The organism is Ruegeria sp. YTSB088, assembly GCF_059609825.1.
In genome coordinates, this window is the sequence record NZ_JBXWMM010000016.1 from 1 (window position 1) to 54,966 (window position 54,966).

59 protein-coding genes (1 of these 59 only partly in view) are annotated in these 54,966 nt (G+C 57.7%); 33 read left to right on the top strand and 26 right to left on the bottom strand.

The window, feature by feature from the left end; genetic code table 11:
• Positions 1-277, bottom strand: a 277-nt coding sequence (locus tag AC2FFA_RS19965; protein WP_496852974.1) for a flagellar hook capping FlgD N-terminal domain-containing protein, incomplete at its 3' end; no start/stop codon positions are given.
• A 3-nt stretch (positions 278-280) separates the two neighbouring features.
• On the bottom strand, positions 281-1,504 hold the full coding sequence (locus AC2FFA_RS19970; protein WP_496852976.1) for a flagellar hook-length control protein FliK: 1,224 nt from the start codon (positions 1,502-1,504) through the stop codon (positions 281-283).
• Positions 1,505-1,614: 110 nt separating this feature from the next.
• On the opposite strand from AC2FFA_RS19970, the gene AC2FFA_RS19975 reads away from it, so the two are divergent.
• The 6 genes from AC2FFA_RS19975 (at position 1,615) to AC2FFA_RS20000 (ending at position 5,304) form a co-directional block, all read left to right on the top strand.
• Positions 1,615-1,890, top strand: coding sequence for a rod-binding protein (locus tag AC2FFA_RS19975; protein WP_496852977.1), 276 nt, complete (start codon positions 1,615-1,617; stop codon positions 1,888-1,890).
• Complete coding sequence (locus tag AC2FFA_RS19980; RefSeq protein ID WP_496852979.1) at positions 1,880-2,239, top strand: flagellar biosynthesis protein FlgN; 360 nt, start codon at positions 1,880-1,882, stop codon at positions 2,237-2,239. Before AC2FFA_RS19975 ends, AC2FFA_RS19980 begins: the two co-directional genes overlap by 11 nt.
• A gap of 209 nt (positions 2,240-2,448) precedes the next feature.
• Positions 2,449-3,660: a flagellin N-terminal helical domain-containing protein gene (locus AC2FFA_RS19985; RefSeq protein WP_496852981.1), complete on the top strand. Its 1,212-nt coding sequence runs from the start codon at positions 2,449-2,451 to the stop codon at positions 3,658-3,660.
• A gap of 77 nt (positions 3,661-3,737) precedes the next feature.
• Entirely contained in the window at positions 3,738-4,112 is a 375-nt protein-coding gene (flaF, locus tag AC2FFA_RS19990; protein WP_496852983.1) for a flagellar biosynthesis regulator FlaF, read from the top strand.
• On the top strand, positions 4,112-4,513 hold the full coding sequence (flbT, locus tag AC2FFA_RS19995) for a flagellar biosynthesis repressor FlbT (protein ID WP_496852985.1): 402 nt from the start codon (positions 4,112-4,114) through the stop codon (positions 4,511-4,513). Before flaF ends, flbT begins: the two co-directional genes overlap by 1 nt.
• Positions 4,510-5,304, top strand: coding sequence for a DUF1217 domain-containing protein (locus AC2FFA_RS20000; protein WP_496852986.1), 795 nt, complete (start codon positions 4,510-4,512; stop codon positions 5,302-5,304). The genes flbT and AC2FFA_RS20000 overlap by 4 nt, the downstream gene beginning before the upstream one ends.
• 100 nt (positions 5,305-5,404) lie before the next feature.
• Here AC2FFA_RS20000 and AC2FFA_RS20005 read toward each other — a convergent pair whose 3' ends face one another.
• From AC2FFA_RS20005 to AC2FFA_RS20015, 3 genes are all read right to left on the bottom strand, one after another.
• On the bottom strand, positions 5,405-6,979 hold the full coding sequence (locus AC2FFA_RS20005; protein WP_496852987.1) for a DUF427 domain-containing protein: 1,575 nt from the start codon (positions 6,977-6,979) through the stop codon (positions 5,405-5,407).
• A 106-nt stretch (positions 6,980-7,085) separates the two neighbouring features.
• Positions 7,086-7,787, bottom strand: a complete 702-nt coding sequence (locus tag AC2FFA_RS20010; protein ID WP_496852988.1) for a winged helix-turn-helix domain-containing protein — start codon at positions 7,785-7,787, stop codon at positions 7,086-7,088.
• Positions 7,759-8,046, bottom strand: a complete 288-nt coding sequence (locus AC2FFA_RS20015) for a hypothetical protein (protein ID WP_117871995.1) — start codon at positions 8,044-8,046, stop codon at positions 7,759-7,761. The genes AC2FFA_RS20010 and AC2FFA_RS20015 overlap by 29 nt, the downstream gene beginning before the upstream one ends.
• A gap of 176 nt (positions 8,047-8,222) precedes the next feature.
• Between AC2FFA_RS20015 and AC2FFA_RS20020 the strand changes: the two genes are divergently transcribed.
• The 4 genes from AC2FFA_RS20020 to AC2FFA_RS20035 all read left to right on the top strand — a co-directional run bounded on the left by AC2FFA_RS20020 (position 8,223) and on the right by AC2FFA_RS20035 (position 12,139).
• Positions 8,223-8,681: a hypothetical protein gene (locus tag AC2FFA_RS20020; RefSeq protein ID WP_496852989.1), complete on the top strand. Its 459-nt coding sequence runs from the start codon at positions 8,223-8,225 to the stop codon at positions 8,679-8,681.
• Between the two features lie 109 nt (positions 8,682-8,790).
• The gene (rnhB, locus tag AC2FFA_RS20025) at positions 8,791-9,408 is read left to right on the top strand and encodes a ribonuclease HII (RefSeq protein WP_496852990.1); all 618 of its coding nucleotides are present in this window, start codon (positions 8,791-8,793) and stop codon (positions 9,406-9,408) included.
• Positions 9,409-9,515: 107 nt separating this feature from the next.
• Positions 9,516-10,616 (top strand): site-specific DNA-methyltransferase, encoded by a 1,101-nt coding sequence (locus AC2FFA_RS20030; protein ID WP_117871999.1) that lies wholly within the window; start codon positions 9,516-9,518, stop codon positions 10,614-10,616.
• Positions 10,617-10,756: 140 nt separating this feature from the next.
• A complete protein-coding gene (locus AC2FFA_RS20035) occupies positions 10,757-12,139 on the top strand; it encodes an adenylate/guanylate cyclase domain-containing protein (protein ID WP_117872952.1) in 1,383 nt (460 codons plus the stop codon).
• Positions 12,140-12,218: 79 nt separating this feature from the next.
• On the opposite strand, the gene AC2FFA_RS20040 is transcribed toward AC2FFA_RS20035, so the two are convergent.
• Positions 12,219-13,355, bottom strand: a complete 1,137-nt coding sequence (locus AC2FFA_RS20040; protein WP_496852992.1) for an alkane 1-monooxygenase — start codon at positions 13,353-13,355, stop codon at positions 12,219-12,221.
• Between the two features lie 61 nt (positions 13,356-13,416).
• The gene (mutY, locus tag AC2FFA_RS20045) at positions 13,417-14,472 is read right to left on the bottom strand and encodes an A/G-specific adenine glycosylase (protein WP_496852993.1); all 1,056 of its coding nucleotides are present in this window, start codon (positions 14,470-14,472) and stop codon (positions 13,417-13,419) included.
• Between the two features lie 81 nt (positions 14,473-14,553).
• Between mutY and AC2FFA_RS20050 the strand changes: the two genes are divergently transcribed.
• The gene (locus AC2FFA_RS20050; RefSeq protein ID WP_117872004.1) at positions 14,554-15,060 is read left to right on the top strand and encodes a DUF721 domain-containing protein; all 507 of its coding nucleotides are present in this window, start codon (positions 14,554-14,556) and stop codon (positions 15,058-15,060) included.
• Between the two features lie 13 nt (positions 15,061-15,073).
• Positions 15,074-15,736 carry a DsbA family protein gene (locus AC2FFA_RS20055; protein ID WP_496675459.1) on the top strand — a complete coding sequence of 221 codons (663 nt, stop codon included), beginning with the start codon at positions 15,074-15,076 and terminating at the stop codon, positions 15,734-15,736.
• A gap of 39 nt (positions 15,737-15,775) precedes the next feature.
• On the opposite strand, the gene lpxK is transcribed toward AC2FFA_RS20055, so the two are convergent.
• The 5 genes from lpxK to AC2FFA_RS20080 form a co-directional block, all read right to left on the bottom strand.
• On the bottom strand, positions 15,776-16,777 hold the full coding sequence (gene lpxK, locus AC2FFA_RS20060) for a tetraacyldisaccharide 4'-kinase (RefSeq protein ID WP_496852995.1): 1,002 nt from the start codon (positions 16,775-16,777) through the stop codon (positions 15,776-15,778).
• A complete protein-coding gene (locus AC2FFA_RS20065; RefSeq protein WP_496852997.1) occupies positions 16,764-18,002 on the bottom strand; it encodes a 3-deoxy-D-manno-octulosonic acid transferase in 1,239 nt (412 codons plus the stop codon). Before AC2FFA_RS20065 ends, lpxK begins: the two co-directional genes overlap by 14 nt.
• Positions 17,999-18,799 carry an inositol monophosphatase family protein gene (locus AC2FFA_RS20070; RefSeq protein WP_496852998.1) on the bottom strand — a complete coding sequence of 267 codons (801 nt, stop codon included), beginning with the start codon at positions 18,797-18,799 and terminating at the stop codon, positions 17,999-18,001. Before AC2FFA_RS20070 ends, AC2FFA_RS20065 begins: the two co-directional genes overlap by 4 nt.
• The gene (locus AC2FFA_RS20075; RefSeq protein WP_496853000.1) at positions 18,786-20,132 is read right to left on the bottom strand and encodes a TldD/PmbA family protein; all 1,347 of its coding nucleotides are present in this window, start codon (positions 20,130-20,132) and stop codon (positions 18,786-18,788) included. Before AC2FFA_RS20075 ends, AC2FFA_RS20070 begins: the two co-directional genes overlap by 14 nt.
• 172 nt (positions 20,133-20,304) lie before the next feature.
• On the bottom strand, positions 20,305-21,819 hold the full coding sequence (locus AC2FFA_RS20080; RefSeq protein WP_496853001.1) for a DUF2125 domain-containing protein: 1,515 nt from the start codon (positions 21,817-21,819) through the stop codon (positions 20,305-20,307).
• Between the two features lie 140 nt (positions 21,820-21,959).
• Between AC2FFA_RS20080 and AC2FFA_RS20085 the strand changes: the two genes are divergently transcribed.
• The 3 genes from AC2FFA_RS20085 to AC2FFA_RS20095 are packed head-to-tail and all read left to right on the top strand — an operon-like array spanning position 21,960 to position 24,042.
• Positions 21,960-22,703: an SDR family oxidoreductase gene (locus tag AC2FFA_RS20085; RefSeq protein WP_117872017.1), complete on the top strand. Its 744-nt coding sequence runs from the start codon at positions 21,960-21,962 to the stop codon at positions 22,701-22,703.
• Entirely contained in the window at positions 22,700-23,308 is a 609-nt protein-coding gene (locus AC2FFA_RS20090; RefSeq protein ID WP_496853003.1) for an enoyl-CoA hydratase/isomerase family protein, read from the top strand. Before AC2FFA_RS20085 ends, AC2FFA_RS20090 begins: the two co-directional genes overlap by 4 nt.
• A complete protein-coding gene (locus tag AC2FFA_RS20095) occupies positions 23,305-24,042 on the top strand; it encodes a VOC family protein (protein WP_496853005.1) in 738 nt (245 codons plus the stop codon). The genes AC2FFA_RS20090 and AC2FFA_RS20095 overlap by 4 nt, the downstream gene beginning before the upstream one ends.
• On the opposite strand, the gene AC2FFA_RS20100 is transcribed toward AC2FFA_RS20095, so the two are convergent.
• Entirely contained in the window at positions 24,043-24,339 is a 297-nt protein-coding gene (locus AC2FFA_RS20100) for an HNH endonuclease (RefSeq protein WP_496853006.1), read from the bottom strand.
• A 48-nt stretch (positions 24,340-24,387) separates the two neighbouring features.
• On the opposite strand from AC2FFA_RS20100, the gene AC2FFA_RS20105 reads away from it, so the two are divergent.
• Positions 24,388-25,572, top strand: coding sequence for a TIGR03862 family flavoprotein (locus AC2FFA_RS20105; protein WP_496853007.1), 1,185 nt, complete (start codon positions 24,388-24,390; stop codon positions 25,570-25,572).
• 1 nt (position 25,573) lies between these two features.
• On the opposite strand, the gene holA is transcribed toward AC2FFA_RS20105, so the two are convergent.
• From holA to AC2FFA_RS20125, 4 genes are all read right to left on the bottom strand, one after another.
• Positions 25,574-26,602 (bottom strand): DNA polymerase III subunit delta, encoded by a 1,029-nt coding sequence (holA, locus tag AC2FFA_RS20110; RefSeq protein WP_496853009.1) that lies wholly within the window; start codon positions 26,600-26,602, stop codon positions 25,574-25,576.
• Positions 26,599-27,090: an LPS assembly lipoprotein LptE gene (gene lptE / locus AC2FFA_RS20115; protein WP_299643929.1), complete on the bottom strand. Its 492-nt coding sequence runs from the start codon at positions 27,088-27,090 to the stop codon at positions 26,599-26,601. Before lptE ends, holA begins: the two co-directional genes overlap by 4 nt.
• On the bottom strand, positions 27,077-29,740 hold the full coding sequence (gene leuS, locus AC2FFA_RS20120) for a leucine--tRNA ligase (protein WP_496853011.1): 2,664 nt from the start codon (positions 29,738-29,740) through the stop codon (positions 27,077-27,079). Before leuS ends, lptE begins: the two co-directional genes overlap by 14 nt.
• 72 nt (positions 29,741-29,812) lie before the next feature.
• Complete coding sequence (locus AC2FFA_RS20125; RefSeq protein WP_496853012.1) at positions 29,813-30,295, bottom strand: DUF3576 domain-containing protein; 483 nt, start codon at positions 30,293-30,295, stop codon at positions 29,813-29,815.
• A 285-nt stretch (positions 30,296-30,580) separates the two neighbouring features.
• Between AC2FFA_RS20125 and AC2FFA_RS20130 the strand changes: the two genes are divergently transcribed.
• Positions 30,581-31,636, top strand: a complete 1,056-nt coding sequence (locus tag AC2FFA_RS20130) for a porin (protein ID WP_117872956.1) — start codon at positions 30,581-30,583, stop codon at positions 31,634-31,636.
• Positions 31,637-31,737: 101 nt separating this feature from the next.
• Positions 31,738-32,397 carry a YggS family pyridoxal phosphate-dependent enzyme gene (locus tag AC2FFA_RS20135; RefSeq protein WP_496853014.1) on the top strand — a complete coding sequence of 220 codons (660 nt, stop codon included), beginning with the start codon at positions 31,738-31,740 and terminating at the stop codon, positions 32,395-32,397.
• On the opposite strand, the gene AC2FFA_RS20140 is transcribed toward AC2FFA_RS20135, so the two are convergent.
• Together AC2FFA_RS20140 and ribA are read right to left on the bottom strand one after the other, a co-directional pair.
• Positions 32,381-32,881: a L,D-transpeptidase family protein gene (locus tag AC2FFA_RS20140; RefSeq protein ID WP_496719787.1), complete on the bottom strand. Its 501-nt coding sequence runs from the start codon at positions 32,879-32,881 to the stop codon at positions 32,381-32,383. The two genes, AC2FFA_RS20135 and AC2FFA_RS20140, sit on opposite strands and share 17 nt — an antisense overlap.
• Entirely contained in the window at positions 32,878-33,969 is a 1,092-nt protein-coding gene (gene ribA / locus AC2FFA_RS20145) for a GTP cyclohydrolase II (protein WP_299900959.1), read from the bottom strand. Before ribA ends, AC2FFA_RS20140 begins: the two co-directional genes overlap by 4 nt.
• Positions 33,970-34,131: 162 nt before the next feature.
• Here ribA and AC2FFA_RS20150 point away from each other — a divergent pair, with 162 nt between their 5' ends.
• The gene (locus AC2FFA_RS20150) at positions 34,132-34,818 is read left to right on the top strand and encodes a response regulator transcription factor (RefSeq protein ID WP_117872957.1); all 687 of its coding nucleotides are present in this window, start codon (positions 34,132-34,134) and stop codon (positions 34,816-34,818) included.
• 216 nt (positions 34,819-35,034) lie between these two features.
• Here the strand turns inward: AC2FFA_RS20150 and AC2FFA_RS20155 are convergent, their stop codons facing one another.
• On the bottom strand, positions 35,035-35,853 hold the full coding sequence (locus tag AC2FFA_RS20155; RefSeq protein ID WP_496853015.1) for a DUF2189 domain-containing protein: 819 nt from the start codon (positions 35,851-35,853) through the stop codon (positions 35,035-35,037).
• Between the two features lie 242 nt (positions 35,854-36,095).
• On the opposite strand from AC2FFA_RS20155, the gene AC2FFA_RS20160 reads away from it, so the two are divergent.
• The 4 genes from AC2FFA_RS20160 to AC2FFA_RS20175 all read left to right on the top strand — a co-directional run bounded on the left by AC2FFA_RS20160 (position 36,096) and on the right by AC2FFA_RS20175 (position 38,725).
• On the top strand, positions 36,096-36,884 hold the full coding sequence (locus AC2FFA_RS20160; protein ID WP_299900953.1) for an exodeoxyribonuclease III: 789 nt from the start codon (positions 36,096-36,098) through the stop codon (positions 36,882-36,884).
• 75 nt (positions 36,885-36,959) lie between these two features.
• Positions 36,960-37,874 carry a thioredoxin gene (trxA, locus tag AC2FFA_RS20165; protein ID WP_496853017.1) on the top strand — a complete coding sequence of 305 codons (915 nt, stop codon included), beginning with the start codon at positions 36,960-36,962 and terminating at the stop codon, positions 37,872-37,874.
• Between the two features lie 27 nt (positions 37,875-37,901).
• Positions 37,902-38,543, top strand: a complete 642-nt coding sequence (locus AC2FFA_RS20170; RefSeq protein ID WP_117872044.1) for an LON peptidase substrate-binding domain-containing protein — start codon at positions 37,902-37,904, stop codon at positions 38,541-38,543.
• Entirely contained in the window at positions 38,540-38,725 is a 186-nt protein-coding gene (locus tag AC2FFA_RS20175; RefSeq protein ID WP_171119907.1) for a Trm112 family protein, read from the top strand. The genes AC2FFA_RS20170 and AC2FFA_RS20175 overlap by 4 nt, the downstream gene beginning before the upstream one ends.
• Here the strand turns inward: AC2FFA_RS20175 and AC2FFA_RS20180 are convergent.
• The gene (locus AC2FFA_RS20180) at positions 38,722-39,984 is read right to left on the bottom strand and encodes an FAD-dependent monooxygenase (protein WP_496853019.1); all 1,263 of its coding nucleotides are present in this window, start codon (positions 39,982-39,984) and stop codon (positions 38,722-38,724) included. The genes AC2FFA_RS20175 and AC2FFA_RS20180 overlap by 4 nt on opposite strands.
• A 52-nt stretch (positions 39,985-40,036) precedes the next feature.
• On the opposite strand from AC2FFA_RS20180, the gene AC2FFA_RS20185 reads away from it, so the two are divergent.
• The 4 genes from AC2FFA_RS20185 (at position 40,037) to AC2FFA_RS20200 (ending at position 46,230) form a co-directional block, all read left to right on the top strand.
• Positions 40,037-41,365 carry an amidase gene (locus AC2FFA_RS20185; RefSeq protein ID WP_496853021.1) on the top strand — a complete coding sequence of 443 codons (1,329 nt, stop codon included), beginning with the start codon at positions 40,037-40,039 and terminating at the stop codon, positions 41,363-41,365.
• A gap of 108 nt (positions 41,366-41,473) precedes the next feature.
• Positions 41,474-42,655 (top strand): aminotransferase class I/II-fold pyridoxal phosphate-dependent enzyme, encoded by a 1,182-nt coding sequence (locus AC2FFA_RS20190; protein ID WP_496853023.1) that lies wholly within the window; start codon positions 41,474-41,476, stop codon positions 42,653-42,655.
• A 14-nt stretch (positions 42,656-42,669) separates the two neighbouring features.
• Positions 42,670-45,594, top strand: a complete 2,925-nt coding sequence (locus AC2FFA_RS20195) for a DNA translocase FtsK (RefSeq protein WP_496853024.1) — start codon at positions 42,670-42,672, stop codon at positions 45,592-45,594.
• Positions 45,595-45,633: 39 nt separating this feature from the next.
• Positions 45,634-46,230 carry a LolA family protein gene (locus tag AC2FFA_RS20200; protein WP_496675514.1) on the top strand — a complete coding sequence of 199 codons (597 nt, stop codon included), beginning with the start codon at positions 45,634-45,636 and terminating at the stop codon, positions 46,228-46,230.
• 17 nt (positions 46,231-46,247) lie between these two features.
• On the opposite strand, the gene AC2FFA_RS20205 is transcribed toward AC2FFA_RS20200, so the two are convergent.
• Positions 46,248-46,826 (bottom strand): transglycosylase SLT domain-containing protein, encoded by a 579-nt coding sequence (locus tag AC2FFA_RS20205; protein ID WP_117872056.1) that lies wholly within the window; start codon positions 46,824-46,826, stop codon positions 46,248-46,250.
• A gap of 60 nt (positions 46,827-46,886) precedes the next feature.
• Positions 46,887-47,768, bottom strand: coding sequence for an AEC family transporter (locus tag AC2FFA_RS20210; RefSeq protein ID WP_117872059.1), 882 nt, complete (start codon positions 47,766-47,768; stop codon positions 46,887-46,889).
• A gap of 79 nt (positions 47,769-47,847) precedes the next feature.
• Here AC2FFA_RS20210 and hspQ point away from each other — a divergent pair, with 79 nt between their 5' ends.
• Complete coding sequence (hspQ, locus tag AC2FFA_RS20215; protein ID WP_117872061.1) at positions 47,848-48,174, top strand: heat shock protein HspQ; 327 nt, start codon at positions 47,848-47,850, stop codon at positions 48,172-48,174.
• A gap of 35 nt (positions 48,175-48,209) precedes the next feature.
• On the opposite strand, the gene ggt is transcribed toward hspQ, so the two are convergent.
• From ggt to AC2FFA_RS20230, 3 genes are all read right to left on the bottom strand, one after another.
• Complete coding sequence (ggt, locus tag AC2FFA_RS20220) at positions 48,210-49,787, bottom strand: gamma-glutamyltransferase (protein ID WP_496853025.1); 1,578 nt, start codon at positions 49,785-49,787, stop codon at positions 48,210-48,212.
• Positions 49,788-50,004: 217 nt separating this feature from the next.
• Positions 50,005-50,454, bottom strand: coding sequence for an ATP-binding protein (locus AC2FFA_RS20225; protein ID WP_496853027.1), 450 nt, complete (start codon positions 50,452-50,454; stop codon positions 50,005-50,007).
• A gap of 21 nt (positions 50,455-50,475) precedes the next feature.
• On the bottom strand, positions 50,476-50,814 hold the full coding sequence (locus AC2FFA_RS20230; RefSeq protein ID WP_496853028.1) for an STAS domain-containing protein: 339 nt from the start codon (positions 50,812-50,814) through the stop codon (positions 50,476-50,478).
• A 102-nt stretch (positions 50,815-50,916) separates the two neighbouring features.
• Between AC2FFA_RS20230 and AC2FFA_RS20235 the strand changes: the two genes are divergently transcribed.
• The 5 genes from AC2FFA_RS20235 to AC2FFA_RS20255 form a co-directional block, all read left to right on the top strand.
• Complete coding sequence (locus tag AC2FFA_RS20235; protein ID WP_496853029.1) at positions 50,917-52,089, top strand: thiolase family protein; 1,173 nt, start codon at positions 50,917-50,919, stop codon at positions 52,087-52,089.
• A gap of 72 nt (positions 52,090-52,161) precedes the next feature.
• The gene (locus AC2FFA_RS20240) at positions 52,162-52,617 is read left to right on the top strand and encodes a GAF domain-containing protein (RefSeq protein ID WP_496853031.1); all 456 of its coding nucleotides are present in this window, start codon (positions 52,162-52,164) and stop codon (positions 52,615-52,617) included.
• Between the two features lie 141 nt (positions 52,618-52,758).
• Positions 52,759-53,508, top strand: a complete 750-nt coding sequence (locus AC2FFA_RS20245) for a hypothetical protein (protein WP_496853032.1) — start codon at positions 52,759-52,761, stop codon at positions 53,506-53,508.
• 332 nt (positions 53,509-53,840) lie between these two features.
• Positions 53,841-54,410 (top strand): helix-turn-helix domain-containing protein, encoded by a 570-nt coding sequence (locus AC2FFA_RS20250; RefSeq protein ID WP_496853033.1) that lies wholly within the window; start codon positions 53,841-53,843, stop codon positions 54,408-54,410.
• A protein-coding gene (locus AC2FFA_RS20255; protein ID WP_496853035.1) for a LysE family translocator crosses the window boundary here: on the top strand, positions 54,410-54,966 show its 5' portion. The gene runs 67 nt beyond the window's last position; only the first 557 of its 624 coding nucleotides appear in the window; its start codon is at positions 54,410-54,412; its stop codon lies off the right edge, out of view. Before AC2FFA_RS20250 ends, AC2FFA_RS20255 begins: the two co-directional genes overlap by 1 nt.

Consider the following 54,966-nt stretch of genomic DNA (forward strand, 5'->3'; position numbering starts at 1 on the left):
ACGGGAATGGCGGCAGCGCAGCGCGGATTTGACAAGTGGTAACGGCGGTGCGTGACGCAGGCCCCGTTACGGCATCTTGTTGCTCGACCATCGAGAACTGCGCCAACTGAGACGCATACTCGGTCGAATCCATCGGCTCCAACGGATCCTGATTCTTTGCCTGCGCTGTTAGCATCAGCAAGAATGTCTCAAAGTCCGAAGTAATCGCAGACTTCTGTGATGCCCCGGCCTTTTGTTGATCCGCAACGGGCTGCGTGGTGTCGACAGGCGTAATCATTGGTCAAAACCTCATGTCGATGCCCCGGCCCGAGGCCAGATTCTGTGGATGGGAAGTTGTGCGATCGATCCGTTCGTGCGGCGCAGCTTCTGAACGTGATGGGGATTGGGTGTCTGGGTCGTCTGCACCCTTTTGATGTGCGCCAGAACCCCAAGAGGTTCCCAGATCAAAGCTCAGATCCCCATAGCCCAGTTTCTGAAACTCTTCTGTCAGAACGGATAAATGACGTCGCATTAATTCGAGGGTTTCCGGACGCTCGGTCGCAATAGTGATTTGCAGGCCGTCCTCCCGGCCATTCAGAACAATGGAAACACGCCCAAGCTCTTCCGGATTCAGCGCAATTTCCGTTGCTCCTGATCCGGTACGTGTCTGGACCGCTGCTGCCAGCTGACCAGCCATCGCCCGGGCGATTTCTGCTCGGGCGGCAGAAGACGGACTCGTGAGTTGAGGCACAGAATCGCGTGAGGTCAGCGGCAAAGGTTCCTCTCTGGCGGCATGCAGGGCCTCAGCCTCGACAACGGGTGCCACCGGTTCGAATTCAACAGCAGTTGCCATCAGCTGAAGCTGCGCCACCGAGGGCGCCCGGTTAGGCGTTGGTGGTTTAGGCGTGAGAATGTTCACTTCGGGCAACAGTTTCTTTTCAGGGTCCAGAGGAAGCGGGATGCCCCCCATTTGTTCGACCGTGCCTTTGGTCTTTACCAGCTGATCAAACACTTGGCCTTTTTCGGTCATGTTTGTCATTTGCGCAGGTTGGGGCGTCGGATCCTGCGCCTTCTGCGAGAGCGGCGGAACCGGGAAAGACGAGTCGCTTTGCAGGGACAATCCTTTTGATACCAATACCTGTGGTTGATCCGGTATTTTTGAGGGTGCTTGATTTGCCTCCGCAATCTGAACCGGCACCATCGTTATCTCGTCTAAGCCGGGGGTTTCGAGGAATACAGAAGGGATTTGCTGTTCACCGGTGTGTTCTGAAATCGGGGAGGGATGGGCCGCTGCTGATGCCTCGGCCGTTGTCCCCGGCACAGGCTCGGGCTCCGCTTCGACATTTGTCAGCTCGGAATTGATGGCAGAGTTTTCGCCTTCAGGAAGGCCAGTGGCACCGACCTCTTGTCCGAGGACGTCCTGAAAGCTCTCCGAGCCAGTGTTTTGGCCCGGAGCTTTACGAGATGTGGCGGCTTTCTCGGTTGAAGTCGGCGTTGCGTTCGCCAGCGTTAGGGGGTTGGGCATTTTGCTCCGGCTCCGTGTGTCTGGTCGGAACACTGCCTGCAGGAAGTTTCGTTTTTTTTAACCGCTTTCGCCTTTGATCGAGAAAGTTCGAGGCAAATTCGGAGAAGGTCATGAAGGTTTCCACCCTTCCTCACGTATCTCAATCACCATCATCCCAAACCCGACTGAAAGATGCGGCCATAGAGCTGGAAGCCGCGTTTCTAGGTGAAATGCTGAAATTTGCCGGGTTGGGCAAGACCCGCCAGTCCTTTGGTGGTGGTGCAGGTGAAGATCAGTTTTCTTCGATGCTTGTTCAACATCAGGCGCAGCAACTGGCCCGGCCCGGTGGCGTGGGCCTTTCCGAAATTCTGTTCAAGTCACTGATGGAGAAAACCGATGACGTCTAAGGCCGATACAGTGTTGATCAAGTCTTTGGAAGAAGTCCTGGATTTGGAACGTGTCGCACTTGTGCAGGGAGATCTGGACCGTTTGTCCAGCATGGCGCCTGAAAAAGAGAAGCTGATCGGCGCAATCAATGATCTTCAGGTGCTGGAAAGCGAGGCACTGATTCGCGTTCAACAGAAAGCCGAACGCAATCAGGCGCTGCTGAACAGCGCGGCTGAAGGCATCCAAGCAGTCGCCAGCCGAATGGCTGAACTGCGGCGTGTTCGGCAGGAATTCAGCACCTATGGTGCAGACGGGCAGCGGAGTGAATTTACGGTTCGTAACACTGCAAAGCTGGAAAAGCGGGCGTAGGCAGAAGTTTGATTCAAATCCGAAATTTCTGGGTTGCGCGTTTTAGCACTCCGTTAGGGGATCGGGTTCAAAAGTGGTGCTGCACCTGAAATCAGCAGGTGGCGCGAACGGCCACGCGGCGCGTCGCACAGGTCAGAAAGACACCAATGCCTGCAAATAGTGCGGGGTGAAAATGGGCAAAATGGCCCGAACGGAAAAGGATGAAAGCTATGTCCAGCATTCTGACAAACAATGGCGCGATGGTTGCGCTGCAAACTCTCAAGTCGGTCAATAAAAACCTGGCGATGACCCAGAACGCAATCTCGACTGGCAAGGATGTCGCAACGGCTAAGGACAACTCGGCAGTATGGGCGATTTCCAAAGTGATGGAGTCGGACGTCAAAGGTTTCAATGCCATCAAGGACAGCCTGGCGCTTGGCGAATCGACCGTCGCCGTTGCCCGAAATGCCGCGGAAACCGTCACTGATCTGCTGACACAGATGAAAGGCAAGATCGTCGCCGCGCAGGAAGACAACGTTGATCGAGGCAAAATCAATGATGACGTGACTGCTCTGAAAGATCAGATCGCGTCCGTTGTCAGCGCAGCGCAGTTCAATGGCCTGAACCTGGTTGACGGCTCTGCCGGTTCCGCATCGGTTCTGGCGTCGTTGGATCGTGACAATACCGGGGCCGTGACCGCATCGTCGATCACCGTTGCAGGGCAGAACCTGTCAACCGGCGGTTATGTCACCAAGCAGGTCTTTGACGGTTCGACCGGCGCATCGACAGGCAACGATCGCGTTGGCGCAACCATCGACAACGGCGCGACCGCTGCAACGGCGCTCGTCACCGACGAATCCAGCGGTGCCTTTGCTGCCGGCGACAAGGTCGTCGTCGCGATTAACGATCAGGTTGTATCCTATACCGTGTCTGCCGAAGACGCTGCTGCGACAACAACCGGTGATCTGGTTGCCGTTGGATTGAAATCGAAGATTGAAGAGCTTGGGATTACCGGTCTGACCGTAGACTATGACTCAGGCACCGCCGGAACCTTGTCTGTCACCAACGGTACGGGCTCTGACATTTCGTTCTCTGCTCAATTCGTGAATGCCGGTGCAGGTGGTCTGGGCGCGCTGGCCGGTATTGATGTCTCGACCGGCGCGGGTGCGACCGCTGCCCTGGCTGCCGTTGAGTCGCTGATCGATACTTCGATCGACGCATCAGCTGCTTTCGGTTCCTCCCAAAGCCGGATCGAGACTCAGAAAGAGTTCATCTCGAACCTGTCCGACTCGTTCAAGTCAGGTATTGGCTCGCTGGTCGATGCGGACATGGAAGAGACGTCCGCGCGACTTCAGGCACTTCAGGTTCAGCAACAGCTGGCAACACAATCGCTTTCGATCGCCAATCAGGCGCCGCAATCGATACTGTCGCTGTTCCGCTAAATCGCGAAACCGGTTGGGGCGCGGTTTTCGCGCCCCATCAATGACTGCCTGAAGACGGCTCTTTGGAAGGATTTCAAGTGACACCACAAACCCTAGCCCATCAAACCTACGCGCAAACCGCCGCGCCAACGCGGACGCCTCGCGATACGGAATACGAAGCGATTTCCAGGATCACACGGCGCCTGAAGGCGGCAACTGCACAAAAGGCAACGGACTTTTCGGCATTTGTTCAGGCCGTACACGAAAACCGGCGGCTATGGGGGGTGCTGGCAACTGGTGTCGCCGATTCCAATAATGCGCTGCCCAACGACCTGAGAGCCAGAATCTTCTACCTTGCTGAATTCACCGAGCAACACAGCAGCCGAGTTTTGGGAGACGGCGCAACCATTGAACCGTTAGTGGAAATCAACACAGCCGTACTGCGCGGATTGCGCCAGATGAGGGCAACTTGATGAGCGGTCTGGTCCTGAAGCTTGCCCCGAAAGAAAGGGTTCTGATCAACGGAGTTGTGATCGAGAACGGGGATCGTCGCGGCCGTTTTTCGATCATGACGCCGCAGGCCAATGTACTGCGACTGCGGGACGCGATTCATCCTGACGAAGTGAACACGCCAGTGCGCCGCGTCTGCTATGCTGCTCAGCTTGTATTGTCCGGCGACATGGAGCCGGGGCAAGCGTGTCAGCAACTGTTGCGGCGCGTGGAAGAGCTGAGCCAGGTTTTTACGGACGCTGATAGCCGACGGGTATTGGCCGAAGCCACTGATGCCCTGGTCGCGGAGCATTATTACAAATGCCTCAAATCCCATCGCTCGCTTCTGCCACGGGAAGAGCGGCTGATGGCTTATCAGCAATGACATTTCAACCAGTCATCCAAAGCGGCGGGATCGTGGGCTGGCGGTTCTTGCAACGTACCTATGAGGGCCAGTTCCAGAGTTTTTCGTCTTCAGCGGTGAATGAGAGAGAGACCAAGTACTTTCTGGACAACATCGGAAAAATTCAATCCGCCAAAGAGCTGGTGTCGGATCGCAGGTTGTTGCAAGTCGCGTTGGGTGCGTTTGGGCTGGAAGGAGATGTGGAAAACCGGTTCTTCATACAGAAAATCCTTGAGGATGGTACTCAGGCGGATGACGCGTTGTCCAATCGATTGGCAGACAAACGATACCGGGAGTTTTCGGATGCCTTTGGATTTGGTCCCGGCGCTGTCCGCAAAACGGCGCTGGCTTCAAACATGGACCAAATCGCTCAGGCCAATTTGACCGCCCGGTTTGAAATTGCTGTTGGCGCATCAGATGAGACGATGCGTATTTCGCTCTATGTACAACGGGAGCTTTCGGATCTCGCCAAAAGCGCCTCCAGCGCAGATACAAAGTGGTTCGATCTGATGGGGCTGCCACCCTTACGCAGCATGATGGAAACCGCACTTGGTTTGCCGTCGTCTTTTGCGCAGCTGGACATTGACAAGCAGCTGGTCGAGTTTAAGGACAGGTTGCTCAAACTGACTGGCTCGGAGGATCTGGCGCAGTTTTCGAATCCAGACTCCATTGAGAAACTGACCGACACTTATTTGGCCAGAAGCCAGATTGCCCAGCTTCAGAGTACGATCTTGCCAGCGCAGACGGCATTGATCTTGCTGGGAGCTGTTTGAACCGGACGTTCTCGGATCGACTTCGTTGATGGGGCTTAGTCGCGACGGCATCACGTCAATCGAAAAACCTGCTTTTCTTGAGCACTGCAAACGGAAGGCCTCAACCGTTCAGAATCTCATCGGCTGCTGTTCGTAAAGCATAAGATCTGACGGGTTGGGACACATTGTGCAGATTGACGTCGCCCAGCGGCACGGCGTTGGAACAGGCCGGTTCGATGTCTTCGGAAACGACAATGCGGTGCCCCTGCGTCTTGCCGAATTCTCCCAAACGCGCTGCGATGTTCGCGGCCTGACCGATAACTGTGAAGTCAAGGCGTTCACGAGACCCCACATTGCCGTAGGTGACACGCCCATAAGCGACGCCGATTGAACAGTCGCAATGCACGTCTGTGCCTTCTTTGCGCAGCTCACCCAAAGTTTCTACGATTTTGATCGCCGAGCGCTGGGCATTGGTGCGGGCTGCACTGGCATTCTCGTCCGTTGCCGGGAAAACGGCCAGCACAGCGTCGCCGATGAATTTCAGAACTTCTCCGTTATTGTCATGAACAATACCCGAGACTGTTTCAAAGAACTCGTTCAGGAGATTGATATACTCGCCCCGGCCCAGCTTCTCTTCCAGGCTTGTTGAATTGCGCAGATCACAGAACATGATTGCGGCGTCGATCTCATCCCCGTCACCCCGCCTGATTTCGCCGCCCAGCACACGCGCGCCGGTACGTTTGCCGACATAGGTTTCCAGCAGGACCTGCGCGTTTTCGCGCTGCATGAACACTTCGTAGAAACGGGCAATGACAGAGGAACATTCAAATACAAGGCCCAGATTTTCGGTAGTGAACCCGTCCGGGTGATCGCAGGTCAGCGTCAGAACATTGGTGCGCCCGTCGGAAAACGGCAAGGGCATGGCCACGTAATCCGTTGCGCCCTTGGCCCGCAAATCCTCCATGATCGGGAAGCTGTTATGCGGGTTCTCATCGTTCAACCTTTGCCGCACGCCACCCAGACCGTTCGAGACATGTCGCAAAGGGCTGTTGATGAACGCCGGGTGATCATAGATTTCGTATGTCGGGGCCCGGGTCAGAATCTCGTCTTCATCTTTTTCCCAGATATAGTGCTTTCCCGCGATAAGCGGGTGCAGAGACCAGGCCAGAATGCTCAGCCGTTGTATCGCGATGCCATGCTCCAGCATCTTCTCAGCCAACGCTTTGGTAAAGCTCTCGGGTGTTGTCGCGGTCGAAGCACCCCGCATCAGCCAATCGATCAGCGGCCCGCTGATACTACCGTCATCGGGTTCGCGAAGGTGGTTTTCGCCCAAATCGATTTTCGTATAGGCGCCGGGCACAAACCCTATGCAGCCTTGTATGGCCACGCTTTCAGGCAGGGCTTCTTCATAGGCCCAGACAGAATTGGCCAGATTTTCGGAACCCAGATTGATGTCGTGGTAAGTGGCAGTGCCTTTGAACGGGCAGAATGTTTGCAGGTCTGTTTCTTCGCTCAGATCAACACAGACATCCGCGCGGGGAACATAGATCGTGGGAGGCAGGCGCGTTTCATACATCACCTTGGCATTTGTACTTTCAGCCAAAAGCACATCGTTTCGGTAAATGGCAATTCTGCCATTCAGCGATTCAACCGATATTCCATACCCATTGATCTTTGGTGCGGCGTGGACGTTCACATGCGACCTCCCTTGCCTGGGGTTGTTCTAGAATGGGGCTTTGCATCGCACATTCCAAGAGGCGGCGAAGGGAAAAGTGCCAACGCATACGGTCACACAGCAAGGCTCAGACCATCTGTATGACGTCTTTTTCGATGGACAGCATATAGCCTTTTTTGGCGATGTTCTTGACCAGAAGCTCACTGACCATCTGGTTGCCAAGCGCATCCCGCAACCGTTTGATCCGCGTCGCGCCCGCAGCTTCGTCGCAATCGGCTGCATTGCGGCCGGAAATCATGGCTTCGATCTGGGCACCGGACAATACCTCGTCATCCAGCCGGGATTCAGCCAGAACCGACAGGGTTTCCATGGCGGCAGGTGTGAGTTTGAAATCCATGTTGTTGAGGTAGACAGTATTTTCTTCGCGGCTGATCAGCAGGGATGTCACTTGAATGCCGGTGCGTTCGATTTGCGCCATGCGCCGGTTCAGCAGAACCAGCATTACCAGAAAGACCAATGCCGAGACCATCATCGCACTGGCGAAAACCAGCAACACGAAGATCACCATCCGATAACTGGACAAGGTGTCCGCGAAGGCGGTGCCAGACTGGGCCAGAATTTCAAGCAACCGGATTTCAGTTTGCGAGGTCAGATCGGCCTCGACGAATAATCGCTCGGCTCGCGCGTTGAATGCGTTGGCGTCGGGCAGGGTCCAGAACAGGAAAACCGCGGCGGTGATCAGAATGGCGACAATAGCCGCGATGCCCAGCACAACCAGCCTGACACCAGACCGACGCGCATCAGAAACGGAGATAGAATTGTCCGGCATTGCCCTTCCTCTGATCCAACCCTTCCGGCCCGAAAACGGACTGCACTTCAAGCAAGGTCCAGCCTGACGCGCGCAGGCGCTGGGCGATTTCTGCACGGGCCTGGCCCTTATCGCAGTTCGAGACCTGAATGACTCCGTAATGCAGACGCAGTGGATTGTCTTTCTTAGCCTTGTAATCCGCGTAGCAATCCGCGGCAGACGCGGTGGAGCCAAGCGATATCAGGACCGTAAAGGTCAGAGAAGAGAGTATCTGTTTCATAGGCCGCATCCTGCGCATGAGTTACTGCGATATTCAATAACCCAAGGGGTTTGCGGCCTCTGATATCCGATAACACCGGGCGGTTATTGCTTGTCTGAGCCGGCCGCCCTCAATGTCAGGGCAATCAGGACGCGCTCCGTCACACGGTCGCCCAAACTCTATGAAGGACACGCATCATGCACAAGAAATTCATCACTTTCATCGTTGTGACCGCAGTTGCAATAACCGGGGTTTCTGCTTCTCAGGCACGGGCTGCTGATGCAAAGGACATTCTTGGCGGGCTGGCTGCCATCGCGATTATCGGTGCCGGGGTTCACTACTATAACAAGGAAAAGAAAAAGGACCGAGCCGCTCGCCACCAGACCTATACCCCTGCGCCTTACACGCCGCAGCCCGTGCGCCCGCTGCCGCCGCGCGTGGCGCGATACGATCTGCCCCAGCGTTGCCTTCGTACATTCAACGGGTACTCACAGGATCATCCGTTACTTGGGCCGAAATGTCTCAAGAAGCACTACAAACATGCCAATAGCCTGCCGCAAGAGTGCAAGGTCGGTTTCTGGAACGGCCAAAAGGTCAAGCGGGCGTATAAACCCGCGTGCCTGCGCCAGAAAGGATACCGTGTCGTTTATCAGTAACATCGGTTGAGCAGGAGCGGTGCCAAAGAAGCGCCGTGTGAGAGAGGGGGGTGTGGGCTGCCCTCTCTTTTTTCTTGCGGCGCTGTGCGAAACGCGGTTTTCCAAGGGTATGACAAAACCAGATTTCGAACTTGAGCAGGCGCTGCTGGACCGGGGCCATTTTCGCATCGCGGGTGTGGATGAGGTCGGGCGCGGCCCTTTGGCGGGACCAGTTGTCGCCGCGGCCGTGATCCTGAACCCACAGGCCATCCCCGAAGGGTTGAATGATTCCAAAAAGCTGACGGCCAGACGTCGGGCCGCGCTGGATGCAGAAATTCGACACAGCGCTGAGTTCGCGGTGGCCGAAGCCTCGGTCGCCGAGATTGACGAGATCAACATCCTGAGGGCATCGCATCTGGCGATGGTACGTGCGGTTGAGACGCTGTCGCCGGCACCTGATTTCCTGCTGATTGACGGAAACATGATTCCGCGCGACCTGAAGATTCCGTCGCAGGCAGTCGTGAAGGGGGATGCACGGTCGGTGTCGATTGCAGCCGCCTCGATCCTTGCGAAAAACTGGCGCGATCAGGTGATGGTGGATTTGGCGCAACAGCACCCGGGATATGGATGGGAAACCAATGCCGGTTATCCGTCAAAACAACACAAGGAAGCGTTGCAAAATCTTGGCGTGACCCCACACCATAGACGTTCGTTCAAGCCGGTGCACAACATCTTGTATCAAGAGTAAATCGTAAGTCGCTGATTCAAAAAAGAAATTGACGGCGAATCGTCTTTGACTCATCCTAGTCTCAACCAAATGAGCGCAAAAGCGCCGTGGACACTTGAGGCAGTGATATGACGACAACCACCAAAAAGGGCGCGAAAGCGCCCCCTTTAAACACGATTCTATCTGGGGACTGCATCGACGTGATGAACAGTCTTCCCGAGGCGTCCGTTGACCTGATCTTTGCGGATCCGCCCTATAATTTGCAGTTGAAAGGCCAACTGCATCGCCCGGATAACAGCCAGGTGGATGCGGTCGACGATCACTGGGATCAGTTTTCCAGCTTCGGCGCGTATGACGAATTCACCCGCGCGTGGTTGAAGGCGGCGCACCGTCTGCTCAAACCAAACGGCGCGATCTGGGTGATTGGCTCTTACCACAACATTTTCCGTGTAGGCTCGGCGTTGCAAGACGCAGGGTACTGGATTCTGAATGACGTTGTCTGGCGCAAATCAAATCCGATGCCCAACTTCCGCGGTAAGCGTTTCACCAACGCGCATGAGACGATGATCTGGGCGTCCAAACGTGAAGGGGCCAAATACACCTTCAACTATGAGGCGCTGAAGGCCCTGAACGAAGGCGTTCAGATGCGCAGCGACTGGGTGCTGCCGATCTGCACCGGGCATGAACGTCTGAAGGATGAAAATGGCGACAAGGCGCATCCGACGCAAAAGCCGGAATCTTTGCTTCATCGCGTACTGATCGGGTCGACCAATCCCGGCGACGTGGTGCTGGACCCGTTCTTCGGCACCGGCACCACTGGTGCGGTTGCCAAGATGCTGGGCCGTGAATTCATTGGCATCGAGCGCGAGGAAAGCTATCGCAAGGTGGCCGAGAAACGTATCGCCAAGGTGCGCAAGTTCGACCGTGAGGCTCTGGAAGTAAGTGCGAGCAAACGTGCCGAGCCGCGTGTTCCGTTCGGGCAGCTGGTCGAGCGCGGCATGCTGCGCCCTGGCGAAGAGCTGTATTCCATGAACCAGCGCCACAAGGCCAAGGTTCGCGCCGATGGCACGCTGGTCGGCGACAACGTCAAAGGCTCGATTCATCAGGTAGGCGCTCATCTGGAAAATGCGCCGTCCTGCAATGGCTGGACCTATTGGTGCTTCAAGCGCGACGGCAAAACGGTTCCGATCGATGTCCTGCGTCAGCAGATCCGGGCCGAGATGAACTGATTTCAAGAACACCGCCGGTGCCTGTGGCCTGACACAAGGCACTACGCCTTGCCCCGCCGATCCTACGGCGGGGTCTTTTGTTTTTGGATCAACAGTGATTGCATGAAGACAACCCTGACACTGCAAGAAAGATCACGGCCATGACCGAGACAACCGCGCAGCCCCGCCGCAGTCTGTTTTTCACGGAACCTGACACGTTCGATCTGGACAACAAGTACACGGAGGCCGCGTTAGAGCGGCACAAGCGCGAAGGGCTTGAACTGGCTGTACGCGCGCGCTGGGTGGCCATGGCCCTGACCGGGGCTCTGCTTATTTTTCTGAACCCGCAATGGGATGTGCTGTGGTATCATTTCATCCTGCTGCTGATCTGTGCCAATGGATGGCTGATCCGTAGCGCGGGCCGGGTGGGGCAATCCCGGGTCGAGCTTCTTTTGATCTTTGTTGATCTGTTGATCATGACCCTTGGGATGATCGTACCCAACCCGTTCAGCGATGATGTCCGTCCGCTGGCCATGCAATATCGGTTTGACAACTTTCAGTATTTTTTCGTCATTCTGGCGGCTGGAACCTTGGCTTATTCCTGGCGTACGGTGATTGCCATCGGTTCGTGGACGGCAATGATGTGGACGATCGGTTGGATCGTCGCCTGGTGGGTGGCCACGCCTATTCCGGAGATCAGCGAAAAGGTCGCAGAGGCCTTGCAGGGCTACCCGGATGTCGCCGAGCTGTTGGATCCCAACAGTTTCATGATCCCTCAACGTATTCAGCAGGTTATCGTGTTCATGATGGTTGCAGTAACGCTGGGCATCTCGATGCGGCGACTCAATCAATTGTTGATGAACAACGCGGGGCTGGAAAGGGAACGGGCCAATCTGTCACGGTATTTCTCGCCCAATGTGGTAGATGAGCTCAGTCAGAACGATGAACCGCTGAAACAAGTCCGTAAAGCGGATGTGGCCGTTCTGTTCATCGATATTGTCGGGTTCACCAAATACGCCGCCGGACGGGATCCCTATGAGGTGATCGAGGTGCTGCGCGGGTTTCATGCCCGTATGGAAACCGAGGTATTCCGGCACCATGGGACATTGGACAAATATCTGGGCGACGGTTTGATGGCGACCTTTGGCACGCCGGTGCCAACGCCGCTGGACGCGAGCAATGCCCTGGAATGCGCCCGTGCGATGGTGGGTGGAATCGACCGTTGGAATCTGGAACGCCGCAGGGCCGGAGAGCCCGAAATCCATGTCGGCGTTGGGGTGCATTACGGCTCGGTCGTACTTGGGGACATCGGTGCCAACCGGTTGGAATTCGCGGTGATTGGCGATGCGGTCAATGTGGCTGCCAAGCTTGAAGCGCTGACGCGAGATTTCAAGGCGCGTGTCATTGTCAGCGATGCCGTGCGCCTGCGAGTTGCGGAAGAAAACCCGTCGATGTCGGAGGCCATGGCCGGTTTTGTCGCCTATCGCGACCAATCCGTTCGAGGGGTCGAGGCACCTATGGATGTCTGGGTGATGAAAAGCTGAGGTCCTCCCGCCCGTCAGAACCGCATCGAGGATGCGGTGCAGACAGTTGGGCCAAGCAGCGCGCCTGTGCGCGCTGCGGTCACGCTTTGGGCATGGGGTTCAGAGATTTGTTGTAGGGGTGCCAGTCGGTGATCTCGGGATAATAGTGGCGTCGCCACGCGCGAACGCGCGGGTTCATGACTCGCCGCCACAGCGGAGGGATCATCGCGGCCACGGTCATGACGGGATAGCCATAAGGTAATTGCGGGGCTGTGTCCGACGCGTGATGTTGCAGCAGCGGAAACCGGCGGTTGGGTTTGTAATGGTGGTCCGAATGGCGCTGAAGGTTGATCAGCAACCAGTTCGACGCTTTCTGCGAGGCATTCCACGAATGGCGTGGCAGGACATGCTCGTACCGTCCGTCGCCCAGGTGTTTTCGGGTCAGGCCGTAATGTTCCACGTAGTTGACCAGCTCGAGCTGCCAGATCGCGACACCAGCCTGTAGCAGAAACAGCGCCACGCCGGACCATCCTCCGATCAGGCCGGCCAATACCAGCATCCCACCCTGCAGCGCCCAGTACCGCCAGAACGGGTTTGATCGATCTGTCCACGGTCTTTCGACGCGGGCTAGCTTGTCGCGCTCGGCGCTGAAGGCCGAAACCCAGCATTGCCACAGAACGCGGGGATAGAAGCGATGAAACCCTTCGTTGTAGCGCGCCGTTACCGGATCGCGCGGGGTGCCGACATGGCGGTGATGGACCAACAGGTGCTCGGACCGAAAATGAGAATACAGCACCATGGCAAGAAGTATGTCACCCAGCCAGCGTTCCAAGCGGCTTTTCTGGTGCATCAACTCGTGGCTGTAATTAATCCCAATCGTGCCCGAAATGACGCCCATGCCAAAGAAGAGGCCGATTTTCTCAAGCGTTGACAGATGGGTGTTGTGGGTTGCGTACCAGATCAGACCAAAAAGGGTGATGAACTGGATCGGGACCCAGAGTTTTGTCAGCAAAATGTACCATTGCAGCGCCGTGTCAGGTGCCTCGGGGTCGGCGTTTTGAGTGTTGAGCCCGGTGATCCGGTCCATCACTGCAAAGACCCACCAGGTTGCGGCAGGAACCAGCAGCAGTGACCATCCACCGGTAGCAGCTGAAAACCAGACCAGCGGAACCAACAGCAGCGACACCCAGAAAGGAGATGCAGATTGCCAGCGGGACAATGTGCCTGTTGCGATCATCTTTTCTGCTCCGACTTTATGAGCATACCCTAGCCATGACCTGAAGACTTGCACAGCGGACTTATTGTCCTCTCCACAGATCAAAGACCTTTCGCATTACTGTTGGCAGGTCGCTGGGTCTGAAGCTGTGCTTGTCTACCACGGTCAGATGTTTGGGTACGTCCCGATGGACGGCATCCGTGCTCCAGATCCGCAGAATCAGGTGGAAATGTGTAAACGTGTGGCGCACTTCGCCCGGCAAGATTTTCCATGTCGAAGGGAACGGGGCACGTTCGGTGGGGTCATCGTTCCATTCTGATCCGGGCCAACCCAGCATTCCGCCCAGCAGACCTTTGTCAGGCCGGCGTTCCAGCACCATGGCACCGTCTGCCATACGCGCGACATACACGTGCCCATAGCGGGTCGGCTTGGGTTTTTTGGGTGTTTTTCTTGGCAGGTCGGCTTGGGTTCCTGCGACGCGACTCTGGCAGGGTTCACGCAGGGGGCAGATGCCGCAAGCCGGTGACTTCGGCGTGCAGATGGTGGCCCCCAAGTCCATGACCGCCTGCGCGTAATCGCCAGGGCGTGAGGTCGGAGTCAGAGCCGACGCTTTTTCTTTCAGCACGGGTTTGGAGCCGGGCAACGGGTCGTGAATGTCATAGAACCGGGCCATGACCCGTTCGACGTTTCCGTCCAGCACGGTTTCGGGCTGATCGAATGCAATGGCCGAGATCGCAGCCGCTGTATAGGGGCCAATACCGGGTAGTTCCAGCAGGGCTTCAAAGTTGTCGGGAAACCGGCCATCGTGATCCTGCGTGACAGCACGCGCGCATTTCAACAGATTGCGGGCGCGAGCGTAGTAGCCAAGCCCGGCCCATTCTCCCATGATCTGTTCGTCCGGTGCGGCGGCCAGGGCCTGAACCGTGGGCCAAAGGGTGTTGAAACGCAGGAAATAGTCACGCACCGCCGCAACTGTTGTTTGCTGTAGCATCACTTCGGACAACCAGACCCGATACGGGTCCGGACGAATGCCGGCGGCGCGATCCGCCGGACCCGTGCGCCATGGCATTTCGCGGGCGTGGCGGTCGTACCACTCCAGCAACGCATCACTGACGGTCAATTCAGCAGAGTCACGCAAGTTTTATCCATCTCCCTGTCGGGTTTCTCTGGCACCCGGTGCCCTGCTCAGTACAATAGAGGTGTAGGAGCTGGAAACCAGATGCAACGCAGACGTTCTTCGACCCGTGGGTTCAAACGCACCGCGTCCTTGCTGAACGATCAGATCAGGCGCGCCGGGGAAAGCCGGGGTTTTGCCGTCTCTCGGCTTTTGACCCATTGGGCCGAGATCGTCGGCCAGGAAATCGCCGCCATCGCACGCCCAGTCAAAGTGGGTTATGGCAAGGGCGGTTTTGGTGCGACCCTGACCGTTCTGACGACCGGGCCACAGGCTCCGATGCTGGAAATGCAGAAGGAACAGCTTCGCGGCAAGGTGAATGCGGTCTATGGCTATAACGCCATCAGCCGCGTCCGCATTACCCAGACCGCTCCGACCGGATTTGCCGAGGGGCAGGCCAGTTTCGACCACAAGCCGAAGCAGGCTAAACCCAAGATTGCGCCTGACATTGCCGCCGAGGCTGACAAAGTGTCACGCAATGTAAATGATGAAGATTTGCGCGCGGCCCTTGAACGTCTCGGGCGCAACGTTTTATCCAAACAGAAACGCTAAGAAAGGGCTGAGAATGAGCCGTATTGCAACCGTAATCTGTGCGGCTGTCGCCGTAGCCGCTGGCGGCTATTGGCTGACACAGTCGAACACCAACGTCACCCTTCCGCTGGTCAGTGCTGCCGAAGCGCAGGAGGCAGACCTGGATACTTCGACGATCGTCGATATGGTCCAGGGCGCTGAGGATGCGCCTGTCGAAATCATCGAATATGCATCCTATACCTGCCCGCATTGCGCAAATTTCCACACTGGCGCCTATAAGCAACTCAAGAAAGACTTCATCGACACCGGCAAGGTCAAATTTACCTACCGTGAAGTCTATTTTGACCGCTACGGCCTTTGGGCATCGATGGTGGCCCGCTGCGCCGGCCCCGAGAAGTTCTTCGGTATCACAGACCTGATCTACGAAGGGCAAGCCGAATGGTCACGTGCTGGTGGTCCGGCCGAGATCGTGGACGAGCTGCGCAAGATCGGTCGTCTGGCCGGTATCGATGGCGACCAGCTTGAGGCTTGCCTGCAAGATGGCACCAAGGCGCGGACATTGGCTGCGTGGTATCAGGAAAACGCCGAACGTGATGGCATCCAGGCGACTCCGTCGTTCCTTGTGAACGGCAAGAAAGTCGACAACCAGTCCTACGCTGACTTCAAAAAGCTGATCGAAGACGAATTGGGTGGCTAACCACCCTTTTCCGGTTGGCCCTGTCTGGGCCGACCGGGCCTATTTTGGTGAAGGTGCTGCGTTCAGCAGCATTTCCCTGACCTCGTCAGCTTGGCCAATATGCAATCGAACGGGCAGAGTGATAACTTTGCTCCGAAAGGCCGGAGGCAGGCGTACGGCATCTTTCTCAGTTGTGATCATCTGAGCACCTAGCTGGCGCGCCTCGTTTTCCAGTCGGGTCATCAGGGCCTGAGTCAAGGGCTGGTGATCGTCCAGAGCTTCGGCGCGGACCAGCTCCACGCCTAGCTGCCGCAGGGTTTTGAAGAATTTCTCGGGATGGCCGATACCGGCAAATGCCAGACCGCGTGTTCCGGTCCAGTCCATGCCTGTTTTCAGGGGTTCGATTGCACCAGTGACATGGGGAACGGACAACTTGTCGCCCCACTGATCGGTGAAAGCCTGTTGTGTAGCCTCATCGCCCAGAGACAACACAAGGTCGGCCCGTTTCAACCCGATGTCGACCGGTTCCCGCAGCGGACCGGCAGGCAGACACAAGCCGTTTCCGAACCCGCGTTGTGCATCCACAACAATGATCGAGAAATCCTTGGCAACCGAGGGATTCTGAAAGCCGTCATCCAGAACAATTACCGAGGCCCCGCCCCCGGCAGCTGCACGGGCGCCTGCCGCCCGATCTTTGGCAACCCAGACTTCGGCGAACATCGCCAGAAGCAGCGGCTCGTCCCCAACTTCGGCAGCAGTGTGCTTGGCCGGATCAACCCGCACCGGCCCCTCCAAAGAGCCTCCGTGCCCCCGCGTGACGACATGTGGTTCATGCCAGCCATTTCTAAGTTGTTCGAGAGTCCAGATCACCGTGGGCGTCTTCCCGGTTCCACCGGCATTGAGGTTGCCGATACAGATCACTGGCACACCGGGTTTTTCACCGGTCTCCGAGGCGATCCTTCGCGCGGTTGCCGCTGCATAAAGGCGTCCAAAAGGCGCCAGCAGACGCGCCCTCAGATCCGGTTGGTCCGGGGTCGTGTTCCAGAAATCAGGTGCCCGCATGATCCGCACTCCGCTGATCCAGAATATCCTGCACCAATTCGATCAGGGCGTCAGCCTGTGGTGCGCCTTCGGTTAACAATTGCCATCCCGCCAACGCCATGTCGGCCGCTCGATCCGGGGCCAGAAGCTGCACAACGGCGTCGCCCAGTTCGGTCGCCGTTTTAACCTCCTTGGCAGCGTTCACTTGCCGCAGGCTGGAATAGAATTCCTGATGTCGATGCACATGCGGTCCGAACATGATCGCAGACCCCAGCGCGATTGCTTCGGACGGGTCTTGACCGCCCGCTCCGCGTTCAAGCGAACTGCCCATGAAGGTCACTGCTGCCATGCGATGCCACAGGCCCAGATTTTCGGGGTCCGATGTCAGGACCACCTGAGTGGTATCTTCAATCAGATCCCCTTCATCCCAATTGACGCAGCGCAGGTCCATCGATTCCAATCGCCGTCTTAACGGCATCACTTCTGGTTCATCTGCGACGTGCAGCACCAGAACCAGCCGATGCAGCATCCGCAGCGCCTGACGGTGGGCTGTCAGGACCGAGATAAATTCCTTGTCCTGAACCCATGCCGCCAACCAAACCGGGCGCCCCGCAAGCGTGTGAGTGGTTTCAATAAGCTCGTCTTCCGGCCAGGGCCGGGGGTCGGGGCTGATCCGCAAAGGCGGTGATTCCGCAACTTTTCCGGATTGAATGCCGAGACGGCGGATCTGCCGCGCCGTCTCGGCGGATGGCGTAAGAATCTTGCGGAAACAGTCAAAGGTCACCCGTGTGATGTCCGGCAGCCAACGGGCGTTTCGGGACAGTGTGACGCTGAACTGAGCGTCGAACAAGACCAGCGGGATCGCCTGTTCGTCAGCGCGCGTGATGATGTTGGGCATCAGGTCGCCACCGACCCACACCCCCATGTTCGGACGCCAGTATTCGACAAACTCGCGGGCTGCTCCACTCTGTTCCTGCGGCAAGTTGATCAAAGGGAACTTGCAATCCGGCCAGTTGGACAAATCCTCATCCGGGGGGACTGTGAGCAGGAAATTCAGATTGGCCCTGACTTGCAGCAACCGACGGCAGAAGTCGGTCACAGCCCGCAGTCGATCCGGAGTGGCAACCTGTATCCATACCAACTCTCCTTCGGGGCGCGGCATGTTGGATTGCGGCGCAACCCCGTTGCGCATGCCCCATGACAACACCCTGTAGGCGGCCAGGCTGAGCGAGCGCGGTTTGCTCATGTTCCGATTCCCGGCCCGGCCGGGTCCAGCAATGCGGACAGTTGCTGGTGAATCGCGGTGCTGGCTGCGATCACGCCGTTCAGCCTGGGGTGCGCATTGTTGAAGATCAGCTTTTGACCCGTACGGTCCGAACAGATTCCGCCTGCCTCTTGAATGATCAGGTCGCCTGCGGCAATGTCCCATTCCCAACTGGGGCGAAGGGTCAGCATGCCATCGAACCGTCCCTGTGCAACCAAAGCCATGCGATAGGCAAGCGAAGGGCGGTACGCGCGTTCGAACTCTGGTGCCTGCGCGTTGCGCCAATTCCGAGCGTCAAGGTTTGGCTTGGCGGCCAGAATTTCTGATTGCAAAAGCTCTGCGGTAACGGAGGTCGTGATCGTCTCACCATTGAGAGTCGCGCCCTGACCCTGTGCCGCCGTGTACAGCAAATCCCGCATCGGCAGGTAAATGACCGCCGCCGTCACCACGCCGTCATCGGCGACGGCTATGGAATGTGCCCAGGTGCGCGCGCCTTCTGCAAAGCTTCGGGTGCCGTCGATCGGATCGATGATGAAAGTGTTGCTGCGGTTCAGCCGGTCGGGTGAGTCTTCGGATTCCTCACTGAGCCAGCCATAGCCCGGCCGCGCTGAACACAACCGCTCCTCCAGCATCGCGTTGACAGCAAGATCCGCTTCGGTCACTGGCCCGGCGCCGTCAGGCTTGTCCCAGCGCTGTGCTTGCGTGCCGGAATAGCGTGTGGCGATCTTGCCGGCCTCCAGCGCCGCCTCGATCAGCAGGGGCAGGTCAGTTGCCGGCAAGTGTCATTCCTTCGATCAGAAGCGACGGAACCACGCGCGACAGATACGGGCGGGCATCATTCGCCGGAATGATCCTGCGCAGCATGTCCCGTAGATTGCCCGCGATGGTGCATTCATTGACCGGATGCGTGATCTCGCCACTCTCGACCCAGAACCCCGATGCACCCCGGGAATAGTCACCGGTATTGGGGTTGATCGTCGATCCGATCATGGATGTGACCAACAACCCGGTTCCCATATCGCGCAGCAGATCGGCACGGCTGTGATCGCCTTGTGTCAGACTCAGGTTCCAGTTGCTGGGAGAAGGCGGGCCCGAGACCCCGCGTGCAGCGTTACCCGTGGATGCCATATCCAGTTTTCGCCCGCTTGACAGGTCCAGCGTCCACCCGGTCAGGACGCCGTTTTCCACGATTGCCCGGCGTTGTGTCGGCAAACCCTCGGCATCAAAAGGGCGCGAGCCCGAGATGCGTGGCCGATGCGGGTCTTCGATCAGAGACAGGTGCACGGGCAGAACGTCCTGCCCCAGACAATCCTTGAGCCAGGATGCGCCCCGCGCGATTGCCGCACCATTGCTGGCGGCCAAAAGGTGGCCGATGAGCGAAGATGAGATTCGTTCGTCAAAGAGCACGGGAAAATTACCCGTTTCAGGTTTGCGCGCACCAACCTGTTGCACGGCGCGTTCACCTGCAGTGCGACCGATCTCATCCGCGCTGCGCAAGTCGGATTGGAACGTCCGGCTGTCGCCGTCATAGTCCCGTTCCATCCCGGTGCCTTCGCCCGAGATCGCAACACAGGATATCGACCGGCTACTGCGTTCATATCCGCCGGTAAACCCGTTTGTGGCGGCCAGATGCACACGGTGGGTTCCATAGCTTGCAGCCGCATCTGACACTTGGGTAACGCCGGTAACGGCCAGCGCTGCGGTCTCGGCCGTCAGAGCATCCTGCATCAGGGCTTCGGCAGACGGGGACGGGGCAGGGTCTGTCAATTCCAGTGACTCTATGTCCCAGTCTGTGACCAGCTGGTCCTTGTCAGCCAGCCCGGAAAACGGATCTTCGGGGGCTTCCTTGGCCATCGCAACGGCTCGTTCTGCCATTGCACGCAAGGTATCCGGCCGGCTGTCGGAACTGGACACAATGGCAGATCGTTTGCCCAGAAACACCCGCAATCCCAAATCAGTGCCTTCCGAGCGTTCGGCATGTTCCAGCGCCCCGCCCCGCACTTCGACCGAAACAGAGGATCCGTCGAGAACGATGGCATCCGCCGCGTCCGCGCCTGCCTTGCGGGCCGCGTCAAGCAAGTGCTGGCTGATTTCTTCTGGTGTGCGGGTCATGAGGCCTCCGGGTTGGTTGCCAAGGACCTAGCCTTGGACTGCCCGTCTCGCAAGACCTGTGACCAGATTGTATGTTGAGGATCGCGGTGAACCCGTGCCGTTTCAGAGGTTTGTGCAAGGGTCGGCAGGACGGAGAAAGGGCCGCATGTCGCGCGGCCCTTTCCTTTGATTGTCACTTGATACGCTGACCATTCGCCAGGATCTGACCGTCTTCGGTGAACTCGATCTTCGAGTTCAGAGTGTCCGGTTCTTCGCCCGGAACAGCCATCAGACCCATCATCATAAGGGCACCCAGCGCGTCTTCGTCCGAGATGATTCCCATGCCGATCAGGGTGTCGATCAACTGGTTGGCTCCAACCAGTTGCAGGTTCGCCACGCCGCTTGGGCTGGGCAGGCCATCAAACTCTTCGGTATTGGTGTTGTCGAAAGCAAAATCACCGTCACCGGTCAGTTTGGCGCCAACCAGCGAAACCAGCAGGTCGTTGATCTTCAACGAGTGCAGTTCTCCCGGCGCTTCGTCGGATTCGACGTCAATTTCAGGATCGAATATGTTCATCAGCACTTTCGCAGTACCCGTCGCATCCAACGCAATCGTCGCAGGATCACGCGGCAGTGCGCCCGCAGGATCGAAAATGCCCCACAATATATCCGACATGGTGAAATCAGTCAGGTTCAGCCCAAAGCCGAAGGGTTGAACCTCGTCCGATTGCTGGATGGGGAATTCGAAGTTCAGGCCAGCCTTGGCCATCGAAAGCTCGATCGGGAACGGCAAGCCCGCCGTGGTAACGGCCATCTTCGTGCTGTTCTGGTCAATGTCATAGACGATACGCTCTGCATCGATGCTGGCTGCAAATCGCCCGCCTTCGGATGTGCTGTTCATCGAGAACGCCTGACCTTCGCTGGTCCCGCTCAGATCAGTGCTGCCGGAAGCATAGGTGAAGGCGCCGTCAAACGAGAAACCAGCCTTGTAAAAGGCTTCTGGGTCCGAAAAGTCAAAATCCGGGGGGATCACGTTGTTGCCTTCAAATGCCAGTTGATCCAGTTGACCGTTGATCAGCCCGTTTTCGCCGCTTTCAGGATCCTGAAAGTTCAAATCATAGGTTAAAGTGGCTGCGTTGAAGGTCTGGCTGATATTGCGATTATCGCCGATCTGCATCCGCGAGCTGCCGGACAGATCGCTTGCTTCGGCATTTATGCCAAAGACTTCATTCGGCAAAGGCTGGCCGTCGACCTCAATCGAGTCCAGTTTCACCCCCAGCTGGTCAGCCGTGTAATCATAGGTCATGTCTTCTGGCGTGCCTGAAACGACCATGTTCAGTTGGCTGTGGGAATAGGTGACGGTGGCCGCAAAATCTTCATCTTCGGCCTGTCCGGTGACTTCCATGGGAAAGCTTTCCGGCAGTCCAATGGTAACGGTCCCGTCATCATTTTCGGTCAGTGTCATTTCTGGCATGACCATCCGAAACTGCCCTTCCTCTTCGGGAAAGGCCACTGAAAGCGTCATGTTTGAAATTGTGGTAACGTCGCCTGCGGTGCTTTCGTCCCCTGTGATGGTGTAACCCATCGAGGTGAAATAACTCTGCCAGTCGGACCAGACATCATTGGCTGACAGGTCGGCAAACGCCCCTTGGGCGGCAACGGCATAAGCCAGAGCAGCGCCGCAACTGCGGCGAAGGAAAACGGACATAAGGTAACCCTTCTTGATCAATTTGTGGCGCATGGTCGGGTTTGCAGCCGGTATCGTCAAGGGGGCAAGGGCTGGACCCTTTCCCCGTTTCCGCGTTACGGCTGTAGCCGACAGAGATTGCAATGCGTGAGGAGGGGCAAATGCAGGAAAAAACTGTTCTCATAACCGGGGCCAGCCGTGGAATTGGGGCCGAGGCAGGGCGCGTTTTTGCCGCAGCTGGTGCCAATGTCGCATTGGTGGCCCGCAGCCATGATCAAATTGACGCGCTGGCCGCAGAATTGGGCAATCAGGCCATCGCACTGGCCTGTGACGTCAGCGATTTCGCGCAGGTCGAGCAAGCCGTGGCCACATGCGTGGACCGGTTCGGTGGGCTGGATGTTCTGATCGGCAATGCGGGTGTGATCGATCCGATCTTTCATCTCTCGAACGCTGATACAGCGGCGTGGAGCAAGGCCATCGACATCAACCTGAAAGGCATTTTCTACGGGATGCGCGCGGCGTTGCCGGTGATGCGGGCCGCTGGAGGGGGGAGTATTCTCACGATCTCGTCCGGTGCAGCGTCGAACCCGGTTGAAGCCTGGAGCCATTATTGCGCCTCGAAGGCCGGGGCCAAGATGCTCACGGAATGCCTGCATCTGGAAGAAGCCCATAATGGTATTCGCGCCATGGGTCTTTCACCGGGGACGGTGGCCACCGAAATGCAGCGTTCGATCAAGGCCAGCGGCATCAATCCCGTCAGTCAGCTGGACTGGGATGTCCACATCCCCGCAGATTGGCCCGCACGGGCGCTGCTGTGGATGTGCTCCGATGATGCCGATGAGTTCCTTGGCACTGAAATTTCGCTGCGGCTTGATGACATTCGCAAGCGGGCCGGGCTGATATGATCGAATTGACCAAAGAGGACGGCCTCTGGATTGTCACGATCAATAACCCTGACAAAGCAAACGCCCTGACGGGGGCCATGCTGTCAGAACTGGCCGAGATTGCCGAGTCTGCGACAGACGCGAAGGCGTTGATCCTGACCGGCGCGGGCAAAGTGTTCAGCGCCGGGGCGGATCTGGACGAGGCACGCGCCGGTCTGGCCAGGTCGGATGTCTGGGAAAGACTGTCTGGCGCCATTGCCGCGCTGCCCTGTCTGACCGTCGCCGCACTGAACGGCACCTTGGCCGGCGGGGCCAATGGTATGGCACTGGCCTGTGATCTGCGCATTGCCGTGCCGTCGGCCAAGTTCTTCTATCCGGTGATGAAGCTGGGGTTTCTGCCACAACCGTCCGACCCCGCGCGGCTGGCGGCTCTGGTCGGACCGGCAAGGGCCAAGTTGATTCTTGTGGCCGGTCAGAAAATCACCGCGCAGGAAGCGTATGAATTTGGCCTGGTGGACCGGATTGTCGACCCCGATCACCTGATGCAAGCCGCACGCGATCTGGTGGCCGACAGCGTGAACGCCGCCCCCGAGATCGCAGCGGGAATCGCAAGGTTGTGCTCATGAGGTTGTCTGCACTACGCGTGCGGGTCGCTGATCCGGATCGGCTGGCCACGTTTTATCGCGACGTTCTGGGCATGTCCGTTCGCGAAGCAGAAACCGACCGTCGTGTCGGCTATGACGGCGCAGACGCAGACATTTTGTTGCTGCCGGGTGGAGGAGGGTACACCCATGACAAAGGGCAGCGGTACTGGAAGATAGGAATCACTGTACCGGATGTCGATCTTGCCGCGGCTCATCTGCGCAGGTTTGACGTTCCAGTGAGCGCGCCGAACCAGTTTCTGGACATCGGCTACATGTGCCATCTTGCGGATCCCGAAGGGTTCGTCATCGAACTGCTGCAACATGATTTCGAAGGCAACCGACCGCCGCATGCGGCGGACCCCGACGCGCCCTTTGCGCAGGCTCGGATCGGCCAGATTACCCTTCGAACCGGCGATATTGCCGCCGAAGACGCGTTCTGGCGTGCCCAGGGCATGTCGTTGTTGTCGATGCAGGAGGTCGTCCCCTACGGCTTCGATCTGCATTTCTATGCCTTTATGGACGAAACCCCTCCCAATCCTGATCTTTGGGCTGTTGAAAACCGCGAATGGCTGTGGAAACGCGCCTATACGACGATGGAATTCCAGCATATTGCGGGCGCACAATTCGCGCATGTGCCGGACTTTCTGGGTATCGAGATCGAAGGTCTGTCCGAACCACTGACAGATACTTTCGGCGACCCGATTCTGCCGGGCTGATCACCTCCCGCGCCGCTTGCCCGGAACTTTCGAACGAAACCCGGGTGGGCGTTTGCGAACCCAGATCAGAAATTTCTCAAGCCTTGGATGCGCACGCAAGGCCTCGACCGTGTTGAAACTGCGCGCCAGTTCGGCTTCGGTCAGGGTGGTGTGCACCTCTTTGTGGCAGATCTGATGCAGCAGAACGGTCGGTCCGCCCTTGCCTCCTTTGAGTTTTGGGATCAGATGATGCAGGCTGCCACCCCCGTCGGGGATCGGGCGGCCGCAAAGCGGGCAGATCGGATCGCTGTTCGTCATGACGATATGAAACTTGCGCCTGTGACGGGCGAAGGCAAGAGGGTGCGAATGGCGCAGGCAGTGGTGATCGGAGCAGGCCCCGCCGGGTTGATGGCAGCCGAGCAACTGGTAGCAGCCGGGCATTCCGTATTGGTGGCCGAGGCCAAACCTTCGGTCGCGCGCAAGTTCCTGATGGCCGGGAAGTCGGGTCTGAACCTGACCAAGGACGAGCAGCTTGATGACCTGATCCGCGCCTATGGTGTGGCGGCGGATTGGTTGCGCCCGATCATTTCAGCCTTTGATGCCGAGGCGGTGCAGCGCTGGGCGCGTGATCTGGGTCAGACGCTGTTTGTCGGCTCGACGGGGCGTGTATTTCCTGAATCCATGAAGGCCTCGCCTTTGTTGCGGGCCTGGCTGGCACGGTTGGGCGAGTCCGGTTTCGAGGTCAGGACCCGCTGGCGTTGGACCGGCTGGGACGGTGAAGCGCTGGTGTTTGACACCCCGGACGGGCGGCGCAGTATCTCAGCGGATGCCACCGTGCTGGCACTGGGCGGCGCAAGCTGGGCCCGCCTTGGCTCGGACGGTCACTGGGCGCAGATATTGGGCAGTAAAGGTGTGGCTCTGGCTCCGTTTGAACCTGCGAACTCAGCTATTTCAGTCGATTGGAGCTCTCATATGCAGCCTCATTTCGGGGCCGCATTGAAATCGGTCCGATGGATTGCAGGCGACCTTGAGAGTCGAGGAGAGGCAGCGATTTCCGAGACCGGTCTGGAGGGCGGCGGGCTTTATTCTCTGACACCGGCCTTGCGTACGGGGAAGCCTTTGTTTGTTGATCTGATGCCCGATCTGGATCGACAGGTTCTGCTGGCGCGGTTTTCTGCAAAACGGTCAAAAACAACGTTATCCCAGTGGATGAGAAAGTCGTTGAACCTGTCCGCTCAGAAAATCGCCCTGTTTCATGAAATGGCAAAACGCGGCGGCCACTCTCAATCCGTGCAAATGAGCATGTTGAAAAAGCTGCCAATCCGGCATGCCGGACTTCGCCCGATGGATGAAGCCATTTCGACCGCAGGTGGTGTGAAACGGACAGCGCTGGATGACGGGCTGATGCTGACGGCCCTGCCGGGTGTGTTCTGCACCGGTGAAATGCTGGATTGGGAGGCCCCAACCGGGGGATATCTGCTCACGGCTTGCTTTGCTACTGGGCGCTGGGCCGGTCAGGCCGCCGCAAATTGGCTTGAAACGGCCAAGTGATTTAGCGGGATCGCGCCAACATCGCCAAACGGATCATCGCGCGTTCCACCAGCGCCATGGCAGGGGCTGTTTGCCCGGCGGACCGCAGCGACAAATCCGTATCCGTCAGAACCGTCAGCGCGGTTTGCAGCTTGGCCGCCCCCCAACCCTGTGCCTGCCGCAGGATGCGGTCGCGCCGTTTGCCGTAAACCGGCGGACGCAGCTTGCCGATGCCCTGCGCGGCACCACCGGGATCGGACGCGCAGGCATAGAGTGTCCGAAAATGCCGCGTCGCCCCGATGCACAGTGTCACTCCGTTGGTGCCTTGCGCCTGCAACCTACGGATCAGCGGCCCGATCTCACCCGCGCGGCCCTCGGCCACGACGTTGAGAACGTCATCCAGCGCCGCCTCGGTCGAGCGAGGAGCGCAGGCCTCGATATCTTCGACTGTCAAGTCAGAGCTGTCATCACGCTTGTAAAGTGACAATTTTTCAATCGTTTGCGCGAAATCACCGGGGCTGAGGCTGACGGCCAACTCGCTGATTGCAGACATGACATCTCGGGGCACGTTTTTTATACCCGACTCGGCAAGAACCCGTTCCACTTCGGCGCGTGAGGGCGGGTCGTCATAAATACCAACCGCATAGGCGGCAGGGTGGCCTTCGAACGCCTTGCGGATTTTCGAGCTGGGTTTCAATTGCCCTGCGGTCACCATGATCTGGGCATCTCCGGGGGCCCAGTCTTCGAGCGCGGCCAAAATCGCAGGCGCTGCGGTTTCAGTTGCATCTTCCACGAAAACGGCACGTGGGCCGGGAAAGAAGCCGGCCGCCTTGACTGCGTCCAGCAGCAGAGCGGGATCACCACGCAGATCGCCCCCCGGCAGACGGGTCAGACGCATTTCTTCTTCGGCTTCGGGGCCAAGCAGAGCGGCCAGCACCTGTTGCCGCTTGAGCGCAACCCGCATCGCATCCGCGCCATAGATAAGCAGCCCGGTCTTGTCCGCGTCCGGCTTGGCAAAATACCCGTCAGCCTCGCGCGGGCTCAGCTTCATGCGGCCAGGTCCGGTGTGGCGTAAAGACGATTCATGATCTGACTCGACAGAATCACCATCAGTCGTTCCTTGGCATCGCGCTCATCCGCCAACGTGGAAACGGTCGATCCTGCGGCAGAATAAGACACAAAGTCCGCCACCGAGCCCGAGGCGATGATCTGACCGGTTGCGTTGGACCGCAGGGCATACTGCGCGCTTCCGTCGATGGTGTAGCGTTGCGTTTCGTTGGTTGTGGTGATTGCGGCGCCCCGTGTTACGGTCGAAACCTGAACATCCAACTTGTAGTCGTTGACCGACCCGGCGCTTCGTCCCAGTTGCTGTTCCAGATTTTGGACCAGCAAATAGCTTTCCACGGTGTTGGGGGCGGACACTTCGACACGGCCGTACAAGGCCGAACCCGATCCACCAGGTGCATAGACAGGCTCAAAGCCGCAGGCGACCAGTGCCAGCGGCATCAGTAAAAAGGTTCTGCGATCAAACGACGACATTCACAATCCGGCCCGGAACTACGATCACTTTCTTCGGCGCGTTACCTTCCAGCGCCTTTTGGACAGCTTCGGTGCTGAGCGCGATTTTTTCAACCTCAGCTTTGTCCAGATCTTTGGCAACGCTGATTTCCGCGCGACGCTTGCCGTTGATCTGAATCGGCAAGGTGACGGTGTCATCGACTAGCATCGCCTCGTCGGCGACGGGCCATGGCGCAACAGCCACAAGGCCTTCGCCGCCCTGATGGGCCCAAATATCTTCCGCCAGATGTGGTGTCATCGGCGACATCAGCTGTGCCAGCGTTTTGATGGCCTGCTTTTGGGCCGCAGCACCTGCCTTGGATTTTGCCAGGGTGTTGGTGAAGGCATAAAGCTTGGCGATGGCTGCATTGAAGCCAAAGCTTTCAACACCCAAAGTCACGTCGCGGATGGTTTTGTGCATCTCGCGCAGCAGATCCTCATCCCCTTCGCCCGTGGCGTTCGGGTCCATGGCACCGATCTTGTCACAGAGGTTCCAAATACGGTTGAGGTGCTTGTACGCGGCCTCAGCCCCCGCAGCGGTCCATTCCACGTCCCGTTCGGGCGGCGAATCGGATAGAACGAACCAGCGGGCTGTGTCGGCGCCGAAGGCCGAGATGATGTCGATTGGATCTACAACATTGTTCTTGGACTTTGACATTTTGGCTGACGGTACTGTTTCCACAGCCTTCGTCGCATCATGTTTTACAACTGAGTAGTTTTCTGAGAACGATAAATCTTCGTTGTAGTCAGCTTTTAGCACTCCAACTCGCTTGCCATCATACAAGCCAACGATCACATCTTCGGGGTAGTGAAATACCGCCTTTGTTACGCCGATTTCCTTTTCTTCGCCGTCAATTACGTCCGATCGCTTAAAGCGTTTTCGGGTAAAATAAATTTCATGCGTGACCATGCCTTGGGTGAACAGCGCGTCGAAGGGTTCGATGGCTTTGTCCGGCAAATGCCCGGTGATGTTCATCGCGCGTGCGAAGAACCGTGAATACAGCAGGTGCAGAATCGCGTGTTCGATACCGCCGATATACTGGTCGACATTCATCCAGTATTCCGCCTCGGCCAGATCAGTGGGGGTTTCGGCACGTGGAGCGGTGAAACGGGCGAAATACCATGAGGAATCGACGAACGTGTCCATCGTGTCGGTCTCGCGCCTGGCGGGGGCACCACAATTCGGGCAAGCGCATTCGCGCCACGTCGGGTGACGATCCAGCGGATTTCCCGGTTTGTCGAATGTGACATCGTCGGGCAGGCGAACCGGCAGATTCTCTTTCTTTTCAGGGACCACACCACAGCTGTCGCAGTGAACGACAGGAATCGGACAACCCCAATAGCGCTGACGGCTCAAGCCCCAGTCACGCAGACGATACTTGGTTACTCCTTCGCCCCAACCGGCTTTTTCGGCAAAATCGACGGTGGCGTTGATCGCTTCTTCGCCGGTTGCTTCGGTCAGGCCCGCGAAATGGTTCACCCAGCGGACTTTTTCGGTCTTTGGCGGGACAAAGGCGATCTTGTCGACCGGCGTGTCGTCGTCCAGCGCAAAGAACGTATCGACCACGGGCAGATCGTATTTGCGGCAGAAATCAAGGTCGCGCTGGTCATGGGCCGGGCAGGCAAAAATCGCGCCGGTGCCATAATCCATCAAGATGAAATTGGCGATCCAGACCGGCAGTTCCCAGTTCGGGTCCAGCGGGTGCTTGACGCGGATACCGGTGTCAAAGCCCAGCTTTTCCGCGGTTTCGATGGCTTCTTCCGTGGTGCCGCCCTTGCGGCATTCCTCAACGAATTCAGCAACTTCTGGGTTTTCGGCCTCAAGCTGTTTGGCGATCGGATGATCGGGCGAGATCCCCACGAAGGACGCACCCAGCAGCGTGTCGGGGCGCGTTGTGTAGACGGTGATCGGTTCCCCACCATCCGTGCGCTCGAACCCGAATTGCAGGCCGCGCGACTTGCCAATCCAGTTTTCCTGCATCAGCCGAACCTTGGCGGGCCAGTTTTCCAGCGTGTCCAGAGCGTCCAGCAGTTCTTCGGAATAATCCGAGATCTTGAAGAACCACTGTGTCAGCTCGCGCCGTTCCACCAGCGCGCCCGAGCGCCATCCGCGCCCGTTCTCCACCTGTTCATTGGCCAAAACGGTCATGTCGACCGGATCCCAGTTCACCACGGCGTTCTTGCGGTAGACCAGCCCGGCCTCGAGCATGTCGAGGAACAGTGCCTGCTGCTGGCCATAATATTCCGGGTCACATGTGGCGAATTCACGGGACCAGTCGATCGACAGGCCCAGCGGCTTCATCTGGGCGCGCATGTCGGCGATATTGCCGTAAGTCCACTCTTTAGGGTGGCCGCCAATCGCCATGGCAGCGTTTTCCGCCGGCATCCCGAACGCGTCCCAGCCCATTGGGTGCAGAACATTGTGCCCGGTGGCCAGCTTGTGCCGCGCGATGACGTCGCCCATCGTATAGTTGCGCACATGCCCCATATGGATTCGGCCGGACGGGTAGGGGAACATCTCAAGCACATAGTATTTCGGCTTGTCCGCCTTGTGGTTGGCGGTGAAGATTCCTGCCTTGTCCCAGGCCTCTTGCCATTTTGCTTCGATTTCGGTGGCCGAATAGCGCGACATTGTGCGGTCCTTCGTGAATGAAAACGCCGGGTAGGAACCCGGCGTGGTATTAGTGTGATTTTCGGCGGGTTGCTAGAACTTGTTGTCCTCGATGCGCAGCTGACGGGCGCGGGACAGAATCGCATCCTCCACGGCACGTGTTGTTGCCGCGCTTACCGGGGCGCCACCGCTGGATTGCAGGGCGACGGACAAAGACCGGGCTGCAAGCGCCGGATCGCTGACGTGTACGGTCGCCCTGTATGACCGGCCACCACCCGGAGGAGTGCCGTAACCTGTTACGATCACTCCGGTAAACGGATCGACCTCCTGCACAGGCAGGAAACTCAATATGTCCAGAGAAGCTGCCCACAGGTACCGGTTTACATTGGTGGTCTGCTCGGCCGTGCTGCGGTCAAAAATATCCCACAACGTTGAACGTTCGGGATCGTTCAGTTCGCGTTCATCGGAGTTACCGCTGGCGGGATTGGGGGAATATGTCGAAGTGGTTCGATTCTGCCCGCATGCCGCAATAGTGGTGGTCAGCATGATTAATCCCAAAATCGTAGGCAGGCGCATTGTCAGCAGGTCCTGTTTCACTTGTTGTGCAGTATTCAGGGCATACTCCTAGCCAAGGACCCTCGCTGCAACAAGCCTATTCTTCTGAAATGTAAGTGTATCACCCGCATCCGGGCGAAAAGGAACTGTGGCATCCTTGCACCAATCTGACCCCAATGACGTGACCGGGTTTATGCCAAGCTTGCGCAACAGGGGCAAAAAGAGCGAAACGGTGTCCGTGCTGAGACATATGCCTAGGCATGTGTCGAGTAGATAACTCTTTTGAATGAAACCGAGGGAAACAAGATGAAAAAAGTTCTCTTCGCATCGACGGCGCTGATCGCGACCGCAGGCGTTGCAGCAGCTGAAGTTAACTTCAGCGGTTATGGCCGTTTTGGTATTGGCTACACTGAAGATCGTAGCGAAACCACCATCGTTCGTGGGCCTGGCGCCGATGGCCTGAACGGGACAGCCGACGACGTCCTGGCAAGCTCGACCGCTCAAACCGACGACGTCATTCTGGTATCGCGCTTCCGTCTGAACATCGACGGCATCGCAGAAACCGATGGCGGCGTACGTTTTGAAGGCCGTGTTCGTCTGCAGGCCGACGAAGACGCCAGCAACGGTGAAGCAAACTCGGCCGGCCTGAACGGCGCACGCTTCTCGGTCATCTACGGTGGTCTGCGTGTTGACGCGGGCAACGTCGCAGGTTCGTTTGACAACCTGGCAAACTACTACGGCAACGAAGTAGGTCTGGAACTGTTCGCTGGTCAGTACTCGGGCGTTAACTATAACTTCCTGGCGTACTCGTCGACCGGTTCGGGTGCGAACGCTGTGTTCTTCCAGTACTCCGTAGGCGACTTCTCGTTTGGCGCATCGTATGACCAAGCACAGGCTACCGTTATCGGAGCTGGTGGTACAACTTCGACCACCGTTGACGCAGACCGCTGGGACATCAGCGCAACCTACACCTTCAACAACATCACTGCCGCTGTGGCCTATGGTCAGACCGACGCGGGTGTTGCCGGTGTAAGCGATCCGAGCCTGACCGTTCTGACCCTGGGTGGCGAATGGGGTGACTTCTCGGGTACTCTGTTTGTCGCGGACGACTCAACTGGGGTTGCAGCGACTGACGGTACTGCATGGGGTCTGTCGGCTGCCTACAACTTGGGCGCTGCAACCACCCTGCTGTTCACCTACGGTGACGGTAACGCCTCTGCTGACCTTCAGCAGGTTGCTATCGGTGCGATCTACGACCTGGGTGGCGGTGTATCGCTGCGCGGTGGTCTGGGTGTAAACGACTGTGACTCTTGCGCAGACTCGACTATGAAGGCTGACTTCGGTGCTCAGTTCAACTTCTAAGCTGATCTGAACCGTAAGGTTTAAGGGCGGGTCTTCGGACTCGCCCTTTTCTTTTGTGCCGACTTGGTGTTTTTCTGCGCCAAAGACAGATTGAGGGCTCCATGTCGTTGCAAGAGATCACCGCGCGTATCGCCAAAGCCGAAGCCAAAGCACAAAGGCAGGCCGGTTCGGTCAAATTGATTGCCGTGTCCAAGGTGCAGCCCAACGAACGGGTTCAGGCTGTTCTTGAGCAGGGGCACAGGTGTTTTGGTGAGAACCGGGTGCAGGAGGCGGCCAGCAAATGGCCCGCTTTCAAAGAGCAGTTCGATGCTGTCGATCTGCATCTCATCGGCCCTTTGCAGACCAACAAGGCCAGGCAGGCAATGGAACTGTGTAATGCGATCCATTCTGTCGATCGCCTCAAACTGGCCAAAACCCTGGCGCGGCTGGCGCAAGAGGTGGGATGCTGCCCCGACCTGTTCATTCAAGTCAATACGGGTGAAGAAACGCAGAAAGCAGGCGTTCTTCCTGCGGACGCGGACGGGTTCGTCGCGGAATGCCAGTCTTTGGATCTTCCGGTGCGTGGGTTGATGTGCATCCCGCCGGTCGATGAAGAACCCACACTTCATTTCGCGCTTTTGGCCAAAATCGCCGCACGCAACGGGCTTGGGGGGTTGTCGATGGGTATGAGTGGTGATTTCGAGCAGGCCATCGCCTTGGGCGCGACCCATGTCCGCGTCGGATCGGCCATTTTCGGCGAGCGGCTCAAACCTCTGGGATAATCAGGCGCGTTCCAAGGGAAATTCGCCCTGCAATCCAGTGCAGATGGTCCCGACGGAAGGCAATGCAGCCTTCGGTTGGGTAACCGGGCCTGCGCCATTGGTGCAGAAAAATCGCCGATCCCTTGCCGGGAACCGCATTCGGCCAGTTCCAGTCTGTCAACAGGACCAGATCGTAAAGCGGATCGGCCCGGCGCAGTTTTTCATGACTGAACGCATAAGGGGCAGACACCATGTGATTGTAATGGGTGTCCTCTACATCATCCGACCATAAGTCCATCGGCCCAATCGGGATCGCCCAGAAGTTGGGTGCGATCAGCCGATCAGGTCGGTAGAGCATTCCAACGATCCGATGGCATCCCGTAGGTGTCGCCCCATCGCCCTCGCGTTTCGTGTTGCTCAATCCGCCTTTGCCAATGGAACAGGCGAAAGTCCTGCCAAGAAAGCGAACGCCACGCGGGGAAAGCACAAGATCTTCTGGGATCACAGCAAGTGCCCGGATTTCGCGGCTTTCGTGGCCAAGTACCCCCGGTTATGCGCGGTTTCGCCCACTTTCAATGGTACACGTTCGGTTACGGCAATGCCTGCCCGCTCCATCATCGAGATCTTGGCGGGGTTGTTGGTGAGCAGGCGCACCGAATTGAAACCCAGAGATTTCAGGATATCCGATCCAAGTCGGAAATCGCGCTCATCATCTTCAAAGCCGAGCCTGTGGTTGGCTTCTACCGTGTCAAAGCCCTGATCCTGAAGAAAATAGGCTCGCATCTTGTTGGCCAGCCCGATACCGCGCCCTTCTTGGTTCAGGTACAGAAGAACACCTGCCCCTTCGGCCCCCATTTGTGCCAGGGCGCCGCGCAATTGCGGACCGCAGTCGCATTTCAGGCTGCCCATCAGATCGCCCGTGAAACAGGCAGAATGCAACCGGGCCAGAACCGGCTTGTCCCGATCCGGGCGGCCTATTTCGACCGCGTAATGTTCTTCTCCGCCATCTTCGGGGCGGAAAACATGCAGGCGACCGGCCTCGGACACTTCCATCGGAAGGCGGGCGGCGACCACCTCATGCAAGGCGCTGCGGTCCGCAAGATGCGGCGCGGCGCGTGTGTGATCAATGCAGGTCAGGCCATGCGAAGCGGCCAAGGCCCGTCCGTCTTCAACCGGCACGACGACCGCAGCAGGAAGAATGCGAGCCGACTTGGCCAACGCAATTGCTATGCGGTGCAGATTGGCGTTACCGTGGCGCTCGGTCATCAGCGGCCCTTTCATCGGCGCGTTCAGATCGTCCGAGGGATCGGCAACCGCCTGCACCCATGTGATGTCTGCATCAGCGGGAATCGAAACCCGCGCGAGATCACCGTCATAGGCCCGCGCTTTAAGAGTTTCAGCCCGCCGCCCGGTAATGGCCACCACCGGTTCCCCGAGCTTTTTCAGATCAGCCAGGCGCTGTGGGCTGAGCGTTTCCGCAGAGATCGCCACAACGCTAAAGCCTCTGTCATCGGTCAGAACCACAGGAACGCCCATGCGCAGATCGGCCCGGGCCCTGGCCAGAAGTTCGGTGATATCGGGAATGAGACTCATCTATGTTACCCTATAACGCTGAGCCCTTCTCCTAGCTCTTTCGAAAGGAAATGTGAAACATTTCTGCCAACTCTGACACGAAGGCGTGAAACCGTTGCAGCAAATCTTGTTGATTGCATATTCCGCGCGCAAGTGATGGAAAAGCGTTTGGAGGACCGGGAAATGGCTCAACTCAAGAAAATCCTGTTGGTGGACGATGACGAGGATCTGCGCGAGGCGCTCAGCGAGCAACTTGTAATGACCGAGGATTTTGACGTTTTCGAAGCGTCAGACGGCCAGTCCGCAATGGAGCGCGCGCGCGAAGCGATCTATGATCTGGTCATTCTTGATGTTGGTCTGCCCGATACCGATGGGCGGGAACTGTGTCGCCTGATGCGCAAACAGGGTGTCAAAAGCCCGATCCTGATGCTGACCGGTCATGACAGCGATGCCGATACGATCCTTGGCCTGGACGCCGGCGCGAACGATTATGTCTCCAAACCATTCAAATTCCCGGTGTTGTTGGCCCGTATCCGCGCTCAGCTGCGGCAGCACGAACAATCCGAAGACGCGGTATTTGTGCTTGGCCCCTACACCTTTAAGCCAGCGATGAAGATGCTGATCACGGAAGAAGATCGCAAAATCCGTCTGACCGAAAAAGAAACCAACATCCTCAAATTCCTGTACCGTTCGACCGATGGCGTCGTGGCGCGGGATGTGCTGTTGCACGAAGTGTGGGGTTATAATGCCGGGGTCACGACCCACACGCTGGAAACCCACATCTACCGTCTGCGTCAGAAGATCGAGCCCGATCCGTCCAATGCGCGCCTTTTGGTCACAGAATCGGGTGGATATAGGCTCGTGTCTTAACTGGTTGTGGATTGATGTGGATCAAAGTGATACTCTGTACTCATAATTAGGTTACTCCCAACCCGTGCATGTCCGGGTTATGACATGTACCTCCCTGTTGGACTGCCGGGCCGAATGGCCCGGCTTTTTTTCGTTGCTGAGGGAAGGTTTCCACACAAGTCAGACAGCCGCATTGACCGATATTTGACCAATGATGGAGGTGAGCTCTGCGGCGGTTTACCCTTCCGCTGGGGCAACGGCGCGCAGGTAAAGGTGCCACGTGGTGTGGCCAAGGATCGGAAGGGTAAAGATCAGCCCCAGAAACGCCGGAACCAGCGACAACAGCATGGTAACCGAGATGATCGCCGCCCAGCCGAGCATGACCACCGGGCTTTCCGATACGACGCGCAAAGAGGTCAACATGGCGGAAATGAAGTTGGTCTCTCGGTCGAGCAGCAAAGGCATGGCGACGACGGTCACCGAAAACAGTACGGCCGACAGGAATGCGCCGACACAGGTGCCTACGGCAAGGAATATCCAACCCTGCGGTGTGAAGAATACGGCGTTCAAAAACCCGTCGAAATCCGAAAAGGATGCATTCTGGAGGATGATCGCCAGCCAAAGCCGAACCTGGTAAATCCATACCCAGAAAATGAAAAGAGTGACAAAGGCCATCCAGCCCATTTCACGTTTGCGTTGATTGGCCATAACGGTCAGGATTTCAGACCAGCCAAAGCTTTCACCTTTCTGCAAACGGCGCGACATTTCATAAAGCCCGGCGGCGGCAAAAGGTGCGATCAGCGGAAAGCCTACAATGGCAGGGATAATCATCCAGATCTGGCCAAGCCAGATCAGGGCCCAAACCAACAGAATTCCGAAAACCGCAAAGAAAAGGCCGAAGAAACCGCTCATGACAGGACGGCCCAGAAAGTCGGAAAACCCTGCCTTCAGCGACGCAGTGATATCATCTACAGTGACCCCGTTGACCTTGAGCATGGCCTGCTGCTGTGGCGTCAGGTTTTCCGGCGGCGTGGAACCTGCGGATTCGGATGCCATGACACACTCCTCCCAAAGCATAGTGCCGGACCGGTCTGTTCGCGAACAGACCCAGCGGTGAAACAGACATTCCTAATTCGCGCACAAGTCTGCATCAGGCGAGGTATCAGGGCAAGGGAAAGCGCGACGGCGAAGCTCGTTGACCTGCCGACGGATAGTCCAGGCATGAAGCTGCCTTTTCTCGTGGCAACTGGCTTTGTGCCACGCTAACCTGCGCCAATCGCGACAAAGGAATCCCCGACATGCCTTTCACCCTTGCCACATGGAACATCAATTCTGTTCGCCTGCGTGAGCCTATTGTGCTGAAATTGCTGCAGGAAGAAGCCCCAGATGTATTGTGCCTGCAAGAATGTAAATCACCGGTTGAGAAGATCCCGACCGAAGGTTTTGCCGAACTGGGTTACACGCACATGATTGCGCGAGGGCAAAAAGGGTACAACGGTGTCGCCATCCTGTCGCGCCTGCCGATGGAAGAGGTTGGCGATCAGGATTTCGCAGGCCTCGGACATGCCCGCCACATTGCCGGGCGGTTGGAAAACGGTGTCACGATTCATAACTTCTATGTTCCGGCGGGCGGCGATGTGCCGGACCGGGACGTGAATGAGAAATTCGGCCAAAAGCTCGACTACCTCACCGATATGCGCGATTGGTTCCGTGCGGAAAAGCCGGCTAAATCCATCCTTGTCGGCGACCTGAATATCGCCCCGCGTGAGGATGACGTTTGGTCACATAAACAACTGCTGAAGGTCGTCTCGCACACGCCCATCGAGGTCGAGCATCTGGCCGAGACACAGGAAGCAGGCGGCTGGGTCGATATCACCCGTCAGGATATTCAAGAAGGACAGCTTTACAGCTGGTGGTCCTATCGCGCCCGGGATTGGGATGCGGCAGACAAGGGGCGTCGGCTGGATCATATCTGGGCTACGGCCGATATCTCGAACGCGGGCCATTCCAGCCGTATCCTGAGGGATGCCCGTGGGTGGGAAAAACCCAGCGATCACGCTCCGGTCTTTGCCAGTTTCGACGTCTGATCCGCAACTCAGCCCTTGGTTTCCGCGGCCAGCGACTGCATATAGGGCGCAAATTCGAACGAAAGAGTGATTGCCATGGACCTTCTGAACGGCGGAGACGCCCCAGCAACCGATCTGATCAAAGACGGGACCGAGGCCACTTTCATGGCCGATGTGGTCGAAACCTCGCAGGAAACACCTGTGATCGTCGATTTCTGGGCGCCTTGGTGTGGTCCGTGCAAAACCCTTGGCCCGATGCTGGAAGAGGCTGTGACAGCCGCGAAAGGCGCGGTGAAGATGGTCAAGATCAATGTGGATGAGGCGCAGACAATTGCTGCGCAAATGCGCATCCAGTCGATTCCGACCGTCTATGCCTTTTTCAAGGGCCAGCCGGTGGACGGGTTTCAAGGCGCGTTGCCGGGATCCGAGATCAAGGCCTTCGTGGACCGTGTGATCGAAGCCGCAGGTGGTGAAAGCCTGGGCGGCCAATTGGATGATGCCGTGCAGGCTGCCGAGGAAATGCTTGCCGAAGGCGCGGCTGCGGACGCGGCTCAGACTTTTGCCGCAATTCTGGGTGAAGATCCAAACCACGCCGCGGCTTATGGTGGGCTGGTGCGGGCGCATATCGCCACCGGTGATCTGGAGCAGGCAGAGGCGATCCTGAACGGCGCTCCGGCCGAGATTTCTACTTCGGCCGAGCTGGAGGCCGCACATGCGCAACTGGAACTTACCAAGCAGGCGGCAGATGCCGGCCCCGTCGCCGAGCTGATGGCAGCTGTCGAGGCTGATCCGGACAACCATCAGACCCGCTTTGATCTGGCGCAGGCGCTGCACGCGAACGGCGATGTGGAAGAAGCCGTGGCACAATTGCTGGAACTGTTCCGCCGGGATCGTGAATGGAATGAGGGCGCGGCTAAGACCCAGCTTTTCACGATCTTCGATGCGCTCAAGGCCAATGACCCAATTGTTCTGAACGGACGCCGCAAACTCAGCTCGATGATATTTGCCTAATCTTCGATCAGAGCTAGAATTGGGAACATGATGCATCCCGCCGACCTGCCGGATACAGTATCCGTTTTTCCATTGCCCGGGGCACTGCTGCTGCCCCGCTCGCGCTTGCCGCTGCACATATTCGAGCCGCGCTATCTTCAAATGCTGGACGATGCACTGAAAACCAAGGAACGGTTGATCGCGATGGTTCAACCCAACCCCTCGATCAGTGATGAAGACAAGCTGCACCGTATCGGATGCGCAGGGCGGGTGACGCAGTTTTCGGAAACGGAAGATGGCCGCTACCTGATCACGTTGACCGGTGTATCCCGGTTCAGGGTCCTGTCAGAGCTGGACGCTTTCACGCCCTACCGGCGGTGCGCAGTCTCGTGGGACGGGTTCGACCGTGACCTCGGCAAGGTTGAGAAAGACAACGAGTTCGACCGCGCAAAGTTCCTGAACTTGCTGGAGCGTTTCTTTTCATCCCGCCAATTGTCCACCGATTGGGACTCGCTCAAGGACGCCGAGGATGAGCTTTTGGTGAATTCTCTGTCGATGCTTTTGGATTTCGACCCCGAGGACAAGCAGGCCCTGCTGGAGGCCCCCTGCCTTCGCACCCGGCGCGAGACTTTGGTGACGCTGATTGAATTCGCCATGCGTGGCGGATCGAGTGAGGAAAAACTTCAATGACAGACCCTGAACACGCCTTTGATCGCCACATGCTCGAGGCAATGATCTGCCCGCAAACGCATACGACGCTGCACTATGACGCCGAAAAGCGAGAGCTTGTTTCAAAGGCCGCCGGTTTGGCTTTTCCGATCCGTAACGGTATTCCGGTCATGCTGGTCGATGAGGCCCGGCAGCTGGATTAAATCGAGCGCCCCTGCAACAGCTTGGGCAAATCGCCTGTCAGCCCGGCAGCTTCGCGAACGAAACCGCGACGCAGTCCGGGCAAAGTGCCGACAACTCCCATGCCAATGTCACGTCCAAGGCGCAGCAACGGATTGTCGTTTGAAAACATCTTGTTGAAGACATCCGTCGCCATCGCCAGCGAGGCCGTGTCGAAACGGCGCCATTCCTGATAGCGCTCCAGAACGATAAGCGAGCTGATATCCTCGCCGCGCCGTCCCGCCAAAGTCAGAACTTCAGCCAGGGCGCCGACATCGCGCAGGCCGGCATTCAGGCCCTGACCGGCAATGGGGTGCATTCCGTGCGCGGCATCCCCAACCAACGCCATGCGATCACTGATGAAGGAATTGGCGATGGTCAGGTTCAGCGGGTAAGTGAAACGATCACCCGCCAGACTGATTTTGCCTAGAAAATCGCCAAATCGCGGGCGCAGCACTTGCACGTAATCACCCTCGGGCAGGGCGTTGATGTGCTGTGCGGTTTCAGTGCGTTCGCTCCAGACGATGGAACTGCGATTGCCAGTCAACGGCAGAATCGCCAGCGGACCGGGTGGCATGAAAAACTGATGCGCAATGCCATTATGTGGCTGCTCATGTTCGATGGCGCAGACCAATGCCGTCTGGCCATAATCCCAACCGGTGCGTTTGATGCCGGCCCGTGACGCGGTTCCGCTGCGGCGACCATCACACCCAATCAGCAGGCTGCCGCCCAAGGTTGTGCCGTCGTCCAACGTCACGGTCACTTTGGCAGTGTCGGCCTGTTGCGAAACGACGGATTTACCGCTTACTTGGGTGATGCGCGGCTCTTCGGCCATCGCGTCCAGAAAAGCACGGCGCAGGTGACGATCCTCGACCATATACCCCATCGGGCCTTCTTCGATCTCGGCATGGTCGAAATGCATAAAAAAAGGTGATGGTCCTGTTCCGGCATGACCATCTGTAACCTTGATTTCCAGCATTGGTTGGGCGTGTTGCGCGACGCGGCCCCAGACGCCGATGGCATCCAACAACCGCTGTGAGGCCAGAGCCAGCGCATAGGCACGCCCGTCGAATGCCGCGTTCTTGCGCACCTTTTCGACCAGCGCATCGATCACCGTGACCGAGTGACCGGTTTGTGCCAGTGCCAGCGCCAAAGCAGGGCCGTTCAGCCCGCCGCCCACTATCAGAATGTCAGAAGCCTGTGTCATGCCCTGCAATATGCGCGCCCTTTCGGGATTGTCCATGTGCAGTCCTGTCGCTACCGTCACCCAAAGCCGAAAAATCAGGAGGGGTAAGATGCAGGACTGGTTGACCATGACCGCGTGTGATTTGGGCCGTGGCGTTGGCATGGGCCAGATCGATCCGGTCGAACTGACGGAAACCTACCTGTCCGCTATTGACGTTCATCCGCATCGGGACCGCATTTATGCCCGCGTCACCCATGACCGCGCCCGGGCTGAGGCTGAAGCCGCCCAGCAGCGTGCCAAACTGGGATTGCGACGGTCGTTGCTGGACGGGGTCCCGATCAGTTGGAAAGACCTGTTCGACACCGCTGGTACCGTGACCGAGGCCGGTTCGGCTCTGTTGAAGGATCGCGTACCGGATGCGGATGCGCTGGTGCTGCGCAACGCGACTCAGATGGGAACGGTTTGTCTGGGCAAGACGCATATGAGCGAGCTTGCCTTTTCCGGTCTCGGGTTGAACCCGATCACCGAAACCCCGCCTTGCATTCATGACGAGGCAGCAGTGCCCGGGGGGTCGTCTTCAGGGGCGGCGGCCTCGGTCGCCTGGGGGTTGGCGGCGTGTGGCATCGGGTCGGACACGGGCGGCTCGGTGCGTATCCCGGCGGCTTGGAATGATCTGGTGGGGCTGAAAACCACTGCAGGGCGGCTCAGCCTGGAAGGTGTGGTACCGCTTTGCCTGCGGTTTGACACGGTTGGACCTGTGGCGCGTTCGGTCGAGGATGCCGCGCATGTGCTGGCTTTGCTCGAGGGGGGAACGCCTGCCGATCTGCGCGGAGCTTCGCTGAAAGGACGCCGTTTTGCCGATTTGCAGAACATCGCCAAGGACGACCTGCGCGACACGCCGCGCAAAGCGTATGACGAAGCCGTTGCCAAACTTGCGGACGCGGGTGCTGAGATCGTTCCGTTGGAAGTGCCCGAGTTGAACGAAGCCATGACGTTGACCAGCATCGTATACACGACTGAGGCCTATGGGCTGTGGCGCGATGTCATCGAAGCCAATCCCGAAGCGATGTATCCCGAGATTCTCGAACGATTCCGCATCGGCATGGGATATTCGGGCCCCGATTATGTGGCCGCCTGGGCCAAGCTCAAGGCGTGTCGCAGCGCGTGGGACGCAGCAACCGCGGCGTTTGATGCGGTTCTGGCGCCGACGGCTCCGATTTTGCCACCCAATCTGGACCGCTTGCTCAGCGATCACGACTACTATGTGACCGAGAATCTGCTGGCCCTGCGCAACACGCGTATTGGAAATCTGATGGGGCTTGCGGCGCTGAGCCTGCCCACCGGAACCCCCGGTTGCGGGTTGATGATGCTGGGCTATCCAGGGTCGGAAGAGGCGTTGTTGCGGCTTGGTTCGGCAGCGGAATCGGTGCTGGCCTGAATGCCACAATCCCCTGATTCGGAACCTCTTTGTCTGGACGAAGAGGCCCACGGACTGTAATCTGCTAAAAAAACGGGGCACCAATGACCCCGATGTTGAGGCAGTATTATGGATTTCCCCGAGCGGTTTTCGAACCTACCGGCTTATGCATTCCCGCGTCTGCGCGCTCTGTTGGATCGTCACCAGCCGGGCGGTGATGTCGTTCATATGACCATTGGTGCGCCTACCCATGACTTTCCGGCTTGGGTGACGGATGTCATCATGGAAAACGCCGCCGGGTTCCAAGGATATCCCCCGAACGAAGGCTCGGATGACCTGCGCAGTGCGATCACGGGCTGGATCAAGCGGCGATATGGGGTTCAGATGGACTCTGATGCCAACGTGATGGCGTTGAACGGTACACGCGAGGGCCTATACAACGCCGCCATGGCTTTGTGCCCGGAACAGAAGAATGGTGAACAGCCGATCATCCTGTGTCCGAATCCGTTTTATCAGGTCTACATGGTCGCCTCGCTGTCAGTTGGCGCGCAGCCATACTTCGTGCCAGCCACCGCCGCGACGGGCCATCTGCCAGATTATGCTGGCCTGCCAGCGGACGTGCTGAACCGTACTGCCGTGGCCTATATCTGTTCACCGGCCAATCCTCAGGGGGCCGTTGCCTCGCGCGATTATTGGACCGAACTAATCCGTCTGGCCGAGCAGTACGACTTCCGCATTTTTGCGGATGAGTGTTATTCCGAGATTTACCGGGAAGAAGCGCCGACAGGGGTTCTGACTGTTGCGAAGGACCTGGGCGCGGACCCTGAGCGGATCACGCTTTTCAACTCGCTGTCCAAACGCTCGAACCTGGCGGGGTTGCGCTCGGGTCTAATCGCGGGCGGCACTGAGACGATCAAACAGGTCAAGCAATTGCGCACATATGCCGGATCGCCGCTGCCACTGCCGTTACAGGCAGCCGCTGCCCTGGTGTGGGCAGATGAGACTCATGTCGAACAAAACCGCGCGCTGTACCAGGAAAAATACGCCATTGCGGATGAAGTGTTTGCTGGCGTGCAGGGATACATGTCACCAGAGGCAGGGTTCTTTCTGTGGCTGCCGGTCGAGAATGGCGAAGACACTGCATTAAAAGTCTGGAAGGAAACCGGCGTTCGGGTCCTGCCGGGCGCATATCTTTCCCAAGGCGATCCGGGACAAAACCCGGGCACAGGCTTTATCCGGGTTGCGTTGGTGGCCCCAAAAACAGAGTTGCAGCGTGGTCTGATCACACTCCGCGACTGCATCTATTCGTGAGGTACGAGGGCAAAATGGCATCATATAACGCGCGCAACCGCGATCCATTGCTGGACAGCACAACGCAGGCAGCCTTGGAGCGACGTAGCAAGGAGTTGATTGGCATCGCCCTGATCCTGTTGGGTTTGGCAGCGGCCGCGATGATCTGGTCCTACACACCCGATGATCCCAACTGGATGGTGTCGACCGACGCGCCGGTGCAAAACTGGATGGGGCGGATTGGTGCCTCGATCGCTGCACCCTTGTTTATGATCGTCGGCTGGGGAAGCTGGGGCATCGCGTTGATTCTGATCGGATGGGGTCTTCGGTTTGCCGGCCATTTTGGGGAAGACCGTGCCATCGCGCGTCTGATCTTTGCGCCGATCTGGATCGCTGTTGTGTCGGTGTATGCCGCGACGCTGGTCCCGGATGCCGATTGGCGTGCCACTCACAGTTATGGTCTGGGCGGATTGTTTGGCGATACCGTCATGGGCGCGTTGCTGACCTTGCTGCCGATTTCGTCACATTTTCTGGTGAAGCTGATGTCTCTGGCCATGGCGGTCGGGATGATCGCGCTGGGCATATTTGTTTTGGGCTTCACCAAAACTGATGTGAAAAAGGGATTCCGAGCCTTCTTGCTGGGTCTCGTTATGGCATACGACATACTGATGACTTTGATGGGGCGTGGTGCAGCCTCGGCTGCGCAGGCTGCGCGAGATCGCCGGGCGCAGTGGGAAGAGCGCAAACTTGCGCGTGGCGCGGCGACCGAGGCCCCGTTTGAAAACGATCTGGATTATGCCGATCCAATCTTTGAAGAGCCCGAACTGGAAAGCCCGGAACCTGCGGTAAAAGGCGGCCTGCTGTCGCGAATGCCGTCGCTTATCCGCCGCCCTGATCCTATGCCCGAACCTGAGCTGGTCGATCCGGAGCCCATCATGGGTTTTGAAGAGATGCCAGGTGAAGATCGCATCCGGTCGAAAATCTCGGCAGCTGTGCGCAATCGCAAAGTGGCCACCGGTGAGGTGACGCCCGAACCCGATCCGAACCTTCCACTGACCAAAGGACGTGGCCGCCGCCCCGGCCCGTTGATCCTGAACACAAGCCAGCCGGATGGCCTGCCGATGGAACCGCCGGTGACAGCCACGGGTCTGCCGCCCGAACCACCCGTAACAGCGGATGACATGTCAGAATGGCAGGAGTCCGAGCCGGTCGAATACGCGCCCGAGCCAGTGCAGAACCACTATGCGCCCGAACCGGACGCGGACGATGACCCGGTCTTCGAGGATGTAGAAGAGGCTGTTCTGCAACCACGCCCGGCGATGAAAATCCCGGTGGCCGAACCGCGCAAGCCTGTGGTTGCGCAACCGGTACGCCGCACACCGCAACCGTCACGCCGTGCACAGGCCGAAGCGCAGCCTGCATTATCCTTTGAAGAGCGGCACTCCGACTTCGAACTGCCACCTCTGGGCCTCTTGTCGAACCCGTCCAGCATTCAGCGCCACCATCTGAGCGATGAAGCCTTGGAAGAAAATGCGCGGATGCTGGAAAATGTTCTGGATGATTACGGCGTCAAGGGCGAGATCGTCAGCGTTCGCCCCGGCCCGGTTGTCACCATGTACGAGCTGGAGCCTGCTCCAGGTCTGAAGGCAAGCCGTGTGATCGGCCTGGCCGACGACATCGCACGCTCAATGTCGGCGCTGTCGGCGCGGGTTTCGACCTTGCCGGGGCGTTCGGTGATCGGTATCGAACTGCCGAACGAGAATCGCGAAATGGTGGTTCTGCGCGAAATCCTCGCCAGCCGTGACTTTGGCGATGGCAACCAGGCGCTGCCCCTGGCGTTGGGCAAGGATATCGGCGGCGAATCCGTTGTAGCGAACCTGGCGAAGATGCCGCACTTGCTGATAGCGGGCACCACCGGGTCAGGTAAATCGGTTGCAATCAATACGATGATCCTGTCACTGCTGTACAAGTTGACGCCGGATGAATGCCGTCTGATCATGATCGATCCCAAGATGTTGGAACTGTCTGTGTATGATGGCATCCCGCATCTGCTCTCACCCGTTGTGACCGATCCGAAAAAGGCGGTCGTCGCCCTGAAATGGGTCGTGGGCGAAATGGAGGATCGCTATCGCAAGATGTCCAAAATGGGCGTTCGCAACATCGCGGGCTACAATGGCCGTGTGAAGGACGCTTTGGCCAAGGGTGAAATGTTCAGCCGCACGGTGCAGACCGGGTTTGACGATGAAACCGGCGAACCAACGTTCGAAACCGAAGAGTTCGCGCCCGAGGCGATGCCCTATATAGTCGTCATCGTCGATGAGATGGCCGACCTGATGATGGTCGCAGGTAAAGAGATCGAAGCCTGCATCCAGCGTCTGGCGCAAATGGCGCGGGCCTCGGGCATTCACCTGATCATGGCCACACAGCGTCCATCGGTCGACGTGATCACCGGTACGATCAAGGCAAACTTCCCAACGCGGATTTCGTTCCAGGTGACGTCGAAAGTCGACAGCCGCACCATTCTGGGTGAAATGGGGGCCGAACAGCTGCTGGGACAGGGTGACATGCTTTACATGGCCGGAGGCGCCAAAATCACCCGCTGCCACGGTCCGTTTGTGTCGGACGAAGAGGTCGAGGAAATCGTCAACCACCTGAAGCAGTTCGGTCCGCCGGATTACGTCAGCACGGTGCTGGATGGCCCGGCCGAAGATAAGGCTGACAATATCGATGCCGTTCTGGGGCTGAACACAGGTGGCAATACGAACGGAGAGGATGCGCTCTACGATCAGGCGGTGGCGATCGTGATCAAGGATCGCAAATGCTCGACCTCGTACATTCAGCGAAAACTTGCCATCGGCTACAACAAAGCTGCGCGGCTTGTTGAGCAAATGGAAGACGAAGGCGTTGTTTCGTCAGCAAATCATGTCGGGAAACGCGAAATCCTCGTCCCCGAACAGTAAGATATTTAATAACAAGGGCAGAAGGCCTATCTGTACGGCATGAAACAGATTGCTTTTGCCCTTGCTTTGACACTGGTCGCACCCGCCGCATGGGCGGCGGACAAACTGCCGCTTTCGCAGATTTCCAATTACCTGAACGGGTTGAAGACGGTTCAGACGACATTCACGCAGGTGAATGATGATGGCTCACTGAGCACCGGAAAGCTGTGGATGCAGCGACCTGGAAAGATGCGGTTTGAATATGACCCCCCCAACAGTGCAGTGGTTCTGGCGCGTTCGGGGAGTGTTCAGATCTTTGATCCGAAATCGAACCAGCCGCCCGAGCAATACCCGCTTAAACGCACGCCCCTGTCCATCGTGCTGGCGCGCAACGTGAACCTGAGCCAGGCGAATATGGTCATGGGTCACAGCTTTGATGGGACGGCCACGGTTGTCACCGCGCAGGACCCCAAAAACCCCGAAGCGGGCCGGATCGAACTGATGTTCACGGACAATCCGGTCGAGCTGCGTAAATGGGTGATCCACGACAATGCTGGCAGCCAGACAACGGTATTGCTGGGCGCCCTGAATGAAGGCGGCCGCCTTGATCAGAAGCTGTTCTCGGACAAAAAGAGAAGCGGGTCAGGCAATCGCTGACCCGCTTGTATGTATCATTACCGGCAGTTCGCCAACTGTGCCTGATATAACTGCGCGCGTGCGTCAACGTCATTGGCAACGTTCAATAACCAGGATTTGTTGTTGTAGCTGCCACGCGCGTACCCTGTATGGCCTTCATGATAGGCCAGGTATTGATTGCGCGTGTCGCTGGGATGGATGCCGTTACGCTCGTAGCTTTTGTTCATGTACCAGCCGATAAAGTCCGAGGCGTCGCGGATGCGATCCCGCTTAGCCCGGCGTTTTCCGGTTTCGCGCTGGTATTGCTCCCACGTACCATCAAGCGCCTGACCATAGCCATAAGCGCTGCTTTGACGGCCCATCGGGATCACGCCCAGAACATATCTGTGCGGCGTGCGCGCGTCATGCTTGTACCGGCTTTCCTGATAGATGGTCGCCATCTGAACGTGAACCGGAACGCCCCATTTGCGCTCGGTATTCTTGAAGGCCTTGATAAAGTCGGGTTTTTCACGCGCAATACTGCACGCGTCGTTCAATCTGCTGGGCGGCTGTTTGGAGCCGCCCCCACAGGATGCCAGAAGCAGCACCCCTAGGAGTACGAAAAGAATTCTGCTCATGTGCCTCGTGCCTTTTTTGGGTATTCTAGCGCAGATTGAGCGCTGAGGAAATCACAATCGCTACAAAATGATTGCCAGAATAGCAGGTAACGCCGCTACGGACAGCACAGTGGACACCATGACCATGCCGGCGACGGCATCGGAATCGGCGCCAAACCGTTCGGCTAACAGGTAAGAGGTCACGGCAACCGGTGTACAAATCTGAAGAACCAAAACGCCAAATGCGATTGTATCCAGATCAAACCATCCTCCGATCCCCCATCCCAGCGCAAAGCACACCGCCAGCTTCAGCGCCGACAGCCACAGCGCCTGCCCCAGACTTCGCGAGGTCAGGCGGGCGATTGCCACACCCAACGTGACCAGCATCAGCGGGACGGCCATTTGCCCAAGAAGCTCAAGCGTGTTGGTCAGAAATGTCGGCGTCTGCCACCCCTGCGACAGAAATACTGCGCCAAGGATCGTCGCCCAGGCCATTGGTTGGCGCGCGACCTGTCCCCACGCACCTTTCCCGGCGACCAGATAAATCCCATAGGTGAAAGAAAACAATGCGGTGACTGACAGAAAGATGACTGCATACCCCAGGCCGACCTGGCCAAAGGCAAAGATACATAGCGGCAGGCCGAGATTGCCGGTATTGCCGAAAATCAAAGGCGACAGATACGTTCGCGGGTCCAGTTTCAATCCTCGAACGATCAGCCAGAACAACACTGCCAGCAGCAGATTTGCAACTAGGGTCGCCATTGTGAAGCGCGACAGATCATTGCCCGGGATTTCAGTTTGCATGAGGGCAACAAAAATCAGGCTGGGCATTGCCAGCATCGTTGCAAAGCGGGTGACGAACTGCAGGCGGTATTCAAACCCCAGCTTGACCCAGGTAAAACCAACAGCCGCCAAGAGAAAAACCGGCGACACGATTTCGAACACTGTCAGTATAAGGTTCACAGACTGTTTCCCTGATTTTCACATCAATGGTTGGCTTTTCGGCCCGGAAACGGGTAAAAAAACGTTGGGGGCTGAAACAATGCTAAAGACACGTGCAAAATACGGCTTGGGCCAGGTGGTTCGTCATAAGAAACATCCTTTTCGAGGGGTGATTTTTGACGTGGATCCCGAGTTTTCGAATACCGAAGAATGGTATCAGGCCATTCCGGAAGACAGCCGCCCAAGGAAAGAGCAGCCGTTCTATCACCTGCTGGCCGAGAACGATCAATCCTTCTATGTTGCTTATGTTTCAGAACAAAATCTGGTTGCCGACTATTCCGGCGAACCGGTAGAGCACCCGGATATCCCCAATATGTTCGGTCCATTCGAAGACGGTTCATATCCTTTGCATTTTCACCTGAACTAGGTGAACCGAACGGGTGGCCACAGGGCCGCCACTGATCAGTATCCAAGGGCACAGCCATCCTTGCGTGGGTCGCTGGCGCCTTCCAAAATACCGTCGTTTCGGATTCGGATCGCTTGCGCTCCGCCAAGTGGCGTTTCCGGTACTTCAATATTGTGGCCGATGTCGGACAATTGTTTCGCGACCTCCTCGGGATACCCGCGTTCCAGTTTCAGAACCGATCCGTCGAAAAAGGCGCGCGGCGCATCGATGCTTTCCTGCAACCCAAACCCGAAGTCAGTGAGGTTTGAAACGAAGCGCGCGTGTCCGGTTGGCTGATAGGCCCCGCCCATGACGCCAAAAGGCATCGCAACACGACCGTTCTCGGTCAGCATTCCCGGAATTATCGTGTGCATCGGGCGCTTACCGCCTCCCAGCTCGTTGGGGTGGCCGGGTTGCAATGTGAATCCGGCCCCGCGGTTTTGCAGCAATATACCGTACTTTTCTGATGCGATACCGGATCCAAAGCTGTGGAAGATAGAATAGATCAGTGAAACAGCCATCTGATCGCGGTCGACGACAGTGATGTACACGGTGTCCCTATGGATGGCTTCAGTCAAAGGCGCCGCTGCGGGCATTGCATTGTTGGGATCGATGAGAGCTGCAAGTCTGGCGGCTACGTCAGGGTCAAGGAAGCGCTCTGTTCTGACCATATGGTCCGGGTCTGCGATGAACCGGTTGCGCGCGTCATATGCCAGTTTGGTCGCTTCTGCTTCGATATGAACCCTATCTGCGCCAACCGGGTCCATACTGGCCAGATCGAAGTGTTTCAGGATGTTCAGAAGCAAAATTGCGGTTGCACCTTGACCATTCGGTGGATGTTCCACCAGATCAACGCCGTTATAGCTTCCGCGCATCGGCTCTGTTTCCGTGCATTTCGTGTTTTGAAAATCGTCGGTGGTGTGGACGCCGCCCATAGCTGAAAGTGCTGCGATCATGTCGTTGGCGATATCGCCAGAGTAGAACGCATCACGCCCATGACTGACGATCTGACGCAGAACTTCAGCTTGTCCCGGCGCGCGAAAGACCTGCCCGGTTGTCGGGATCTGCCCATTGTTCAAATAATGATCGCGCGCAGCTCCTTGCAGGGTTGCCGCCCCGGATTGCCAGTCGAAAGCGACCCTGGGTGCAACCGGAACGCCCTGTTCGGCATAGTGAATCGCAGGGCGCAGGATCGCCTCCAGCCCCAAACGCCCTTCGCTTTCCGCCAGGCGGCAGAAGGCATCCACGGCTCCGGGAATGGTCACGGCATCCGGACCGTCCAAAGGTATGGATGGCAGGCCTCGGTCTCGCAACATCTGTGATTGCGCGGCAGCCGGTGCGCGGCCCGATCCATTAAGTGCGCGTATCTTGTTTTCGCCAGCGCGATTGAACAGAACGAAACAATCACCACCCAATCCGGTCATCTGTGGTTCGCAAATTCCAAGAAGAACAGCCCCGGCGATCGCGGCATCCATCGCATTGCCGCCTTGGCCCAGGATATCGATGGCCACCTTGGCCGCCAGCGGATGCGATGTCGCGCACATGCCTTGCGTGGCAAAAACTTCGGATCGGCCGGGACTGTGCAGATCACGCATGGCGAATTCTCTCTCTCTTTGGAACAAGGGAAAGCTATTCACTCATCAGCGATTGTCCAGCGATTTCAGGAGAGAATTTCCTCGGCGCCATTCACTGGGTGGGGGCTGTGATATGCGGCGCCGAGGGAAGCTATCTGAGCTACGAGTCACTGTATGGCGGTTGTTTGCGGCGCGACAATGTTTCGAAAATGACCTTATTGTGACCAATTGTGGTCGGTCATCCATTGGGTTCAAAGTCAAATCGCAGGGAAAGCCGATTGCATCCACTGCGCCGCTCGTACCGGATATCGCTGGTGAGACGATGTATCAGGAACCAGCCGAACCCGCCTTCGGGAAGCTCCTGGAGGTCGGATCCAAGTGGAGCAGGGGTGCCATCTGGAGGTCGGTATCCAGGCAGCGGCCGACCCGTATCCGAGATCAAGATGTCCAAAAGATCCCTGTCCAGTCGACAGGTAACCTGAACCTTGGCAGGGGCAACGCCATTATACGCGTGCTCCACGACGTTGTTGGTGGCTTCAGCCAACGCAATCTTCACATCACCGGCTTTGTGGGGCGGCAATCCCCGCTCCGCCAGACCGACGCTGAGCTTTGCAATGCCCGCACTGGCCTCGGATTCGGTTGCAGGGAACGTCAGTTCCAGACAGGTCTTGTTTTCAATCGGCTCCACGCCATCTATCCCTTGCCGCCGTCAGGCGTCCGTCTCTGACAACGCGTCATCCAGTGTTTCAAAAAGCCTGAAAACCGTATCCATGCGTGTCAGGCGGAAGACTTTTTCGACCACTGGCTGCAATCCGGCCAGATCAAGCCTCCGATCTTTCCCCAGCTGTTTCATTGAGGCAACGATTGCACCCAGGCCGCTGGAGTCAATGAACTCGACGTCGGACAGATCCAGAACAATGCGATGAGCGCTGTCCTCGGTATTGGCGCGCATGTCTTCTTTGAACTGAATGGCCATTGTAGCATCGATCCGGTCGGCATGAACGGTGATGATCTGAGTTTCGCCGGTTGTCTTGCTGGTCAGCCCCATGATCCCGCCGCCTTCCAAACTGAAAATGAGTCGTAGAAATACGCTAGACGGCAATTCTTACCATTCGGTATTCAAGAGCCGGAAAGCAGGAGGAAAACCCGGATGAGAGACGTTGTTATAGCAGGGGCCGCCCGCACACCGATGGGCGGATTCCAGGGCATGTTTGAAGGTGTTGCTGCGGCTGACCTCGGGGGCGAAGCAATCCGCGCGGCATTGCAGCAGGCGAGGGTGCAGTCAGTTGACGAAGTGCTGATGGGTTGCGTTTTGCCTGCGGGACAAGGCCAGGCACCTGCCCGGCAGGCCGGATTCGCGGCGGGGCTGGGCGAAGAGGTTCCCGCCACCACGCTGAACAAAATGTGTGGTTCGGGGATGAAGGCCGCAATGATGTCCTTTGACCAAATTGCCTTGGGCCATGCAGATACGATGGTCGCGGGCGGCATGGAAAGCATGACCAACGCGCCGTATCTTCTTCCCAAGATGCGCGGCGGTGCCCGCATTGGCCACAGCCAGGTGGTTGATCACATGTTCCTTGACGGCCTTGAAGATGCCTATGACAAAGGCCGTCTGATGGGGACTTTCGCCGAAGATTGTGCCGAGGCGTACCAGTTCACCCGTGAAGCACAGGATGAATATGCGCTGCAATCTCTGTCCAACGCGCTGTCTGCCCAGGAAAGTGGTGCATTCGATCAGGAAATCGCGCCTGTTACGGTCCGGACGCGCAAAGGTGAAATTCTGCTAGAGTCAGATGAGCAGCCCAAATCTGCCCGCCCCGAGAAGATCCCGACGCTGAAGCCTGCGTTCCGCAAGGACGGTACGGTGACAGCTGCCAACTCGTCTTCAATTTCAGACGGCGCGGCGGCGCTGGTTCTTGCGTCCGCAGAAGCCGCCGAAGCGCAGGGCATAACGGTTCGGGCCCGGATTTTGGGTCATGCGAGTCATGCTCAGGCCCCCGGCCTTTTCACGACGGCTCCGGTCCCGGCGGCGCAGAAGCTCTTGTCGCGCATAGGTTGGGGCAAGGATGACGTCGACCTGTGGGAAGTGAACGAGGCCTTCGCGGTTGTCCCGATGGCTTTCATGCACGAGATGAACCTTCCGCGTGACAAGGTGAATGTGAATGGCGGCGCCTGTGCCCTGGGTCACCCTATCGGTGCCTCTGGTGCCCGCATCATCGTTACTTTGTTGAATGCGCTGGAAAAACGAAACCTCAAGCGGGGTGTCGCGGCGATCTGCATTGGCGGAGGTGAAGGCACGGCCATTGCCATTGAACGCGTTTGACCCTGCTTCATTTTCCAAATACTCCGAAGGTTCGGGGGCAGTGCTCCCGGCCATCCGAAGGGGTTGCAATCAATGACTGCCGATTACGAAACGCTTGCCAAGACCATCGCGGCCCTGACCGAAGGCGAAACGGATCAGGTTGCTCTCATGGCCACTGTCGCCTGCGAGGTTCACCATTCCGACGATCGTTTTGACTGGACTGGGTTTTATCGTGTCACCGAGCCGGGCATTCTGAAAATTGGCCCCTATCAGGGTGGGCACGGTTGTTTGGTTATCCCGTTCGAGCGGGGCGTCTGCGGTGCCGCCGCAAGAACGGGCGAAACGCAACTGGTGCCGGATGTCGACGCGTTTCCGGGTCACATCGCTTGCGCCAGTTCAACCCGGTCCGAACTTGTTCTGCCGGTGCAGGACTCGTCGGGCACAGTCATTGCCGTTTTTGACATTGACAGCGACCAGCCGGATGCTTTCACGCAACAGGATGCGCGAAACCTGGAAAGCATTCTGACCGCGGTGTTTGCGGCCTGCTAACCTCTGGCGTCGTTGCGGTCCTGCATCAAAACAGGGGATTTCCGGGCGATTGGACGGCCCGGCGGACTTCGTCTTGCAGGCTTCGAAGCGATCTCCTATCAAAATCCATAGCGAAGTTTCGTTTTGGGGTGTTTCTCAGGGATGCAAGAGTCTGACATCAATCCGACGGTCGCGGATGAAGCGCCAAAAAAAGGGATCAGACGTGCCCATATGGCGACATTCCCTGATCGCGTCGGCGTATTGCCCCAATCGGTGGCAAGCATCGCGCCGCAGGTCGACAGGGTTTTCATCTGCCTGAACGAATATCAGGATGTGCCCGATTTTCTGGGCGAGTTCGATAACGTCACGGCCGTGATCCCCGAGCGGGACTACAAGGATGTCGGCAAGTTCATTTTCCAACCTGATCCGGAAGACACCGTTTTTCTTGTCGACGATGATATCGAATATGCGGACAACTATGCCCGTCAGACCATACGCCGGGCGCGGGGCGTCGGACTGGAAAAGCGTGTCTTCGGCTATCATGCCACGACATTCACAAATCCCACACCCAAGTCGATACGGCAGCGCACGTTGTTGCGCATGAACCAACGGCTGACCTACTCGACCAGAGTACACCAGCTGGGAACCGGAACCGTCATGTTGTCCGGGACGCTGTTCCCAACGCTGGATTACATGGAGGGCAGCGAGAAGTTTGTCGATGTGCGTTTTGCCCGCTACTGTTTTGAAAATGACATCGAAATGTGGACGCTGCCCAGAAACCGCCGCCGCTTTCCCAGCTTGCTTGCAGGGCTTGAGCCGGAAAAGCGTGAAACGATTGCTGACAGTTTCACTCGTCGTTGGCCTCAACATGTGCTGGATGAAGTGAAGGTTTTTGCCGGCCTTCAATTCTAAAGCCAGACGGGTTGTCCAAGATCAAGGGTGATTCAGGACGTGCCCCGGCGTGAAGGATCGCCGATGTCGCCGCAGCGCGACAGGGGAACGGCGTGTGATGTCTTTCCGAAATGATATCACTGCACGAAGAATGCTGAAATCCGGCTGCTGTTACCCTGCGACTGTCTGGTGTTTCAGGGCCTTACGCGCCAGCTGGCCATTAACTCCGTTGTCGGCAAGCTGTAGTGGTCAACGTCCAAACAAAAACGGACGTGAAAAATCACTTGGAAATTTCACAAACTTGCTCCATCGTGAAAAACGAGGAAAAAATTTCACGAGATTCGGAGTGGCCTGTGAACAGCCAAGCCCCCCAAAGCGCGACACTAGGTGCTGACCTGCGGGCCTTGCGCAAGGCCCGAGGGTTGACCCTGACCGAGATTGCAACCCGGCTGGATCGCTCTGTCGGTTGGTTGAGCCAGGTTGAGCGTGACCTGTCAGAGCCTTCAATCTCGGATCTGCGCCAGATTGCCGAGTGCCTTGGCGTGCCCATGTCGATGCTGTTTGCGCATTCCGCTGCCCCCGCAGACGAACAGGGCTACGTTGTGCGTGCCGGGTCGCGTCGCCCGATGGGGTCGGGCGAAGAAGGGCTGATTGAAGAGTTGTTGTCGCCGGATCTGACCGATGATTTCGAAATGGTACATTCCACTTTCGAGCCAAATTCACGGATGCAGACACCAGCCAACCGCCCGACGCAGGAAGTGGGCTACATGATCTCAGGCCGATTGGACCTGACGATCGGGTCGCGTGAATTCCTGGTGACTCCGGGTGACAGTTTTCGGATCAAACATGAACCTTATCAATGGGCTAACCCTTATGATGAACCTGCCGTGGCCATCTGGGTCATTGCTCCGCCGGTGTATTGATGTCGTTTGAGGCCTGGACCATATTCGCGCTTTTCTGGGTGGTATTCGTCACCACACCGGGGCCGAATGCAGTCAACTGCATCTCGAACGGGATGAGCCTGCCGTTTTCGAAGGCCATGCTGAGTGTACTGGCCATCCTGACACAGGCCAGCATGTTTTTGATCCTGTCCGCGCTGGGCGTCACTGCCCTGATTGCCGCTTCTCCGACCGGTTTTTTCATGGCCAAGCTGGTCGGCGCGGGCTTTCTGATCTGGCTGGGCGTGCGGGGGTGGATGAACGCAACAAAGCCCGCACCGGTTTCGGAGCGCCCGGCCCGGCACGTTTATTTGCACGCGCTGGCAGTGGCCACGATCAACCCCAAAAGTGTCGCCGGATATCTCGCGGCGTTCTCGCAATTCGTTCAGCCCGAGGTTCCGATCTGGCAGCAGATGGTCGTGATCATGCCAACCGCGCTGATCATCACCACACTCAGCTATACCGGTTTCACCGTGTTGGGCGCCTTGATGGGCAAGGCGGCGCTGGGCGCGGTGTTCAATATCTGGGTGCGCCGGGTGAT

Excerpts from the sequence above, each read along its gene's own strand:
- AC2FFA_RS20185 (WP_496853021.1), top strand. The coding sequence starts at position 40,037 with ATGCAGGACTGGTTGACCATGACCGCGTGTGATTTGGGCCGTGGCGTT.
- AC2FFA_RS20175 (WP_171119907.1), top strand. The coding sequence starts at position 38,540 with ATGACAGACCCTGAACACGCCTTTGATCGCCACATGCTCGAGGCAATG.
- AC2FFA_RS20150 (WP_117872957.1), top strand. The coding sequence starts at position 34,132 with ATGGCTCAACTCAAGAAAATCCTGTTGGTGGACGATGACGAGGATCTG.
- holA (WP_496853009.1), bottom strand. The coding sequence starts at position 26,602 with ATGAAGCTGAGCCCGCGCGAGGCTGACGGGTATTTTGCCAAGCCGGAC.
- flbT (WP_496852985.1), top strand. The coding sequence starts at position 4,112 with ATGAGCGGTCTGGTCCTGAAGCTTGCCCCGAAAGAAAGGGTTCTGATC.
- AC2FFA_RS20180 (WP_496853019.1), bottom strand. The coding sequence starts at position 39,984 with ATGGACAATCCCGAAAGGGCGCGCATATTGCAGGGCATGACACAGGCT.
- AC2FFA_RS20040 (WP_496852992.1), bottom strand. The coding sequence starts at position 13,355 with ATGATCGCAACAGGCACATTGTCCCGCTGGCAATCTGCATCTCCTTTC.
- AC2FFA_RS20010 (WP_496852988.1), bottom strand. The coding sequence starts at position 7,787 with ATGCCGGACAATTCTATCTCCGTTTCTGATGCGCGTCGGTCTGGTGTC.
- AC2FFA_RS20130 (WP_117872956.1), top strand. The coding sequence starts at position 30,581 with ATGAAAAAAGTTCTCTTCGCATCGACGGCGCTGATCGCGACCGCAGGC.
- AC2FFA_RS20055 (WP_496675459.1), top strand. The coding sequence starts at position 15,074 with ATGAGCCGTATTGCAACCGTAATCTGTGCGGCTGTCGCCGTAGCCGCT.
- AC2FFA_RS20160 (WP_299900953.1), top strand. The coding sequence starts at position 36,096 with ATGCCTTTCACCCTTGCCACATGGAACATCAATTCTGTTCGCCTGCGT.
- AC2FFA_RS20240 (WP_496853031.1), top strand. The coding sequence starts at position 52,162 with ATGACTGCCGATTACGAAACGCTTGCCAAGACCATCGCGGCCCTGACC.
- AC2FFA_RS20085 (WP_117872017.1), top strand. The coding sequence starts at position 21,960 with ATGCAGGAAAAAACTGTTCTCATAACCGGGGCCAGCCGTGGAATTGGG.
- AC2FFA_RS20095 (WP_496853005.1), top strand. The coding sequence starts at position 23,305 with ATGAGGTTGTCTGCACTACGCGTGCGGGTCGCTGATCCGGATCGGCTG.
- ggt (WP_496853025.1), bottom strand. The coding sequence starts at position 49,787 with ATGCGTGATCTGCACAGTCCCGGCCGATCCGAAGTTTTTGCCACGCAA.
- leuS (WP_496853011.1), bottom strand. The coding sequence starts at position 29,740 with ATGTCGCGCTATTCGGCCACCGAAATCGAAGCAAAATGGCAAGAGGCC.
- AC2FFA_RS20190 (WP_496853023.1), top strand. The coding sequence starts at position 41,474 with ATGGATTTCCCCGAGCGGTTTTCGAACCTACCGGCTTATGCATTCCCG.
- AC2FFA_RS20020 (WP_496852989.1), top strand. The coding sequence starts at position 8,223 with ATGCACAAGAAATTCATCACTTTCATCGTTGTGACCGCAGTTGCAATA.
- AC2FFA_RS20245 (WP_496853032.1), top strand. The coding sequence starts at position 52,759 with ATGCAAGAGTCTGACATCAATCCGACGGTCGCGGATGAAGCGCCAAAA.
- AC2FFA_RS20015 (WP_117871995.1), bottom strand. The coding sequence starts at position 8,046 with ATGAAACAGATACTCTCTTCTCTGACCTTTACGGTCCTGATATCGCTT.
- AC2FFA_RS20205 (WP_117872056.1), bottom strand. The coding sequence starts at position 46,826 with ATGAGCAGAATTCTTTTCGTACTCCTAGGGGTGCTGCTTCTGGCATCC.
- AC2FFA_RS19985 (WP_496852981.1), top strand. The coding sequence starts at position 2,449 with ATGTCCAGCATTCTGACAAACAATGGCGCGATGGTTGCGCTGCAAACT.
- AC2FFA_RS20065 (WP_496852997.1), bottom strand. The coding sequence starts at position 18,002 with ATGAGCAAACCGCGCTCGCTCAGCCTGGCCGCCTACAGGGTGTTGTCA.
- AC2FFA_RS20230 (WP_496853028.1), bottom strand. The coding sequence starts at position 50,814 with ATGGGGCTGACCAGCAAGACAACCGGCGAAACTCAGATCATCACCGTT.
- AC2FFA_RS20200 (WP_496675514.1), top strand. The coding sequence starts at position 45,634 with ATGAAACAGATTGCTTTTGCCCTTGCTTTGACACTGGTCGCACCCGCC.
- AC2FFA_RS20000 (WP_496852986.1), top strand. The coding sequence starts at position 4,510 with ATGACATTTCAACCAGTCATCCAAAGCGGCGGGATCGTGGGCTGGCGG.
- AC2FFA_RS19975 (WP_496852977.1), top strand. The coding sequence starts at position 1,615 with ATGAAGGTTTCCACCCTTCCTCACGTATCTCAATCACCATCATCCCAA.
- AC2FFA_RS20035 (WP_117872952.1), top strand. The coding sequence starts at position 10,757 with ATGACCGAGACAACCGCGCAGCCCCGCCGCAGTCTGTTTTTCACGGAA.
- AC2FFA_RS20195 (WP_496853024.1), top strand. The coding sequence starts at position 42,670 with ATGGCATCATATAACGCGCGCAACCGCGATCCATTGCTGGACAGCACA.
- AC2FFA_RS20075 (WP_496853000.1), bottom strand. The coding sequence starts at position 20,132 with ATGACCCGCACACCAGAAGAAATCAGCCAGCACTTGCTTGACGCGGCC.
- lptE (WP_299643929.1), bottom strand. The coding sequence starts at position 27,090 with ATGTCGTCGTTTGATCGCAGAACCTTTTTACTGATGCCGCTGGCACTG.
- AC2FFA_RS20155 (WP_496853015.1), bottom strand. The coding sequence starts at position 35,853 with ATGGCATCCGAATCCGCAGGTTCCACGCCGCCGGAAAACCTGACGCCA.
- AC2FFA_RS20105 (WP_496853007.1), top strand. The coding sequence starts at position 24,388 with ATGGCGCAGGCAGTGGTGATCGGAGCAGGCCCCGCCGGGTTGATGGCA.
- trxA (WP_496853017.1), top strand. The coding sequence starts at position 36,960 with ATGGACCTTCTGAACGGCGGAGACGCCCCAGCAACCGATCTGATCAAA.
- lpxK (WP_496852995.1), bottom strand. The coding sequence starts at position 16,777 with ATGCGGGCACCTGATTTCTGGAACACGACCCCGGACCAACCGGATCTG.
- AC2FFA_RS20100 (WP_496853006.1), bottom strand. The coding sequence starts at position 24,339 with ATGACGAACAGCGATCCGATCTGCCCGCTTTGCGGCCGCCCGATCCCC.
- AC2FFA_RS20235 (WP_496853029.1), top strand. The coding sequence starts at position 50,917 with ATGAGAGACGTTGTTATAGCAGGGGCCGCCCGCACACCGATGGGCGGA.
- AC2FFA_RS20090 (WP_496853003.1), top strand. The coding sequence starts at position 22,700 with ATGATCGAATTGACCAAAGAGGACGGCCTCTGGATTGTCACGATCAAT.
- AC2FFA_RS20080 (WP_496853001.1), bottom strand. The coding sequence starts at position 21,819 with ATGTCCGTTTTCCTTCGCCGCAGTTGCGGCGCTGCTCTGGCTTATGCC.
- AC2FFA_RS20125 (WP_496853012.1), bottom strand. The coding sequence starts at position 30,295 with ATGCGCCTGCCTACGATTTTGGGATTAATCATGCTGACCACCACTATT.
- AC2FFA_RS19970 (WP_496852976.1), bottom strand. The coding sequence starts at position 1,504 with ATGCCCAACCCCCTAACGCTGGCGAACGCAACGCCGACTTCAACCGAG.
- hspQ (WP_117872061.1), top strand. The coding sequence starts at position 47,848 with ATGCTAAAGACACGTGCAAAATACGGCTTGGGCCAGGTGGTTCGTCAT.
- AC2FFA_RS20030 (WP_117871999.1), top strand. The coding sequence starts at position 9,516 with ATGACGACAACCACCAAAAAGGGCGCGAAAGCGCCCCCTTTAAACACG.
- AC2FFA_RS20170 (WP_117872044.1), top strand. The coding sequence starts at position 37,902 with ATGATGCATCCCGCCGACCTGCCGGATACAGTATCCGTTTTTCCATTG.
- AC2FFA_RS20050 (WP_117872004.1), top strand. The coding sequence starts at position 14,554 with ATGCAACGCAGACGTTCTTCGACCCGTGGGTTCAAACGCACCGCGTCC.
- AC2FFA_RS19980 (WP_496852979.1), top strand. The coding sequence starts at position 1,880 with ATGACGTCTAAGGCCGATACAGTGTTGATCAAGTCTTTGGAAGAAGTC.
- rnhB (WP_496852990.1), top strand. The coding sequence starts at position 8,791 with ATGACAAAACCAGATTTCGAACTTGAGCAGGCGCTGCTGGACCGGGGC.
- AC2FFA_RS20135 (WP_496853014.1), top strand. The coding sequence starts at position 31,738 with ATGTCGTTGCAAGAGATCACCGCGCGTATCGCCAAAGCCGAAGCCAAA.
- ribA (WP_299900959.1), bottom strand. The coding sequence starts at position 33,969 with ATGAGTCTCATTCCCGATATCACCGAACTTCTGGCCAGGGCCCGGGCC.